The sequence below is a fragment of the Paenibacillus sp. EB106-04-04-XG159 genome (genome assembly GCF_058791835.1).
This window is the reverse complement of the sequence record NZ_JBYTDY010000020.1, coordinates 32,630-84,797: the sequence shown is the minus strand read 5'-3', so window position 1 is coordinate 84,797 and position 52,168 is coordinate 32,630. Positions and strand designations below refer to the sequence as shown.

The window sequence follows — 52,168 nt, the reverse complement described above, 5'->3', positions numbered from 1 at the left end:
CCTGTACGAATACGAAGCAGTTCCTCCTCCGGTACGTCCTCACACCACCGGTACCATTCTTCCCTGACCAACCAATTATAACGGAACATAATTTGCATGATATTTCTCCGCTTCTTTCACTATTTAATTTAAGCTTACTATTCTGTCCAACAAATAGCCTAATGTTGAATCGTCCTTCTCGTGATCTATATACTACCACATATTAGAACTATTCTGCCTGTTAGAGCAACGCGGCTGCCGATCTATACTAGCAGCCGCGTTTTAGATTTATTTATCAAACTAAAGTTCTTCGTTAGCTCAAGGGCATCCACGATTTGACGCCTACTTCAATAAAAAAGAGAACAGGCCACCGTGGCAGTCTGCTCCCTAATTATCTTGAATGCTCCTTACTTCGATATAAAGGAGTAATAAAACACCACTTCACTTCGACCGCCTTGATTTTAACGAGCGAAACTGATGAAACTAGCCGGTCATATGGCTATTCGGAAGGCTCGACAGGGCAAGAAAGGCATCGGCAAAAACCAAGCAGACACCTATTATTTTGACGTGGAACAGTGCAAGCGTTGTCCGTTTAAATAGCTACATCCTCGGGTCTGATTGGTATGGAATTACAAGGTGCGATGACGATATTCGCCGTGAACTTAAAGCGGATATTGAAGTTAACAGATTGAAGACATAGGAATAAATTGAATAAAATAGAGCTAAAAAAGAAGACATTCTCCCTAAAAATGGGGTTGAATGTCTTCTTTTTTGAAGTTTATACATACTCCTTAAGAAAAACGTGAGTTCTTCAGTGCCCTGCAGATCCCTTCGGATCGTCAGTTGATTTCTATGGTCAGGGAGCTTGTGAAATTCGTCCCCGGCTCCAGGGTGATAATTCCCTCTTTAGCTTGAAGTTCACCTTCGAAGACGTCCATATCCGCTACTCCTTGCCAAGGCTCGATGCATATGAAGGGAGCGTTCAAAGGCTGCCAGATGCCCAGGTCGGGAAAACCCTTATAGGTGACAACTACGCTTTTGGCGGAGTGCTTGCTTCTAAGCGAAATCTGCCGAGAGTTCACATTACGGAAAATCAATGCGCCTTCGGCGAACATTTCATGGGATAACGGCAGGATGGTCTCTTGTTTCAGAACGGGCTCCGATTTGCCGCTGATCAGCAGGCCGTCCGAATTCAAGAACAACCTTTCAAGGTTTTCCGATTCAGCGAACTCCAGATAGTAATCGCTCAGGCTACCGTTGTCATCAAGCGGACAATTGAACGCAGGGTGGGTTCCGAGCTGGAAGAAGATATCCTGTTCATCGCTATTTTCCACCCGGTAACTAAGTTCCAGTGTGCTTGCATTCAGTTTATATGTAATATATAGGTTGAATTTAAAAGGATAACTGGCCAGGGTTTTCCCATCATAAGAGAGGCGGTAAACCGCGTGGGTGTCGCTTTCTTGGACCAGCGTAAATTCGCTGCGTCTGGCGAATCCGTGATTGCCGATCTTATAGGCTTTGCCATCCACCTTAATCTCTCCGTTCCGGGCCGCACCAATAATGGGAAACAGCACCGGAGAACGGCCTGTCCAATACGTGGCGTCACCGCTCCAGATGTATTCAGCTTCCGGGTCCAGCTTTCTGAAGCTGATCAGTTCCGCCCCAAGGGTATTAATCTCAGCTTCCGCCGAGCTGCTGCGCAAAATTTTATTCATTGTTGTACTCACCTTTCATACTTATAGTCCAGATACCCATATTATATCAAAGTTCTTGAGGGAATTGAGAAAACGACAGCCAATTCATCAGCTGCCGTTTCTCCGTGCTTATTGAGCTATCGTCTCCCGTTAGCGTAATAATCGTTTCCCCTGTGAACAGAGTGCATTATGTTCGCAGGAAATTTTTATCCCAACACTAACTCAAATCGAGCGAAAATATCTTCTTCATACCACATCGTGAAATTAGTTCCCCATGTTGTGTTCAATAGTGTAAACGTAAATTTATTGTTGTCTTGATGGTATTTGTTGTTATAACTTAGATTGTTATTTGTTCCGATTCCCAATAGAGGGGCATCAATAGGTTTAATATTGATTTTTTTATCACTACCATCGTAAATTAACTCTTCAATCATGTGTTGCAACTTATTTCCGTGACCTACCACTTCAAAAGGTGAAATAACGGTATCAATTTTACGAATCTTAGTTAAGTACGGCGAATTCAAACGTGGTGTAATGTCAAAAGAATAAATTTCTGGATAACGAATTGCATCTTTATCCTTTAATAAAAGTGCAATTTCAACTTTATCTCCAAATTGATATTTAACCTTTACAACTCTTGGAGCACCATACTCCTCCACAGCTCTTTGGCTATACTTTAAAGTTGCAATAATCGAATCATTTTCCTTAACTAATTTCACAACATGTGGTGTGAAATTTTCATTCAATTGAATGCGTTTTTGAATTTCCATTCCTGGCTTTAAGAAGTCAATTGCCCACCAATTATGTTGTAAATCACGCAAATAGTTGTAACGTAGGTTATCATAGTCATTTTGCCCAGCAATTGTATAGCTCAGAACCCCGAGTTTGTTGTCCTGATCAAAGTAAAGTATTCCATCCTTTTCTAAGTGGTTAATTGAACCATCGCTAGCAAACATAACTTGATACCCGTTTACCGAAATCAATTCTTCCAAACCACATTCAATACCTTGGTTTTCAAAGATATGATATGGAACTTCGATAAGTTTTTTAATGTTATTTTGATCTTTAGGCTCCAAACAAGCTATTGCACGATCAACGTTCTTGCGTTGTTCTTTCCATGAAGACTCATAAAATTTGTATGAACGATCAGTCCACTCATTATAAGTGAATTGCATTTCGCCAACAGTTGCTTCTTTAACAATTCCATAAGCGTAGGTTAAATCAAGATCGGTTATTTGGTCTAAACTACGCGCTCGTTGGAAGTCTTTCTTTTCATAATTCATATAGTCACTGAAATAGCGTTTGATATCCATTCCCCAAGTATGCTCTGGAACTAACATCGCATAGAAATTAGCATCATCATTTTCTATTTTGTTATCATACATGTAATTAGTTAAAATCCGATAATCACGAATGATTTTCGGATCAGACATCATTCCGTGAATCCATGTGTCCCCAATCTCCTCTGTAATAACTGGCAGTTGGTCACGTACTTCCCAAATTTCATTTGCAAACTGATCCATTGAAGTCATTTCAAGCTCATAGTCTGGATACTCATTCGCCATTTTTGACAAAAAGGCGTTAATTTTCTCTTTTGTTCCTGGACCACTATTATCATGAGTATGCATAAACGCCAGCTTGTTATCCATGCAATCAATTCCGATTACGCCACCATAGTCGTCTGAATAAGAGACAATTATCTCACTTTCGCCATTCTTCCATAGAAATGTATCTGGAACTTCTGGAATTGAGCTCGAGCCATTTACACCAATGTGTAGGAATTTAATTCCTTGACGATATAACTCATCAACAATCCCGATAGTATGTCCTGGGACGTCAGTCATCTTTGCGCTTGTTGTTTTGTATCCATAACGAGCATCTAACTTCTTTGAGATTGAAGTCATGTAATGTAAAGTTTGAGGTGTCATAGTTTCAGATTCAAACGTACACGGGATTGCGTGCCAGCGAATGTAACCTTTCTTTATGGCGTCGTCTAGCTTTTTACAAGCTTCTTCATCCATGTTTTTGAAGTAATATTCAATAATAAAGCTACCTGTTGTCCAAACAAAGTCTTTGCCCTCTTTTCTTAAATCTTCAGCTAAAGTGATTGCGTTTTGAATGTAATCATGGCAATACTTGTGCAAGACATTTTCTGCTAAATCGGTAAAACCAATGTCAAAATGAGTTTTGTTTACCACATAGATTTTTTTCATTACTATATTCACGCCTTTCTTAGTCATAATACGTCGTGTAATAATTGCTTTCAGGCTTTTTTATTGGTATTTCACTTAACATCTCCACATATTGTGGGGTATTCTAAGTAATAATAGGTCATTCCATACGTCTAGTATTTATTTTATACGGACACATCTTTATAATATCCTGACATATTAATGTGTCTACCACCTGTTTCATACGATATAATCTGATAAAACCAAATCAATCGTGAAAAAGTCATTAATACTCTAATTGAATTGTTTAATTAAACTGCCCGTTAGCGAAACGCGGCTGCCGATCTATGCCGGCAGCCGCGTTTTAGTAATTTCATTAAGCTATAGTTCCCGTTAGCGTAATGGATATCATTAGCATACCGTTTATTTGTCAGAATCTCTTTTATTTATTAATACCACTCCAATAACTAAAGGGATAATTAAAAAAAGAAAAACTACAGGTGGGATTTGACTAAACCAACCTCCATATGTTCCATCGATTTCATCCACATTCTGTGACATCTGGGCAAGTGTATATATTACTGCTGCTGTTAAAAATGAGAAACCGATGAGCAAAAATCCAGCAAGTCTATTCACTAAAAATCCTCCTTTCACGGCATAATCAGTTTGCAACATTTAACACTCCAGTTATTGGAAGATTGCGTTAAACTGCCCGTTAGCTTAATTAAGAATGGGAGCAACTGAAATAGCAAATTTCCTTTTTTTGTTCAACTATATTACCCGTTTGTTCAATTAAGTTATTCAGGAGTTACCATCCATAACCTCTCTGTTTTAGTTAATACTCCTTCATCAAATTCCATCTTGTAGATATCAGGTTTTGAAGTCTTTAATAAAAAGTCCAAGTCGAACTGAGGATCAAAGTATCCCATCATCATAGTCATAACGGCTCCATGAGTTCCAATAGCAACTTTCTGCCCCTTATATTCGCTTATAATATTTTTCAAGATAGTTACAACACGATTCTGACAATTTGTAAAAGACTCCCCTCCAGGCAACGAAAAGTCAGGGTCTGAAAACATCTTCTTAACTAATGGATACACTTCCTTATCAGGCATTATTTTATCATTTCCAATAAATACCATTTCTTTCAGATCCTCAATAACAATCATTTCTTTGCCTAAAGATTTGGCTAGTCCCTCTATTGTTAATATTGCCCGACTATATGGACTTGAAAGAAACGTGTCTATACCCTCGTCTTTCAATAATAGAGCTACAAATTGGGCATCTGATCTGCCCTTTAAAGTCAGCCCTCGTATTCTTTCATTCCCTTCCATTTTCGGAGATTCTCCATGCCTGACCATGTATATATATGTTTTCATAAATTACCCCCAAAGACTTCACATAATCACTCTCAACCATTCTGACAGATTTCTATTTACAAAATGTTTTTCAATAATGCTAAGGACATTATCCTTGCCCTGATAATGTTACTATAAGGTGGCTCCAGAATATTATAGAATACAAAATATTTCATAAAGATAAATTTTTACACATTATCTTTACATGTTTTTCTAAGTTCATTTCTACGTTAACCTGCCCGTTAGCACAACACGGCTGCCGATCATGCCGGCAGCCGCGTTTTAGTTATAGATTAAGCTATAGTGTCCCGATAGCTTAATCGTTAGAGAAATCAAGCTCCTCTGATGAAGGTGGCTCAAAAATTGGTATCCATTCTTTAAGTTTCGCTTCTGGTATGAAAAAAGTCCCTTCTGAATGGTTATCATTTCGAGCTTTTAGCCGTTCAAATAACACTTCCTCAGGCACATCAACAAAATGAATTTTAAAGTCAGCCCCTAGAATTTTGGCCCTAGAACGAAACTCGTCTCGTTGACTTCTAACCCAACACCCAAAATCAAGAATTACATCAACCCCAAGAACTAAAGTTCTAACTGCCACATCCCACATTATGGATTCTACTGTTTCATGCCTAGAATCATGCATAGCTTCGTCGGATTCCGTCATGTTATCCCCGAAATCATGCCCAAACAATCTGATATGCCATTCATCGGGAGTAAAGCGAAGTGCGGAGTATTTCGTTTCAAGTTGTCGAGCCAGAGTAGTCTTACCACTACAAGGAAGACCAACCATTAAATGAAGTGTCGCCACGTATTTACACCACCTTATATAAACGGATATTTACAAAATGTTTTGCTTTAATCTGCCCGTTAGCTTAACAGTAAGCTATCATCATTTTTCAAATAACCATTTTAATTCCGTTGCCCCGATGTCTTTTTCAGCTATCACGGGTACTTTCTTCGAATCACCTAATTTTTCAATTCGCAATTGATATGGTTTAAGCAACTCTTTCCAATCATTTGAAGGCGGTGAATTTGAAGCAGCATGACTGAGATAATCAGTAACAATTTGCTTCAATTGTTCATTATCTATTTGACTCGGGTCATATTCAATTCCAACCTTAAATAGTTTCTCATTTGGGTCTGCTGCGAACCCAGTTAATACTATTCCAGATTGTTTATCAATTTGTTTTGTACTTTTTGACAGTCTTTGGCCGACTTCAGGAAAAGTATCCTTACTGCTTTCTCCCTGGCATCCCGCAATAATTGCAACAGACGCAATAATAACCACGAGCACAAATAGATGTAAAGTACGCCGTAGCATATTTAACCTCTCCCCCAAATATTGCAAAATACTTATTTTTGATCCCTTAGTAGCTTTCTATAATTATCCATAAGCTCAATAAACATAGCTGCGTCACCGCCTGCATCTGGGTGATATTTCTTTGCTAGCTCCCGGAATCTCTTTTTAATGGTAGTCTCATCAGCATTAAATGGCAGATCAAGTCTTGAAAGAATAACAGAGTCATAAGTTCCATCTTCACCAATTATTCCGCTTTCTTTATAAAGCTCAGAATAAATCAATGAAAAATACTCATTTATGACGTTCATATATTCTTCATGATTCATCGATGCCAACAAATGCAATGAGTATTTCGCTTTACTGTTACTTGTGTCACTAAGCTCGAAGAAACTGTCCCAAATGAGATTTTTATCAGGCTGATTGATACCGTTAAACCGGATTTTTACTTCAAGCTTCTTAAGTTTTCGCACTTTCCGTTTGATCTCGTCCAGTCGCATCATATTATCAGCCATTGTTCCACCCCACAATGCAAGATTTCCCCTGTATTTAATGTATGATTCGAATAATTCTTAGCACTACGAAAAGAACCCACATTTTATCACTATCCTTTGAAACACCACTATACTAATCTGCTCTATAATTTAGCCCTATTGTTTCCACTCTTCCCGCAAAATAGCGTAGTAATATTCGTCCCACCATTCATTCTCATGAGGTATACATTTCTGAAAATAACCTTCTCGCCTCATTCTGATCTTCTCCATAACCCGATAAGATGGAGTATTTTCTGGTTGACAAGTAGCAATTATGCGGTGCAAATTCATTTCCTCAAATCCATATTTCAATATGCCTGATGCCGCTTCTGAAGCGTATCCTTTGTTGTGAAAGTTGGGATTGAATACCCATCCGATTTCATATGTATGCTCACCAAAATATTTATGAAAAACAATGTGACCAAGTAGTATTCCGTCATCCTTTAATATAACAGGGAAGTTTTGGGCCAGGCTGCCCATGTTTTTCTTTATAAATTCTTTGACTGCCTCTTCGTTATAAATTCCTTCTGGTAGATACTTCATAACACTTTTATTCGAAGTATATTCCAGTACTGCTGACCAATCTTCGTATTCAAAATTCCGAATTATTAATCTATCCGTCGTTACGTACATTCATTTCCCTCCAACCTTCATTTAGGTAAATGTTTTAGCCATATTTCTTTTGAGTATTCTACTGAGAATCCTATCGAAAGGTAAAATTGTTGATCGGAATCTACAAATAATTTATTTGCGCCTTTATTTTAATTAATCAAATCGGAATTAAGTTAACCGCATCAGTTCGGTGACCATGCGGATCTATATGAATTAACCTTATTCGTCCGTCTGATTCAACTCTGAACTCTATCTGTTCTTTGATGTGCAGCGTAGTACATATTAAGATGTTATCTTGTACGGAGAGCGGAACAATTTCGTACTTAAACCAAGCTCCCCAATTCAAACTGGAATGATGGCGCTACTATTTGTAACGTGAGTCACCTGTAAATACTGTAATCATAATCAAGGATTATTACATGGTCTACGGATAAAACATTTAGAAAAATACTCTACACGATTGAAGTGTATATTATAAAGTCCTGTAGCTTAATGAAAAAAGAGCAGCTGCCGCCGGCAAACTGCACCCTGGTTCGTTGCATTATCGTTCCTCGTTAGCTGAATAAAGATTTTCCAATGTTAAGAGTTATCCATGTTTATATTTGCATGATTCACAAACCGTTTGGAACTCATTTAAATCTTTGAACGCACCCGTATGCTTAATCCAATCACATAATTCCTCCGCAGTATCAGTAGGACCACCACGTCCAGCGAAGAAATATTTCCAACACAAGCCGTGAGCTATTACCTTCTTTACGGCTGGACAAAACCATTCATGTTCCATATAAATTCCTCATCTTTCAATTACCCGAGATATTCAGCATAACTGCCCGTTACTTCAATGAAAACGGCAGCTGATCGTTTGACCAGCTGCCTCTATATCATGATTCAACTATCGTGTCCCGTTAGCTTAATTATGAGTCCGAAAGTCCATACATTCATGAAGTACGTCTCGATTCCTTCAATCCTCTAAAATTTTTATTTTGGGGGTAATTATTAATCTTAGCTTGATGGCTATGTGACGCTACCCCAAAAAAAAGTGTAAACTAAAATGTTATTGCTTCATTGCTTTTTGATATTCTACTTTTAGTTTTTCAATGATTTTTTGGACGGGAAGGATCTCCTTGATTTCATCTACTCTTGCACCAGCAAAAACGAGACCATTTTCAACATCACCTTCTAAGGCTTTAACCAAGGAATCGAGCGTACAAAAACGATAGGAGCAATTCTTAAGGCAATTATGGCATTTCGTAATTTTTAGTTTCTCTGATCCACTAATTAAATCAGTGAAATTATTGGTAATTGCTCTTCCTTGTAACCCGACAGTCGTTTCAACTAAAATTGTATCTTCCTTACGAGCATTAACATATTTTTGCTTAAATGAAAGAGGGGCATCACATTCCTCGCTTGCAACAAATCTTGTTCCCATTTGAACACCAGATGCACCCATTCTAAGAGCTTTAGCAATATCATAGCCATTCATAATTCCTCCTGCTGCAATAACTGGGACGGAAACGGCATCGACAATTTCAGGAAGTATGTCAAAAAGAGGCCTATTAGTTCCTAAATGTCCTCCTGCTTCAAAACCTTCAACAACAACAGCAGCAGCTCCAAGTCGTTCAGAAATTTTTGCAAGTTTAGCAGAAGAAACAATTGAGATGACTGGAATTCCAGCTTGTTTCCCCCAAGCATACATGTCTCTTGAAATCCCAGCACCTGATATAATGAAATCAACTTTTTCTTCAAGTGCAGCTTTCATTTTTTCGGCAAAATCATTCATGGCAAACAATACGTTGACTCCGATGTACCCTGTATCCTTTAGGAGACTTCTAGTTTTTCTAATATGTGTACGCATATCTTCAACTGAAATTCCTGTACCAGATATAATTCCAACACCTCCAGCATTTGCTACAGCTGAAGCTAGATTGCTTAATGAAATTCCGACGCCCATTCCACCTTGGAGGATTGGAACTGTAGGCATAATATGCGAGATTTTCAGTTGTGGAAAGTTCAATTAAATTCCTCATTTCATATAACTATTTTGTTTTTATCATATCTAGGATGTCATAATAATTCCTCTTCTAATAGTTACATTCGTCATTGTCACAAAAAAATCAAAAAACCTAAATTATTCTTTCTACACGGCTCCTTTAGGATGGGAGCATATTAATTTACTAGGAAAGTACCATTTTAATTCAGAGAAGATAATCTCATTAGATTCTTTAAGACCATTAAAACTTCCTTAACGTTGTTAAAAACGCGGGAATCATCTAGAAAATGGGCTTATCGTTGTAAATCCGTATTTTCCTGACACTACCCGGGTACCGCCAACAAAACGCGGAAAACGTACACTAAGCAATTCGTTGCATAGAAAAGCGAGACCCTTCTCTACAAGGGGCTCGCTTTTCGTAAATCGCAGCTGAGCAAAGTTAAATTAACGTTCCCCGTTAGTTCAATAAGCACGCTTTCTTTTATTATATAATATCGTCGAATTGTGACATAATTTTTGACTTTGATTCTATTTTTATATGGTAATTTTTATATAAATTTGTTATATTAAGATTTACTATAATTTTCTAGGGGTGTCTTATGAGTAGAACAGTTGAAGAATTACAAAAAGAAATCATATTGGAAGCAAGAAAAGGATTTCCACTTTTACTGTCCGGCGTAATTGTCTTTTTAATTATCACCCTTTTGCCCTTATTTTTTCCTATAGAAGTCGTGTACTTAATTTGGATATTTGGCTTAGGCGCAATTTTTCCTCTTGGAATTTTAATTAGTAAAATTCTTGGTGTTAATTTATTCACTTCTAACAACACTTTAGGAACATTAGGAGGATTAGTTGCAGCTCCCCAAGCTTTTTATATTCCTGTGTTTATTATTGTATATCTGAATATACCTGAATATCTTCCCTTTACTATCGGTTTACTTGCAGGCTCTCACTTTCTGCCTTACATGTGGATTTATAAAAGTAAAGCTTATTTATTTGTTACGTTAGGAACCTGTTTTTCCTCTTTACTCTTAGGTGGATTCCTTGTTGATCAAGCATTCACTCTAGTGCCCTTATCAATATCTATTGTGTACGGTATTGGTGTTCTATTAATTCTTAGAGAACTTAAAACTAGTTTTGATTAATCACCTTTTATTAGGTGATTTTTTTATTTTAAAAAAGAGATCCTATTTCTCAGTATGTGTCAAATGCGACATAAAACCTCCACTTATCTTGTTCAACTAAACTGCCCGTTACTTCAATGAAAACGGCAGCTGATCGGTTGACCGGCTGCCTTTAAACTATCGTTCCCGATAGTTTAAATAAATTGGACGATTTTATGTGTAATGCCTTTAGGCCTTCCGATAAGAAATTAGTTAGGGAACCTCCTGTTATACCCACATTTTAGATGATTATATCTATGGTCAAAATGATAGAGCCTCTTCATGTAGCCCCCATATTAATTGGCAATAATAGATTTTTTTAAAAGCTCATTATGAATATCCCCATATGCTTTATTTGATGAAGTAGGCGTAGCCTGAATGACCGTAACCATGTTAGCATATGGCAGTACATTAATTTCTTGTCCGCCAAATCCTCTGCAGCCGTAACCATCTTTAAATATCCACCATAAATAACCGTAGGATTCATTGGTTATGCCCGGTGTAACCATTTCTTTCAAGTACGATTCGGAGACAATACGCTCATCTCCCGCCACACCATTATTTAGTACAAGCAGTCCCAGCTTTGCTAAATCGCGTGCGCTTAAATCGGACTGCTCCTCTCCTTTCATTACGGTATAAGATACGCCGCAAGGGCTTTCTGGCCATCTACCGCTCGAAATGCTCAACGGGGCAAATAAAAACTTTTCGCATAAGTCATACGACGGTTTACCATATGCCTTCCCTATTACGGCTGACAACAAGAGAACATCCCATTCTTTGTACAAATGTCGAGTACCTGGATAGTCTGAAACCGCTGTGTCTGCCAAGTGTGCAATCCAATCACACGTTCTCATCATTTGTGCAACCATAGGACAATGATAATGAATGCCCCCATTCCAGTAAATGCCCGAGGACATCGTAAGAAGGTGACGAATCGATATTACATGGTGGTAAGGATGAATGCTCTGCCGAAATTCAGGCAAATAATTGGCGATCGGCTCATCCAGACTCTGTATCCATCCTTTTTCCAGACAGATTCCCGTAAGGATCGCGAGAATGCTTTTCCAGATTGACTTCATTGGATTTTTACTATGTTCGGTGAACTTATTAAAATATCGTTCATATACGATGCGGTCGTTTTTCACAACAAGGACGCTGTTCACGAGCCGATATCTCTTGACTCTAAGGTAGTCATCAAGACTAGCTAACCGACTAGAATCTAACCCTTCTGCTTGAGGCGTTGAGAATTGCCACTGAAAACTCATTTTAAATACCTGCCAATCATAGATTTATTGTTTTGCTTCAGTTCGGCAGGAGTGCCTTCGGCAATAACCGTTCCGCCGTCTGTACCGCCTCCTGGGCCCATCTCGATAATGTAATCGCAATTGCTCAGAACAGCAGGATCGTGTTCGGTTACAAGGACTGTATTCCCAGCGTCCGTCAGTTCAAGCATTAACTTCATGAGCCTCTCCGTGTCCGAAAAAGATAGTCCTGTCGTAGGCTCATCCATGACATATAAGCAATCTTTTCCTCCTTGCTTGCTAAGCTCTTTGGCAAGTTTAATGCGTTGGGACTCTCCTCCTGATATGGTCGGCGTTTTTTGTCCCAGTGTTATGTATCCCAGCCCAACGCGTTCCAGCACCTGAAGCGTGCGATGAATGATTTTATCATAGGATTGTTTTTGCTCATCCCCAAAGAACACCAGCGCTTCTGAAACACTCATCTCAAGGACCTGCCGAATATTTGTGCCTTCGATTAGAATTTGCATTGCTTCTTCGATAAAGCCGGTGCCGCCGCAGGAATCACAATGCAATTCAATGTAGGTACCGAAGCCGACATGATATTGAATAATGCCATCACCCTTGCATGCACTGCACCCACCCTCGGAATTGAGCGAAAATATGCCTGCAGTGTATCCTAATTCAATTGCAAGTTCTGTACTTGCATACATGCTGCGGATTCGGTCATATATACCCGTATAGGTTGCCGGACAAGATGTACGGCTTCTTCCAATTGGCTTCTGATCAATAACTAAACATTTTCTAATAAGAGAGGCTCCGCTAATACTTGCATTCGTTCTTGATGGAGGCCGATCTTCCACTTCTTCCTCATCGGCTGCATTTTTGCTTCCTAGCAGCTCCATTAGCTTCGGCACTAGAGTGCCAGAAATCAAGCTGGATTTTCCGCTTCCGGAGACGCCCGCGATGCCGACCATCAAACCGAGAGGGATGTTTACAGTCACATTGCGCAAATTATGGAGGCAAGCGTTTTCAATCATCAGCATTTTAGTACGATCCACCGGCTTTTTATTGCTTTTCACCGTCAATTGCTTTGCGGATGCCAAATATGGCGCTGTTCTTGAAGCTTCGCAGTCCATGAAGGACTCGAATGTGCCTTGGAAAATACGTTGACCACCATAAATCCCAGCATTAGGTCCTATATCGATAATATAATCGGCGGCCCTCATAAAATTTTCATCATGCTCGACCGCAATGACCGTATTCCCGCGCTTTACAAGATTTTGAATAATTCCAATGAGCTTTTCTTTCTCAACTTCATGGAGTCCGATGGTCGGCTCATCGAATATAAAGATGATCGATTCCATTTCTGCGATAACGAAGGTTGCAAGAAATAGCCTTTGAATTTCTCCGCCCGATAAGGTTGGAACCGGCCGTGACAATGAAAGATGGTGAAGGCCCACATCCACCATACAGTCCAATTTCAAGATGATCTCATGGATGAGGGGGCTGGCTGTAAAGGCGTCTTTCTCGAGTCGCAGGAACTCATTCAGATCGTGGATGTACATACTTTCCAGATCTGTTATGGTTCTATCTGCAATCATCGTGTACATGGCTTGTTCACCTAAGCCGGTTCCGTTACATTTGGGGCATTCTTGTTTTATAAAATAAGCTTCCTGCAGCAGGTAATTTTGCCTGCCGCTAAGATCTCCTCTTTTGAGTCCGTTTAGAAGCAATGGAATGATGCCATGGAATTTGGTCTTGCCGTTGTCTCCATACTTTAATGCCGTCAGTTGCTCGCCACTTAATGAATGAAGTGGTTGTCCGACAGATAAACCATGATGGTAACAAAACTCATCCAGCTTCTGTCTGTTCTTGCCGCGATATAATATTCCCTCGATGAGTAAATCTTTGATTGGCGTGTTCATATTCGAAAATATAAGCGGTTCATCTATTAGATGTACGCTGCCGTTTCCCAGACATTTCACGCACATTCCTTTTGGTGAATGCCGCTGAAACATGTCCATCGTTAAAGGAAGCCCGTCATCATGCTCCGGATCCCTCTTCCCATAGGCAGCAAATAACATGGCAAGCATGTTACTGATTTTTGATCGAGTGCCTACTGTGCTACGTGGATTAGATTGTCGAGTAATTCGCTGTTCCACGGCAACTGTAGGGGACAATCCGATTATTTGATCAAACTCGAGCTTTGCATCCACCATTAACTGTGAACCGGAATACATCAAATAACGGCGCTTTCCTTCCTCGTACAACGTATCGAAGGCTAGACTGGACTTACCGCTTCCTGATACGCCAGTAATAACGGTCAATTTACCTCGGGGTATCCGGACGTCAATATTTTTCAAATTATGAATCCGAGCTCCTCGAATCTCAATATACTCGCTCATTAGTTACTCATATCAATTAGGTGTAAATTTCCATAACTAACCCCTATTTTATCATATTTGGAACTGTACTTTCCGTTACTTCGATGAAAATAGGGAGCAGCTACTGCAATAATCTGCTCCCTGGCTATTCAACTATCGTGTCCCGTAAGCTTAAGAATCGCTCGAATAGAATGTCATCTCTTGTTATGGTATTAATGGAGTATCCGCTTTGATTTTATCTGCTACAACTGTATAGAATGCTGGAAATTTGTTATTTTGTGAATTAGGCTCTTCTTCGAGGATTCTTAAGTACATCCCTTGGCTGGCTAAGGCGGACAGAATTTCCCCAAAAGTCCACTTTCTCAATAAAACCTTTTGCAAGCTAGAGCGTTCGTGTTCAGGTATAAAAGAGGTGTAGGCGATATTATCTTCACGAAGTTCGGCATCGAAATAATTTCCATTTTTTTAGAACTATACCATTTCCTTCATCAGTCAATAGCTTGGATGCTAAAGGGTGGAAGTCGGTAAGAATAAATCGACCATTTGGTTTTAGCATTCGAGTAACAATAGAAAATAGTACATCTAAATCAGAAAAATAATGTAAAATACCGAATTCCATCAAAACAACATCGAAATTCCTTAAATCCTCTTCGTGCGGAATGTTGAGAACATCTGCATTTATGTATTGCACTTTAACTCCCGCCGCATCTGCAACTTCTAGGGCATACCGCATATTTTCTTTGGAAATATCAACGATACTGACTTCTGCACCAAGCATCGCTAAAGGGATAGCTTTCCCCCCAGCTGACCCTAATAGATTTATGATACGTATGCCTTTTGGCTCCCCTATGAACTTCAACCATCTACGAAGTGGATGTTTAGGGTCTTTTTGCAGTTTCTCTGCCTGTTCGGATGGCGTTCCTAAATGAGTGATCCAAGCATCATAAGCTTTTGTATTCCACGCCAGTCTGTTTGCTTCGGTTTGCTTTTCTTGCATTAACCCACCTCTTTTTCAATTTATTGTATGGGATTAGTTTCCACAATACCAAAAGGATTTATCGCATTTCCCTTGAATTGTAAACGTTTTTTGAACAAATCTGCCCGTTAACTGAACAATAAATACTATTCGTCCTTCATAAATCGTTTCCTTTATTTGTAACCATTCTGCCTAGTTATGTTGTAATATCGAGCTCTTGTGCCTGCAACTTCAACAACTGTCCCCATATCATCTTTCCATCACTATATGTTCCCGTCCATACATTGTCTGAATTTAGATTTTGGAGGTAATGCTCATACATTAACTTTAAACTCAATGGCATCTGTAAATCGGACAATTCCGAAAATTTAATCCAATGTAATTCGCCTTCATCACAACCAATAATATTTCTAGTGCTCGTACCGCCAAAGAAAATAAAATGTTGATTTAGCTCAACGTCCTTTTGTCGGAGCAATATGTATCGTAATTTTAGATTTATGATTTCATTATGCAAAATACCTGTTTCTTCTTCAATTTCACGAAAACAAGAAGTCTCAGGTGAGGCATGCTCATGGGGTTCCACATGACCTCCTATGCAAGACCATAATCCTGGGGCAATCTTTTTGTTATTTGACCGTTTCAGCATTAACACATCATTATTATTAAAAAGAAAAGCCCCGGTCATTGTACGAATTCTAATCATCGTATCATCCTCCGAATTCCAACTCATTCAATTTTGTTAATTTTCCGTAAGTGCCCCTTACTCCAACAAAAAAAGGTGCTACCACGTAGGAGCCCCTCCACTATCTCTTGTTTCTCGTTAGTTTATATTGCTGTCGTTTGATTTAAGATAGTCTGAAACAATATTCACCCGTTCTTTAACGGTATGATTTCCCTCAATCCTCAATATAGGACAAGACAAATTCGACATCCAATATTCATGTAGAGATTTGCTTCTAACCTCTAAGCCTGCCTTATCATATAGCGATGCCCATTCTAAAAAAGCTTTGTATTGCTGATACTTATTTCCTCCAGGTAATATTTCAGTGCCATATCTTCGAAATTCCCTTTCACTTAACCTTTGGAGTCTAGCTTCTGCAGGCACATAAAGAAAAATAACCAAATCAAACTCTGACTTTAATTCATCGCCCCAACCACAGACAGCCCCAGATAGAATCCATTGCTTATGGTTCGAAAGGTCCCCTTTTAATAACCCAAGCCTTTCTTGTCGTTCTCTCTGTTTAGTAAATTTGTCAATCCAAAAATAATCATCCCCATCAAAATTAATATAGGATAATCGCAAAGATAATTCGTATCCTAGAGTCGTTGCTCCTGAACCAGAGGCACCAAAGATATGAATTTTATTTATCATAATAACCTCCAAAAAAATCTATTGCCTCTCTTTTGCTAATCTGGTTACAAGTCTAATGAATTCCGTTTTATTGTCTGTGTAAGCTTCCCTATCATACTTATAAGTTTCCGCTAATCTAAGCTTGAGTTCTTCATACTGTTTGGCAACAGTAGGGTTCTCACGTAGGTAGTCCCTAAAATACACTCTATCCCATAGAAAGTCCAAATCTTTTGACCCCATGTGAATATGGAAGGATTCCTTTTCAAATCCTGTCGGAGAATAGCCTTTAATAAACATCAAATGATTTTTCTGCTCTTTCATGTGTATATAGTTATTTTCATTCATCTTGCTCATTATCAATTCACAAATACCACTTTCATTTGGAATCTCCACTAAAATATCAATTGTTGGCTTGGCTGATAAGTTTGGTACAGCGGTGCTTCCGATATGTACTATTCGTAGAGCTATTTCTGAGCCAAGAAGATTGATCAAAAATTGTTTTTCATTTTCAAATAATAAAGTCCAATTTCCATCGTAAGGGACAACTGTTATTGGATATAATTTTCCAAGTTCATCTTTGTTCATAACGAATTTCCTCCTTATTGGTACGATATCCTAGGTAAGTAAATTCCATATCATCGTTTCGTTGTACTTATCGATACCCGTTAACGTAACAAGCGTGTTATACTACGGGACTCTACGACACTCTCAAAATTGTCTATTCATTATTATCGAATCGAAAAATCAGCTTATAACCATCAAAAGTATCACCATACAACTCGACATAATTCTCTTTACTATATTTTGAAATTGTCTTTCTCCAAAACTTTTATCGCTGCTTGTTCAGCTCCCCCTTGTCCTCTAAAGGGGCGAAGCAAAAAGAATTCATTATTTATTTTCCCCAATACTCGATTGTTACATCTGAATATTCGTCTACGCTTAGAACAAATCCGAAATTTAATTCCTCCGAAACAACAACCAAATCATCGTGCATTTCTAACATTAATTTCGTAATAATCTTCTTGCAATCCAATAAAGGCGTTATTATTGCAATTGGAAAATCTAAATAAAGTTGATTGCTACTCCTAAAGTAAAAGCCGAATGTAGAAGGGTAAAATAGAACTGTTTCGTTTTCATATTTCTTAAAGTAATCAAAAATAAAATCAATCTTCGACTTGAGTATTTCTTTGTCATATTGGAATTTCAACAATTTGATTTCATCCGTTTTAATACGCTCATAAACTTTTTTATGAACTTCCTCGGATATTTGATAATCAATGTGTTCCTTATCTGAAATATCAATGTCGTGGTATTTTTTTAAGTCTTCTACAAGCTGTATCTTCGCTTGTTTTACTTTGTTGTCCTTTAGTAACTTCTCTAATTTTCTTTTTCTATCATTATCCATAACATCACCCTGCTACAAGACTTCGTTTCTTATTCCGCTAAACCGAAAGAAGCCGCGATCTACGCGGCACTTAATGAGATAAAGTTCTTGTCAACCGACACATGGCTGTGACAAGTCAGGTAAAGAGATCCTGAGCTCTTTTCGTTTATAAAATTAATACGTATTATATATATTTTCACATTCTTCCGCGGTCGGTTCATAAAAACAGTGCTTCTTCCATCGTCCTACGAATGGCTGATTATACCAAGTTGGCGGACATGGTCCGGGATTTTCGAAGGATCCTGGACGGAAATACCATAGAGAGAATTTGGCTGGCCAATTCCGCTCCCCATTCACAGCCCTTCGCGCCAGACGGCGTTCCCTCTCTCTTGCGTTTTGATAGTACAAACTATGTTGCAACGCTTCGAACGCGTGCGGCTGATTGATCATTTGGGGAATTGTCCGGATATCTTTAAAATCGGAGCAATTCGCCCTTATTCGGTTAATGCCAACATTTCCAACAAGGAGCATGCCCATTTCGCCTTCGGTCTCAGCTTCAGCTCGAAGCAACCTTGCCAACATATTAACATCCTGTTCTCTGGCTTTTACGACTGCCATTGGCTCACCTCTTTATAATTCTAGATTCATCATATTGTAGGTGACGCGGATGTGTTACTCTGGCGAAATAGAGAGCGATAATAAATACCCGTTCTGCCACACCTAAACCATAAAACACCATCGAACACCAAACTTATCAATAAATGAGACTAGACATGGACTGAAGAAAATGGGGCCTATTGGGGTAATCGTTTTGCTGTTTTCATTTAATACTTGATATGCCTCTCTTAAAACTTCCTCGTTTTCAAAAATTGCGACCATTTCCATAGTGGACTCAGCTGAGGACTCTTTAGTCCCACCAAAGTCACTGAGCATTAATCTAGTTCCAAGAATGTGCATCTCCGCGTGTATGACGAATTTTTCAGGTTCTTTTTGAGTATCATACATGATTGAATCAGCTTCCGTTCTAAAGGCTTTTTCATAAAGATCGATAGCTTCAGAACAAGCGCCATTCAGATATAGCTGTGCTACTAACATAGTTCCACTCCCTTAAATAAATCTAGTATGTCTTTCAGCTTATAACAAATATCAATTCGCAGTTCTTACGGGTGTAATTAAAAACAGTGTAGACGACGGATCATCTTCTGGCTGTATAATAATTGCGCTTGCCTTTCCAGTAAATCGTAATCTGACATACTCACTATCAACACAACGAAGTATATCGATCAGGAACTTACCGTTCAGAGATGTATTAAAATCCTCGCCGTTCAGCTCCTTTATCGGCACTTCATCTCGTATATCTCCTATTTCAGCTGTTCTGGATACTAAGTCTAACATATGGGAAGTTACCATTATCCTTATTATACTTTCACCCGCTAACACAGTTGCCCGTTCAGCAGCATTCAAAAAACTTGATGTATGAACGACAACCTCTGCTACATAAGATGTTGGAATTACTTTTTTTATGGATGGATAAGCCCCCTCTATTAATGCAGACTGAATCTGGATATTGCCTGTTGTAAATACGATTTGATTCATACCCAATTCAATTTCAGTAGTGTTGTCTTCACCGTCCAATATTCTAGATACTTCATATAGATTTTTACCTGGTATTATCACATGTGCATCGGCGTCCACATCATGTTCCATAACTATAGTTCGGGATGCAAGACGAATTCCATCCGTGGCCACAAGATGAAGAGAATCATTATGATAAGCAAAATAAACCCCTGTTAATACCGGTCGACTCTCGGACGAAGAAACTGAAGTTGCAACCTGTTTGATGGATGACTTCAATGGAGTACTTTTAATTTCAAATTTTAATGGAGTATTGCTCTCTACAAATTGAGTTGACGGAAATTCTGCTGGATCCATTCCACACAACCGAATCTGAGAATGGCCTGATATGATCGTGAGAATCATATGTTCTCTCATTTCAAGAGTAACCACCCCAGCATTAAATTTACGAATAATCTCGTAAAAATATCGTGCTGGAACAACAATACCTCCAGTTCTTTGAATTGTCATAGAGCTGTTATCCTGAGCAATCTTATATTGAATAGTCATACTTGAGTTGCTTGCCGTAAAAATTAAATCACTGGGATCTGCCTGAATCATTACTCCGGTTAGTACGGGAATTGGACTGTTCGTTGAGACAGCCTTCAATACGTGCTGAACAGCGTTTATGAGAGAATCTTTTGATATATGAACCAACACAGATCTCACCTACTCATCATTGCAATTTATGAATAATAAGATTCAATAATTTTACGGATAAGTTCCGAACGAGATAATTGATGATCCGAACACTGTTTTTCTATTTTGCCCCATATTTCGTCCGTTAGAGTTAAGGATACTTTTTTAGTTTCGCCAATACTTTTCCTCCCGGCTCCTTCCCTATAACCTCCTCTCGTAGACATAAAACCTAACTGACCTTCTTTATTAGAAATTCCTATTGTAATCTTATTTTTGCTCATATTATCGTTTCCTTGTAATTGAATTTGGTAACTTAAATCATGTGTACTTATTTTCATTCTATCATACAATTTATTCACCTTACAATATTTTCTATTGAATAAGATGTTTCGAACAGTCCGTTCTTTAGACTAACAGATTGTTGGATATTGTCATTTGTAGTAGAATTAAACAATGTGATTCGATCTTATAGCACATATCTTCATACAGGAGGAGAAGGCAGTGAAAAGATTAACTGTAATGTTTTGTGTGGCACTCATGGTTTTAGCACTCGCTGCTTGTGGCGGAGAAAAAGCTGATAATCGTACAATGGATGTTTTCGTTAAAGCGTTCCAAGATGCCGGTTTTGAAGTTGATGCAGGCGAGAAGCCCTTATTTGATATGATTGGGGCAACAGATGGATTTATGTTCAATGCAGACAACAAAGTAGTCAAAGTTTACGAATTTATAGACGTAAAATCAATGAATGATGCTCAGAAAAAGAATGAACAGTTGATGGGAAAGTGGTCGGCGAACGGTAAATTCATGCTTGATACCACAAGTGAAAAAGCGGCTGAAGTATTTAAGGCAATACCTAGTGATAAATAATTTAATCTTACTCCATTAAAAAAAGCCTGAAGAATCAGGCTTTTTTGTTATGAGACATGAAATTTCATTTCATTATCGCTTAGTCTGATTAGCTTATCATCGTATAGCTTCAGCTTAGCTTCAAAACTGCCTCTATTTTCCTCAAAATCCCGTGTCCATTTATACATCATCTTCAGCATCATAAAGTCTGGTTTATAATGACACTTTTCAATGCCGAGCTTCTGCTTAAGGAATCGAGTTAGAATTCTTATTCTACGCCTCCATAAAGGAGGATCAAGAAAAATGATGGTATCTGCCATTTGATATAAACATTGATAGGATTCTCGATCTGTTCCTTCGAATATCCATGTCCCGTTACGATCTATTTCCATCAATACTTCGATTTGTTCTTCTGCTGTGCGCTTATGTCGCCCCATTGACGTTTCGTGATGGACGATGGTATCGAGTTCATACCAAGGAATATTCATGTTCTCTGATAAGCGTTTTGCCAATGTTGTCTTACCACTAGCTACGATTCCAATAATGAGGATCTTCTTCATTCCTTGATGGCTCCCTGTATCGGCGATAAATAGACATGTATTTAAACTGCACCAATAACCCGATGAGGAACATATGGCTCTTCCAGCGACATCATTTCTTCAGGTGTTAACGTAATCGAAAGAGCAGCTACCGCATCTTCGAGATGAGACATTTTCGTTGCTCCTATAATGGGAGCTGTTACTGGTTCTTTCTGCAATAACCAAGCAAGTGCGATTTGAACACGGGGAACACCGCGGTTTTCTGCGATAGCTGCAACCCGCTCCACAACTAGTCGATCACTATCTGCAGTCGCATCGTATTTAGACTTCTGTACTTGATCGGTTTCAGAACGATGCGTTATTTCCGCCCAATCACGAGTCAATCTACCTGATGCAAGCGGGCTATATGGAATCACTCCGATTTTTTCTTCTTTACAAAGCGGCAGCATCTCCCTCTCCTCTTCACGGTATATAAGGTTAAGATGATTCTGCATGGATATAAACCGAGTCCATCCATTTTTTTCAGCCACGTGTAATGCCTTAAGGAACTGCCATGCGTACATGGCAGAAGCACCTATGTATCTTGCCTTCCCAGCCTTCACAACATCATGCAATGCTTCCATCGTCTCTTCAATGGGAGTATGGTAATCCCAACGATGGATCTGATAGAGGTCAACATAATCGGTTCCCAATCGCACAAGACTCTTATCAATTTCACTCATGATTGCCTTTCGGGAAAGACCAGCACCATTTGGACCTTGATGCATACGGAAATGAACCTTGGTAGCGATGACAATTTCATCACGATTGGCATAATCCTTCAGAGCTCGCCCAACCATTTCCTCGCTTGTTCCGTCTGAATACACATTAGCCGTATCAAAGAAATTGATGCCAAGCTCAAGAGCTTTTCGAATAATAGGACGACTGCGCTCTTCATCGAGTACCCAAGGGTGAATCCACCGATCTGCCACACCAAAGCTCATACAACCAAGACAAAGTCGAGATACATCCAAGCCTGTATTTCCGAGTTTCACATATTCCATTTGATTATTCCTCACTCTCAAATAGATATTGTTTCCTTCATCTCTAGTTTATTCTTTGGAATTAACTCCAAGTCAAGCGATTGAGCTGCGCAGTGACAGTTCCACCTCCGTCCAGTTGACAACTTCCTGCTGCCATTAAGCGTACTCTCGAAAATCACTAGGCGACTTGCCGATATGATGCTTAAACAGACGATTGAAGTTGGACAGATTGCGGAAGCCGCACTGTTCTGATATATGAATAATCTTCATCTCTGTCGTCTCCAATAAATGAACCGCGTGCGTCAGCCGAAGCTGGATCAAGTAATTCAATGGAGAAGTCCCTGCTGCCTGCTGAAATAAAGCACTAAAGCGTGAAGGACTGAGATGGACTAGCGCCGCTAATTCCTGCAGTGTCCATGCGTAGCCAAGAGACATCTCCATCGTACGAACCGCCTCTTTAATCGCACATATTCCGCGTTGCTTCAGAGGAGTCTGATCTTGATCCGACACGCTCAGAAAGCGATTGGATAAACTAAAGAACCGTACTAAATCAGCTCGAATCAAACTGATATAGGCAGTATCACACTTGCTATATTCAGCCATCATACGATGGAAGAGTTCTTCAAGCTCTAGAGCAATCGGCTCCTCATGACCCACGATGTTTATCTCTCGATACGCCTTCATCAGATCCGGATCATAATTCAGATCGAAAGCCAACATAGATGGATCAAACATAATGATGTCCATCACTAGATTCTCTATTTCAAACACGCGGTGCAGATCATCGCTATTAATAAATATTAAATCCCCTTGCTTAAACTGCAGCTTCACGCCGTTAATCAAGTAGTAACCGCTTCCACTTCGAATATAGTTTAGTTCAAGCGCATGATGCCAATGCAAACGCTGAATCTCAGGGTTGACGCCTTCTGTAGTGGAGGCAGTAAACGGGAACAATGGGTCCGGAAATACGATATGATCCCGTATAATCGTCTGCGATTTGTCCATGTGTGATCCTCCTCTTTCAACTACGTTAGTTGTTACATATAATCACTAAATTTTACCACGACACCGTCAATCTATCTAGGATATGTTCTCCTCTTCCTCAAATAAAGAAGCGACAGCCCCTCAGACACACTCTTCTGAAGGAACTGCCGCTATATCATCATAGTACCCTATTTTCGTTCACCAGCAGAAACGACTGCTGCGGATTGACTCTGCAGCTGCTTCAAATAGCTTGGCAGATGGATAACCTCATGCGATAATCTTGACTGTTCAGCGGCAAATGCCATTAGATGGCTCTGAACGGATGCTTCTGCGGAAGTCAAGCCCTTGCCGCTGCCGCCTTCACGTACTAGCTGTACGAAGTCAGCAACTAGACGCATATCCCCTCCGCCGTGACCGTATGCATCTTCAAGGAGAGGCTTAATGATCTCGTATTGTTCCTGATCGAAGCGTCTGATCTCGATCTCATTCTTATCAATGTCGCCGCGAATTTCTCCCATCGTCCCCATCAGCTTAAGTGTACGTGAACAGTGTTTCGTAAAGGCGGACATCGTGAATGCGACTGTTACTTCATTTGCAAACTCCATATTGACAACTTGATGGTCGACCACGTTGTTATCGCAATGGTATACGCATCGTCCATATGGTCCTTCCTCCAGCGCCTTCTTGCGCGCTTCGTAGCTCTGATCGTCGCTCAGAGCCTGCAGCATCCAGTCCTCGCCACCTGTCAAATAGTAGTTCGGCGCATAGTAGACGCATGTATCTGAGACAGGGCATCCATCCAGGCAGCGCAGCGGTGCGCCTTCCGGAGCATATTCCGCTTTGTAGTGCGACAGACTGCCAAACGATGAGAGATGTATGCAGTCTGAGCCGACTAGCCAGTGCAGAATGTCCATGTCATGGCTGGATTTGGCCAGAATCATAGGGCTGGATTTATCAGAGTTGCCCCAGTTCCCGCGCACGTAGCTGTGCGCTTGGTGCCAGTAAGCTACATTTTCATTGTGCTGAATCGACATTAACCGCCCAATCGCACCTTCCTCCAGCAATCGTTTCAACGTATCAAAGAACGGTGTATAGCGAAGCACATGGCATATGGAAAATACGCGACCTGTACTGCGCGCCTTCTCTCCCATCTCTACGCACTCCAGCGGATCAGGAGACATCGGCTTCTCCAGCAGCACATGATAGCCTGCATCAAGTGCCCGCATCGTCGGTTCATAATGCATCTTATCCTGTGTACAAATAATGATCGCATCTGCCAACTTAGGCTGACTAAGCAATTGTTCCCAATCCGCAAAGCACATCTCATCTGGAAGTCCATGCGCCTGCTGAAACATAGCTCTTCGATCAGGATTCGGATCGGCAAGTGCGACCACTTCCATCTCATCTGGATTGGTTAAAGCATAATTGGTATAGACCACACCTCTTAGACCTGCGCCAAGCAAAGCTACTTTTACCTTGTTCGACATATCATCCATCTCCCTATTATGGTTCGCTATCCGTCTGACCGATTGATCGTGTCGACAACAGCATCTTCCTGATTCTAGCAAAATGAAGTTACTCCTATCCTATTGGATTGCCATAATGAAGTAAAGGTTTTTCGCTAGATTAAATAGTACGATTTTCCAACAATAGAATTGGCATCTCTGAACGAAAGCCTAGCCGGACTACGTAGCAGGAATTTACTTTGATCTGGAGAAGTTACAAGTTAATATGGATGAGAATTTGACTATTTTCAAGGAGTGATGATAGATGTCGTTGAGAGGAGACTTATTACATAGAAAGGGAGCCACGAAGGCAGAGAATATTCCTCATGAAGTTATCGCACTGCTTAATCAAGGAATAATGGAGAGTGTTAATCTGACGGAATGGCTTGCTGTTAACCATATTTCGCTGCTGAATCATGTTCTGCCGTCAATCGGTTTAGAAGATAAACTAGAGTATATAGCATCTGAATTAGAAAGGCAGAATGCCGAATCCGGAATGAAAGCGATACGATTGACAGGGGCTTTATTAGATAAAGTTATGAATGAAGTAAGTGAGAGTGGAAAAGAAGCTATCATCGAGAAATGCTCCACTCATGTTTCAGATAGTGTTAGGTGTTGGGCAGCATTTATGAATAAAAAAATGAACGATACAATAGAAGAAAAATTATCGTATATTATGCATTTTGCGGCAGATCATCACTTTGGGGTTCGTGAAATTGCCTGGATGTCTGTTAGAGAAGACCTTGCTCTAGATATAAATAAAAGCGTGAGATTGTTGATAGAGTGGGCAAAAAGTAATAACGAATACATTCGCAGGTTCTCTGTAGAGTCTATTCGTCCTCGCGGAGTATGGTCTAAGCATATTGAAGAGTTAAAGCATAACCCTCATCTAGCACTCCCTATTCTGAATCTGCTCCAATCCGACCCTTCTACATATGTACAAGATTCTGTAGGCAACTGGTTAAATGATGCTAGTAAAACTCAACCGGAATGGGTACTCCAATTATGTGATCAATGGGAGAAGGATTCCGATACGAAGGCGACCGTTAGAATTATAAATAAAGCCAAACGAACAATAATGAAGAATGCGTGAGACAAGATCTGTGCAGGATGCTGAATAAGGGGGCGATAACACGCCCCCTATTGAATATCAACTTATCACCAGCTAAAATGGTAAAGCTATATCATTCTGCCCAGATCAGCGCCAGCCCAGATCGCATCGAGTGCATCGCCAGTCTGATGGGCGTCTCCAATAATATGGTATGGAATATGTGTAGCCTTCACCATTTCCACTAAGCTGTCATCGCTCTTCGATCCGACCGCCAGAATGGCCGCCTCAATACCGGGAACGATCTCAGTATATCCGTCATGCTCAATCACGAGCCTTCCCTTCCCTAAGGCGATGCACTTTGCCTCCGTATAGATGTCGACGCCGGCATCTCTCAAGGCTTTCATGACATACGGCTTTGTATGAAAACCGATTCCCTTGCCTATTTCATTGGTAATCTCGATAATAACGACTCTCTTGCCCGATGCCGCCATCACCTCTGCTGTTTCAATGCCTACCGTTCCTCCACCTATAATAACGATGCCCTGCTCCTTCACAAAAGCGTCCCCGTACAGCACATCCCTTGCCTTATACACATTGCTGTCACGAGTGCCTGGAATCTCTAGCGATATCGGCTCGGATCCAGTTGCGATGACGATCTCGTCCGGATTCAAAGCTTTAATGTTGTCTGGATTCGCGGACGTGAACATATGAATGTCGATGCCGGACTTATAAGCTCTAAAGCCAAGTGAGAATGCCGCGTCTTTAAACGACCGCTTATGTGGAGATGCCCCTGCGAGTACGAGCTGGCCGCCTAAGCCGCCGGTCTTCTCAAACAATGTCACACTATGCCCTCGCTCCTGCATCGTGCGAGCCGCTTCGAGTCCTGCAGGTCCGCCGCCAATAACAAGCACATGCTTCTTCTTCTCAGCAGGTATAAGCTGATACTCCACTTCACGGCCCGTTGCAGGATTGAACATACAGCTTGGTTCGCCTTCGCCGCTGAATATGCGCGTGATGCAGCCTTTATTGCACGCGACACACCGAATAATCTCATTAGCTCGACCTTCATTCGCTTTATTGACGAAGTGTGGATCAGCGAGAAGCACTCGACCAAAGCTTATGATATCCGCCTTGCCCTCTTGCAGGATCGCTTCAGCCATGTCCGGCGTTGTAATTCGACCCCCAACCAGAACAGGGATGTTCAAATGCTTCTTAATCGCGGCGGCCACCTCAACGTGAGTCTGCTCGGGCATATATGTATTCGGCGCTTCATAACCAAACGCATCGTGATTGCCCTGCGAAACACTAAGCGCGGTTAAGCCCGCCCCTTCCAGCATCTTCGCTATCTTAATCGTTTCATTCAGATGCAAGCCGCCTTCCACATGCTCTTCCCCGCTAATGGACATCATAACGGGAAAGTCCTCGCCTACTTTATTGCGAACATTTGCTAATACTTCTATCGCAAACCTCATGCGATTATAGAGGCTGCCGCCGTATTCATCCGTGCGTTTATTGGAAAATGGACTCAAGAAGCTGCCTATCAAATAACCATGCGCACCATGCAGCTCAATAACATCGAAGCCCGCTTTCTTCGCGCGAAGCGCCGCATCACCAAACGCTTCAACGATCATTTGTATATCTTCCAATGTCATCTCCTTCGGCATTTCCTGATAGAGAGAACACGGAATGGGAGAAGGTGCTAAGAGAGGCAGGCCCGAGTCCTTCGAGCTCATTTGTCTGCCAAAGTGTTGAAGCGATATACAAGCTACCCCGCCATGATCTTTAATCGCTGCGGCAAGCTTCGTCAGTCCAGGAATAAATTTATCATCATAGCTGCCTACATACTTGGGTCCTGCGGAGGTTTCATGTACGGGCGATATACCCACCGTGTTCATGCCAATGCCGCCTTTAGCGCGTTCAGTGTGATAGGCGATCAGACGATCACCCACATACCCACCCAGCTCTGCATATCCAGTCCCCATCGCAGTCATAACAGATCTATTCTTCAAGGTCACATTGCCAATATGAATAGGTGATAAAAATGTATCGTACATCTTTTATCCCTCCCGATTCGAGTATCGATGCTACCTTCAATTCTATAAAAATCCACGCGGCAACTCATTGATATAATTCACGTCGTGCTGTTGAAAGACGTGTTTCTAGTAAAAAAAGACAACAATCCAGGTACAAGTACCGTTGGACTGCTATCTTTTGCATCGATTATATGACGCCGCTCAGGCTGTAACGGGGGCGCGGCACCTCTATGTCGCGCCCTTCAGCACCTGTAAGCGGGAAAATACCTGTTACAGCTCCACTTGGAGCGCGGCGCACACGCTGTAACGGGGTTAAACCGCGTTAACGGGAACGCGGACTCACAAAGTCGCACCGTTCAACGCCCGTAAGCGGGAAGTTCCCTGTTACAGCTCCACTTGGGGCGCGGCACCTCTGGGTCGCGCCCTTCCGCGCCTGTAAGCATGGAATTTTATAAGATTATACTCATTCTTTACCTTGAACCACTTGTTATTTCGTGTAATATGAATAGTGTTCGCTTTTTACTGAATCAACCTTTTTGTGCAATATCTTCTTGCGAGGTCGTGTTCTCCTGTTCCTGAATTCTTGCTCTTTCGAAATAGTTGGGGGTTGTTATATGAAACAAAATCAGCAATTATCCATGTTATGGTTGCTTCGTTATCTTCGTCCGGTTAAAGCAAGATTGCTGTTCCTGTTAGTCTTGCTGTTGACCTCAACAGCTCTGCAGCTTATTAATCCGCAGATTATTCAACGATTTATAGATACAGCGGCTGAAGGTGGAATCGTCTCGACTCTGTTCGTTCTCGCTGGTATCTACCTTGTCATTGCCGTCTTTAATCAGCTCATTACAGTGGCCGTTAGCTATCTTGGCAATGATGTGTCCTGGCGAGCGACCAATCAGATTCGCGGAGATCTGCTCAAGCATTGCCTAAGGCTGGATATGAGATTCCATAATCTCAAGACTCCAGGCGAGATGATTGAACGTATTGACGGTGACGTCACTAGCATGTCGAACTTCTTCGCTATGTTTATCGTTCAAGTTATAGGCAGCTTTGTGCTGCTGGCAGGCATTCTTGGCTTTATGTTCGCAACCAACTGGCCTATTGCCATCGTGATGACCTTGTTCACAGGGGTGTCTATATTCTTCATGGTATTCATTCGCGACATGGGCGTGAATTCTTCCAAGGCAGAGCGTGAAGCCAGCGCTTCCTTGTTCGGGTTCATTGAAGAGCGTATTGCAGGTATTGAAGATGTTCAGGCGAACGGCAGTGTTCCCTACGTCATGAATCGATTCCATCGCGCTATGCGCGAAGTATTCCTAAGAGGAAGAAAAGCCTGGATGATGCGAGTAGTCCCTTGGAACACGACTGTTGTGCTATTCGCGATCGCTGTTACCGCCGTCTTGCTATTAGGCGTTCACTATTACTTGATCGACGAGATATCGCTAGGAACTCTTTTCCTCATCTATCAATACACTCAGATGTTGAATGATCCGATTGAAATGCTCGGCGATCAGGTGCAAGAGTTCCAGAAGGCGAAGTCTGGTATGCTTCGCTCACGCGAACTGCTGTCCAAGCAAAGTGAAATTGTAGAAGGAAAAGAAGTTTCGCTTCCTAACGGCGCTCTTGGACTCGAATATGAACATGTGAACTTTAGCTATAACGTTGATAAGCCCGTACTGGAAGACATTACGTTCTCGATTCAGCCTGGCGAGCGGCTCGGGATTATCGGGCGTACCGGCAGCGGTAAGTCAAGTCTCAGCCGCCTGCTGCTGCGGCTGTACAATATCGACAGCGGCGTGATTCGAGTCGGCGGAGTCGATATTCGAGATATGCGCTTAGACGCGCTGTATCGCCGCATCGGGATGGTCACGCAGGACGTGCAGCTGTTTGACGGCACTCTTCGTGACAATTTAACCTTGTTTGAAAGTCAAGTCACAGATGAACAAATACTCGATACGACTACTAGACTCGGATTGCAGCAATGGATTGATGCTTTGCCGGACGGGTTAGACACTCACCTGGCGACTGGCGGGACATCGCTATCCGCTGGAGAGGCGCAATTGTTTGCGTTGACACGAGTATTCTTAACAGAACCAAGCTTGGTCATATTGGATGAACCTTCTTCGAGGCTGGATGCCGCAACGGAAGCCATGCTGCAGGGCGCTGTGGATCAATTGCTTTCACAATGCACGGGAATCGTGATCGCGCATCGATTATCTACGCTTGAATCCGTAGACAAGATCATGGTGCTCGGCGATGGCCGTATCCTGGAGTTTGGCGAGCGAGAAGCGCTGGCTAATGACGAGAATTCCCACTATGCGAAGCTCTTAAGCACAGGGAGAGAGGAGGAACTGGCATGACAGTAGGTCGATTTATTCAACGCCTGTTTCAATTTAGATTGTCCCTGTTTATCGTAAACGGACTGCTGTGGGGGCTGTTCCACTCGCTTCCGCTGCTTATTGGACTCGGTATGCAATGGTTCTTCGATAGAGCTACAAGTCAATCTCATGATTACCTGTGGTTGGCTGTCCCCTTGATTGTGATTGCTCTTGTAAGGGTATCGAGGGTGGGCATGTTCTTTCTCGCCTTCTATAAATGGATAACGTATATTTACCATATTCAAGCTGTACTGCGTACCAACATGCTGGCTGGCATTATGCGCTGGCCAGGACGCAACCTCCCTGCTTCCTCAGGAGAAGCGATGAGCCGCTTCCGTGATGATGTTGAAGAAGTTGTAGAGTATGTAGAGTCATGGGTAGATTTCTGGGGACGATTGGTATTTGCTGTCGTTTCGATCATGATTATGACGTCGATCAATTGGAAGATAACCGTTGTGGCCATTCTCCCGCTCGTAGCTGTCACCTTGCTGAACAACCTGTCCGGCAACCGCGCGCGGCGATATGGGCAGCAGAACCGTGAAGCAACAGGGCGCATTACTAGCTTTATCGCAGAAACATTTAGTGCCGTGCAGGCGCTCAAGCTGGGGCAAGCCGAAGATAATGTCGTGAAACGATTTACCCATCTGAACGAAGCTCGCCGCAAAGCCGCACTTAAGGATAATCTGTTCAAGCAATGGATGAGATCTCTCAATCAGCATGTGCTAAGCATCTGTACAGGTGTCATTCTTCTCATGTGTGCCACAGAAATGCAGGCAGGACGCTTTACAGTTGGAGACTTTGCGCTATTCACGGCGTATTTAACAAACTTCGGATTCAGTATTTCACTTTTTGGCTACATGGTGTTTCAACATAAGCGACTTAAAGTATCGCTCGATCGCATGCAGATTCTGTTCCGTCCCGGCGAACAGTTCCGAATTATGGAGCACAGCGCGATACACCTATATGATTCTCCTCCTGAGCCGCCGGCAGTGAAGAGAGGGAAGAACGATCTGCTGCGCAACTTGGAAATTGAGGGACTATCTTATACGTATCCGAATTCTGAGAATGGGATCACGGATATCAACTTCAACCTTGAACGCGGGAAATTCTTAGTCATTACAGGCCGAATCGGATCAGGCAAATCAACACTTGTGCGCGCGCTGCTCGGGCTGTTGGAAAAGTCGAGCGGGTCTATTCGCTGGAATGGGCAAGAAATTAATCCGGCAACTTTCCTTGTTCCGCCTAGATCGGCTTATACACCGCAGGTGCCACGGCTGTTCAGCGATACGCTTCGCGAAAACATCCTGCAGGGAAGCACCAAGCATAGCGAGGAATCACTTGACCGCGCGGTACGATTGGCCGTCATGGAGAAGGATATTGAGGACTTAGAGCATGGGCTTGACACAATGGTGGGACCGAGAGGCGTTATGCTCTCAGGCGGTCAGATTCAGCGCGCGGCTACGGCGCGGATGATGATGACGCAGTCAGACCTGTTTATCTTCGATGACCTATCCAGCGCACTGGACGTCGAAACAGAGAAAGTGCTGTGGGAGCGTTTGTTTGCAGAGAGAGACGTAACCTGTATCGCTGTGTCACACCGTCGAGCAGCTCTTACGCAAGCGGATCATATTATTGTGATGAAGGATGGTAAGATCGAGGCGGAAGGAACGTTGTCCGACCTGCTTGCCACAAACTCTGAGATGCAGCTACTATGGCAGGGTGAACAGACTTCAGTTGGGGAAGAAGAAGAACAGCTCGTAAAGAGCAGCTAGATAAAATAATTAAACCCTTCAGCACTACTTTCAAGCGGTGCTGAAGGGTTTTTTGCGCATGTATTGGGATTGACTCATATGAGTTTCTCCTTCCGGTCAACCTATTAAATGTGTTGCTTGAAGTCATATTCACGAATGATGCTAGGTTATTTGGAGATGTCTACAAATCCCTTACCGAATACATCACGCACATCATGAATCGTAATAAATGCCTCGGTGTCGATCGATTTGCATATTTTCTTAAGCTGGCTTATTTCTTGTTTGCAGATCACGATATATAGCATCTCTTTCGGCTCTTTCGTGTAATGTCCATGCCCATAGAGTACCGTAACACCGCGATTCATAAGTGCATTGACTTGTTCCGCGATCTGATTCTGCTCTTTGGATACGATCGTGACCGCTTTCTTCGGATTAAGTCCTTCAATGATGAAGTCCATTACCTTTGTCGCAATGTAGAGCATCACAATCGTGAGCATCAGACTTTGCACGCCAATGATAAACATGGATGCGAAGGCTACAATCAGGTCAAAAAACAATAGCGCATAGCTGACGTTCCAATCCAAGTACTTGTTCATAATTCTTGCTAGTATCGTGCTCCCGGCTGTCGTTCCGCCAACTCGAATAATTAAACCGATACCTACCCCAGAAAATATTCCGCCGTATACCGCATTCAACATCAACTCATCTGAAGCGATGCGCCAATCCGCAGTAAGTTGAAGAAACAGAGAAATGAACGTGACCGCAATAATCGTATATATCGTCGTTCTCTTATCGAGAAATTTATAGCCAACAAGCAGCAAGATAGCGTTCAGTACGAAAGATACAAGACCAGGAGACCATTCGAATAAATAGTAGAGAATGATCGTAATTCCTGTCACTCCGCCTTCACCGAATTCGTTTGGAATAACAAATAGATTGATAGCAAGCGCAAAGAGCAATGATCCTACAATAAGCATAAGTATGTCGATACATCGTTTTTTCATGTGCAAATCCCTTCTAGTTGTAGTAGTTAGTCTGCAAGCCCAACCAGTACAGCATACCATTCCTACCACATGTTGTGGTACCCCTTTTCATAAACAATTGCATTCAACTGCGACGAACTTCTTATTCCTGCTGAAGCATCATCCCCACTATTTCCCAGAAAATAAAAAAAGCATCCACTCAGCTAAATTAGCCAAATGAATGCGTTCTCTTCATTAAGACAAGCCTAAGTATTCCTTCAAGCCAGCAATAATCTGCTCAGCAACTCTCCATTGGAAAGCTTCATCGAACATGATCATTTCTTCCTTCTCGTTCGTTAAGAATCCAACTTCCAACAAGATTGCCGGCATTACCGTCTCCCGAGTAACCTTATGGTCTGCCTGCTTCACTTTTCGATCGACAAACTGGGTACCCACTAATAAATGCTTATGCATAACCTCTGCTAGCGCCTTGCTGTCTGCCCGATTAAAATAGGTCTCAGTCCCATTTACATTCGGATTCTTTTCTACACTGTTCGCATGAATAGAGACAAATAAATCTGCCTCTATCTTGTTTGCGAACGCCGCTCGTTCAGACAATTCTGGATACACATCTGTGTCTCGTGTCAACACCACGTTTAGCTTAGGCTCATTCTTAGCAAGCTCAGCAACCTTGGAAGCGATCGCCAGGTTCAGATCCTTCTCATAGCGTTTGCGCACGCTTACTGCCCCAGAATCTCCACCGCCGTGCCCAGGATCGATAACGACAGTATACTTGCCTTTCGGCTTCACATATTCAGGCGGTACACCTTCTGACTTAGGAGCAAACATGATCGATAATAGATCATCAGAAGTAGATATATTCTCATAACTCAAGGCATAATTACCGTCTACAACGAATCGGACCGTATTAGGAGACTGTGCGAACATCGCATAGCGAATACGCTGAACATCAGGATAGTCGGCAATTTCTAGACTGCCCTGACTGTTCTGATCGAATTTATACTTATCCATAAACTCTTTAGAAAACACCGTATTCGGAAGATCGATCACGACACGATCTGGATTAGTCATGACCTGAATATTGGCAGCGGCGGGCTTGTCCATGGCTATATGAAGCGTATTATCGAAAAATGCAAAATCCACGACATTACCATCGACCTTATTATCAGGCTTTGATACTTCACCGGATCCTTCATTCGTATTGTTCCCGCTGCCCGTTGAAGGTGGAGTCGTTGGCTTAGTTCCTTGTCCAGAATCGCTGCCGCCTGCGCTTTCACCAGGGGGTGGAGTCACAACCGTTTCGTCATCAGGTGTAAACAAGTATACGGCCTTCGTATCCTTATCCCACTCTACTACAAGCCCCATCGATTCGCCTACGAATCGCAATGGCACGAGCGTCGTATTGTTAATCACGGTAGGCGGGGTGCTCATCTTAACCTGTTTCCCGTTGAGCTGCGCTTCAGACTTGTCTACTACAAGTTTAATATTCGTGCTGCCGTTATGTATGTTCACCGTTCGCGTCTTCTGCTCCCAATCCACTTTATAGCCCAACTCTTCTGAAACGACACGAATCGGTATCATGGATGAAGAGTTAATCGTCCTCATCGGCTCTGGGAGTGTGATGGAATTGCCGTTCATATAGAGATTCTGCCCAGCAGCAGCATGACCGGCTTGAGGCCACGCGATTAAAAATAACATGACACATAACAACCACACACTCGTCTTAACAATTCGCTGCATCTATCATTCCACTTCCTCTCTCGGTATTACATACCTATGAATAGTTAATGAAATCTTCAAATCTATAATAGATGCACAACCTGCCATGTGCATTCATTTACCATGTTTACCATGTAAAAAAATATCTATTATTAGGATAATATCAGTAAATGAACAATATTTAAATAGAATATAACGAGATATTCGTCGAAAAGTGATCCTTTTACATTATACTTAGCAATATATCGCTTGTTGCGCTCATTTATGGCGAATTCGCAAGAATATTCGCAATCTATCTTTTGCCGTACAAAAAAAGATGACCACCCAAAACTGCGGATGGTCATCCTCTATTAAGTACAGATACGAACTCGTCTACGAGTTCAACCGCTTATGATTCTGATGCGCGATCGTGACTAATGCGACATAGAACGGCTGCAGGTTGAATTTTTTGCCGAATTCAAACATATAGGAAGCTAACTGAACATTGTTGGACTTATGATAAGGAGATGTAATGTAGTGAATCGTTAATTCGCTGTCATCAAATCCCGTACCGGCTGTTTCCATCGTCACATCAACGATCGAATCCAAGTGAATGGACGCCACTCGAGTCTTCTTGCCTGTTACGCCCTGGTGGTCAATAAAGATCAGCCGCTCATCTGTAAGAATAAACGTATCTCGAACAAGTTTAAAGCCCATTTGAACTTTCTCTTGCTGCATCAGCAAGTATCCATATTGCTTAGTCAGTTCCTCTACGGATACATCAGAATAATTGCCTATTATACCTCCAAACAAGTTAGCCATCGGCAACCCCTCCTGGTTATGATATAGAGTTGGTTCTTGCTTCATTCCACTACTTAAGTTGCCCTTTCATTATACTCGCGGTCTTTTGCAGTCGCAATCCACCATTCATAATTGAAGGAGAATATTTCCTGGGAGTAGAAATAGTTTATACGGTAGAGCACTCATTAAGGAGGAATCTTATTATTCTCGTCCTCGTTCTCGTTAAACAATCATTCTTAGTTTTTCCGATTCGAAAGATTTCATAAATCGCTCCATCCGCACCAGCGCCTCTTCAAGCTTCGACATCGAAGTAGCGAACGAGCAGCGGATATGCCCTTCACCGCTCGAGCCGAATACATCCCCCGGAACAACAGCGACTCCCGCCTGCTTCAGAAGCAGCAGTGCAAATTGTTCGGATCGAAGCCCTGTATGAGCAATCGAAGGAAACGCATAGAAGGTGCCCTCCGGCTCACGGCATGTGAATCCGATATCACTTAGTCCGCGCACAAACATTCGTCTGCGCATATCATAGGATTCCTTCATCATGTCCTTTGCTTCCATCCCATGCCGCAGCGATTCAAGCGCCGCGATCTGACCAAGAATCGGCGCGCACATCGCGGTATACTGATGAATCTTCAGCATATTCGCGATAATCTCTCGATTCCCGCAGGCATAGCCAACTCTCCACCCCGTCATCGCGAAGGCTTTCGAGAAGCCACTGATCAGAACCGTCCGCTCTGCCATGCCAGGCAGTGCCGCGAGGCTAACATGCTTCGGACCATAAGTCAGCTCAGAATATATTTCATCCGAGATCACGACAAGATTATTCGCTTTGATCACTTCAATAACCGGCAGCCAATCCTCATACGTCATAATGGCGCCCGTAGGATTGCTAGGGAAATTCACCATCAGCACTTTGGACCTTGGTGTTATCGCTGCTTGCAGTGCCGATGCCGTCAGCTTAAAGCTGTCTGCCGCCCTCGTCTCCACCTCGACTACTTTCCCGCCATGCAGATGCGAGATCGGAGAATAAGCAATATAACTCGGCGATGGAATGAGAACCTCATCCCCCGGGGCAATCAACGTACGCAGCGCGAGATCAACCGCCTCGCTGCTCCCAACCGTCACCATCATCTCGCTCACCGGATCATAGCTCAATTGAAAGCTATCCTTCAGATAGCCTGCAATCTCCTCGCGCAGCTCCATCATCCCTGCATTCGACGTATACATCGTCTTGCCATTATGGAGAGCTCGAATGCAAGCTTCACGAATATGCTCAGGTGTCGCAAAGTCCGGTTCACCCACGCCAAGTGAGATAACATCCTTATTTCCATCACAGAGATCGAAGAAAGCTCGAATGCCAGAAGGCGGAATATCTCGCACAAGCGGAGAGATCCATTCATTAGACATCACGCGTCACTCCCTGCTCATTTGTTCTCGCTTCAAGCGAATACGATATAATGAGGTCAAGCAGCTCACTAAAGGAGATCCCCGCCGCTTGCGCACTCTTAGGCAGCAGGCTGTTCTTCGTCATGCCTGGCAGCGTATTGACTTCCAGCACGTAAGGGATTCCGTCCTGAATAATCATATCCACTCGCGCATATACACTGCATCTCAGCAGTCGATAACAAGTTAATGCTGCCGCTCGCACTCGCTCATCAATCTCTGACGGCAGCTCTATGACCTGCTCCTCCGCTCCGTCAGCATTGTATTTCGCTTCATAATCGAACCATTCTGAATGAGCCGCACGAATCCCGATATGAGGCAGCAGCTTCCCGTCCAAGATCGAGCAAGTGATCTCTTGACCTTTCACGCAGCTCTCCACCATCACAGAGCGATCCCAGCGAAATGCTTCTGCTACAGCCGCTCTCAAGCCAGCGGGCTCCGTAATAAGCTGCGTACCGATGCTCGATCCGCCAGCGTTCGGCTTTACAATCACGGGATATCCCAATCGTTCAACGGCTTCCATTGAGAACTCCTCCATACTGTTCCAGCACAACCAGTCAGGAGTATGAATCCCTTCGAAGCGCATCAGCTTCTTCGACATATCCTTGTTCATGCACACACTGCTTGACAGCACTCCGCTTCCCGTATAGGGGATACCCATCGTTTCCAAAGCACCTTGTACCGTACCGTCCTCACCATATGCACCGTGCAATGCAAGCAGCGCAATATCAAGTTCCTTCGCTTTCTCGATCAGATCTTCCCGCTTCACAATGACAACGGATGTAACATCATATTTATGCGGATCCAGGTGATTTATCATTTCCTGACCCGTCATTAACGATATATCAAGCTCAGATGAGACGCCCCCCATGATGACGCCGACCTTCAATCTTGAGTTCTCACTTGCGTCCATCCCTGTCTTCATGCTGCCGCACTCCTCTATCTCCTAAGTTGTGTTGCTATTTCGCCAATCAGTTGAATACCTGCGCGAATATCTTCATCGCTCACTCTGGAGAAGCCGAGCCTCATCGTATTCTGCCCTTTCCCGTTCGTGTAGAAGATATCCCCCGGTGTGAAGATAACGCCTCGTCGAGAGCATTCCTCCAGCAGATCCCTTATATGGAATCCTTCTTCAAATTCAACAAACAGATGCAATCCCCCATCACCGGACAAGCGAGTAAATGGAACAAACTGTTCCACACAGCTCTTCGTCCATTCATACTTGCGCTTATACTCGGTTCTCGCCTTTTTCAAATACTTCTCAAAGTTACCGTTCAACAAATATTGATATAGAATCGATTGATCTAATGTTGAGGTGTGAATGCAGCGGGCCCGTTTGACGCTTTCCAAATAATAAATGAGTTCTTTGTCAGCCAGCACCCAGCCTACTCGCAGTCCTGGGAACAGCACTTTGGAGAAGCTGCCAAGATAGATCACGTTGTTTCCTTGACCTGCAGCCGCCATCAGCGGCGATACATGAGAGCCCGAGTAACGAAGCTCCTCATTGAACCCGTCCTCGATGACCGGAATCTCATAGTGAGACAAGAGCTCCATCAGCTTCAGCCGTTTCTCGGGAGACATCACGATGCCGGTGGGATTGTGATAGGAAGGGACCAGATAGGCGCAATCATAAGCTCGCTCTGACAATGCTTGCTCCATTTCCCGCAGGTTAATTCCATCCTCCTCCATGCTGATGCCCGTAATATCATAGCCATGGAGCTTCAGATTCTTAATTGCCGTCTGATGGGTCGGATTCTCGCATATGACAGCTCCGCTGTTCTTGCCCAAGGCGGATAAGACGATATCGAAGCCTTCGGTGAAGCCGTTCGTGATCAAGATATCCTTGCCCTTTACATCGACACCCTTGTGTTCCATATATCGCAGCAAATATTCCATTAAAGGTCTATATCCTTGGGCATAACCGTAATTCAGTAAGATGTCGCCTTCAACCGACATGCGATCCAGAAACGCTCGCTTTACATTTTCAAGATCAAACAGCTTCTCATCGGGCGCGATGCTCGTAAAAGATATGGTCCCTTTCTTAGCGCGTATGCCGTGCTTCATCAGATCAAGCTCTTCGGCCATTCGGGCATGCCCGTTAACACGCGACTTCCAGTCCATATGACAAATGGGTGCTGACACACTCGCAGGAGAAGCGCCAACGAAGCTTCCTTTCCCCTGAACGACATAGGCATATCCGTCCTCTTCCAAGCCTGCATAGGCGGAAATGACCGTATTGCGGCTGACACTCAGCAATGTACTGAGCTCTCGAGTGGATGGAAGCTTCTGATCGGCCTGCAAAGCGCCCTTCATAATTAAGCTTTTAAAGTAATCCTTCAATTGAATGTACACTGGACGGTCATCTATAGGTTTAAAATCGTTGAACATGCGTCATCGCTCCCACAACTATTCTGGCATAGAACATAATGTTAAAAAAGAACCACAACCTTTGATTTTTCATCTGGTCGTGGTTCTTCGTTTATAAGCCTAACAAGCTTCCTATTAAAGAGACTATGATGAAGTAAGCTTCTCTATGTATTCTAGGACTCATATGGATCAGTATACTATATTGTGCAACTATCAACTATTATCTATTATCTATCACTCATCAATCATGAATAAACACCTTGGGAATCATTTCACATTGACGATGAAAATGGTTATCAATAGAATTGTTCATAGTATCATGATCTACTGGAGGTTATGTGTTGAAGAGGATCGTATTGCTCGCGTTAGGGTGGCTATGCTTCATTGTTGGCATGATTGGGATTGTCATACCGCTTCTGCCCACTACTCCGTTAGTTCTGCTGGCCGCTTTCTTGTTTGCTAGAAGCTCCACCAGATGGGAAGCATGGATCAAAGAGCGCAAGGTATATCAGAAGTATGTAGTGCCCTATCAACGTAATCAAGGCTTCACAATGAGACAGAAGGTTGAATTACTGAGCACCACCTCTCTATTGCTGCTCTTAAGCGGACTATTAATCGATCACCTGCATGTACGACTGCTGCTCGCTGTGATCGCGGTTAGCAAATATATTGTGTTCTTGCGGTTCATACCGACCATTCGACCGGAAAAGGTTATGGAATGATACTCACTTTAAAATGTAATAGCAGACAACATAAAAGCGCATCGCTCCAATCGATGCGCTCTCCCGCTTGTTCCACTGTCACTCGATCCGCTTCTTCTTATTACCCAATGTTTCTGACATCACTTCTTCTATCGTCTGACCTTCTAGTCTCATATCATCAATCATATAATCGCCAGCGATTCTACCATCCCGCAGGAAGATAGCTCGTTCAATCACATGTTCAATCTCGTTGACGATATGTGTGCTGATCAGCAGCGTTTCATCACCGTTCAGGCTGGAGATCATCAATTTCAAAAAATCACGTCTCGTCAGCATATCGACACCCAAGAAAGGCTCATCCATCAGGATATACTTGGCCTGCTTCGCTATACCGGCGCACATTTCCAGCTTGGACTTCTGTCCTTTCGAAAATGTCTTGATTCGTCTGTGCTGCTCAAGCTCAAAATAATCCAACAAGCTATTATACCGTTCCAGATTAAATCTTGGGAAGAAATCAGCCAGGAAGTCTGCATACTGAGCAGGCGTCAGATCCGGCAGAAAACTGCCCTCTTCCGTAATAAAAGCGATATGTTCATACTGCGTTTCAACAGGACCGCCATCAATCAGAATCCGTCCAGAATGGAGCTCGCCTATTCCCATAACGGCCTTCAACAGAGTCGTCTTACCGCTTCCATTGGCCCCTAATATGCCTACAATTTCGCCGCTGTTAATCTTCAAGCTATTAATATACAACGCGATTCCTTTGCTAGGATATCGCTTTTCTACATACTGAAACTCTATCATTATATCCCTCCTCGTCCAACAAGCAGGTGATTACTCGATCTTAATATTGAAGAAGTTCCTATATTCGGTCACGTCATAAACGAAACTTCCTGCTGATTGACTATCTCGAATCAAGTCATCATTCAGGTCCGTTATCAGCTCTCCTTGATAGAGAAGCTCATCTGACTTAAATACGTACAGCATGAAACGCTGCGGCCAAATAATCGAATGGGGAATTCGATCTTCTTTGTCGCCTAAGGTCATCACCACGTACGTTTTGCCATTGCGATGGCTAATATGGGAGATACCTCGGTTGTTATCCACTTTACCATCAGTAAAGTGCGCACGATTATAGTCTACCAGCTCAACTCCATTGGAGAAGTCAACACTAAGAATCGTTTTATAAATGTCACCGTTTGTCGGAGAATTAGGATACCTGTCAAAGCTCAGATTCAGGATATGATTCTGATGATCACTGTACGCGACGTAACGTTCACTAAGCGATTCAAGCCTCATCTCTGCCTCGCGATTGATAAATTGCGGCACAACAGCCTCGCCGATCAACTCCCCGCTCTTGCTGTCGTAACCTCTCACGATCAAGCTGGTTCCTTCCGTCATAATGAGCGCAAGCTTGTCGCCCACCGACTCTAAGCCGAGCACCTGAATAGCGGTAGCTGGGTCACCACTCTTATTCTGATTCAGATCAATAGCTGCGAGTTCTCGTGACTCCGGCCATTTTTCAAGAGGAATCGAACTTCTATCACCATATGAAAATGCTAATTCATATATACCGTTAGTCCCTGTATAGTCTGCGGTTGTAGGCACCGTAAAATATACTGTATCGCCAATCTTGGCTAAGCCGTATTCAAGCGCATTGGCAAACGTTATGGTATTGTAGATCAGTCTTGGACTGACGTTCGCTTTAGCATATTGATCATTAACGTCTCGAGAAAGGATGTCATAGCCTAAGGAGTTCCGCACCTCGTACAGATTACCATCCATCAGCTTGGGTCCGCCTGTACTGTATCTGTACTCCCATAAAACACGAGTTGGTTGATCATAGATCTTAGTTTCCGTACTGACTTGACCATTGATTAGTTTGAACACCGTACTGTGATATCCATCGCTTAGATCCCCTGTGATCGTCACATCCGCAATGGCAGACGGGTCTCCACTCAGATCCCGGACATAGAACGTGCTGTTATCTTCGATCGTAGAAAGCGTGTAATACACGAATCCAAATATCAATATTAAGAGCAATAAGAATGGAACAGCTAGGTGCTTCTTCACCTTATTCATTCTGCCTCTCCTCCTTCCCTATGCAATCGAGCTTCTTCTGATCAACCGCATGCTATGCCATATAAAATACCCGCTCAAACCGAGCAGAATCGCGCTGTTTAGATACAAATTCTTATGTGAATAGAGTTCAGATGGCGGGCTTAGACGGTATGTTATTACATTGATTAGTAAAATGGCCGCTGCAAACAGCACGACATACCCCCAGTACCGCTTGCTGCGCTCACAGATGGCGCCATAATACAGTCCTGTCACGAACGTGACGATAATGGCGAATGTGGATATAGCTCCTTCTAGGCTAAAAGGCAGTATCAATCGAGCATACTCCGATCGGACGAAGCTGAGAAACAATCCGTTGCTCATCACGTGCTCTCCACTGCTATAATTGAAAACTATCGAGTGAAACATTTGATAGCCAATAAGCATACTTATCAGTTGAGCGGCGAGCAAGAGAAGTAGACATAGAATCCCTGCGGATAGCTTGCTGATATACAGCATTTCCCGTCTGACCGGCAATGTCAGATACGTATAGATGCTCTTGCTTCCCCAGTAGCTGGCATATATCGTCTTGAGAAAAAAAGCACCAAATGCCGCTATGAAGATGAACTGTGCCGCCATGCTGCCTGAAGAAACATAGATGTCCTCGAAGCGCTCGATCATATGAGTCGTGTTCGGTTCATACAAAGCTGAGCGAAGCAGAAACAGCGGGGTAATGACGGTAACTAAGGACAGAAGCAGCACTGCTCTTAACATCACGCTTATTTCAACATTCAACAATCGATAGTATCCCTTCATGATCAGCACCTCCTGTATTACTCGACTAATACACTATAGGCATAGCAAGTCAGTTCCAATGCTCGCTAATTAGATCAACGACCTTCTTGAAGGACAGGTTAATCTCCTTGGCAGATTGAATAAATTCAGTTACCATCTCTTTCGTTAACTCCGCTTCCAATTGATCGAACATCACTTCGTCTACATATATCACGCTTCCCAGCGTACTGCTCGTGCGAACGAATCCCTCATCCTCCATCAGCTTGAATGCTTTCTGAACGGTGTTTGGATTAATGCTTAGCTGCGCGGCAACTTCACGTCTGGAAGGCAGCTTATCGCCCGACTCGGCCTTTCTCAGCAGAATCTGCCGCTTCACATGCATCACGATCTGCAGGTATACAGGGTCTTTATTATTCAGCTTCAGCTCATAGAAGTTCAACACATCCATCTCACCCGCCTTGTGACTTAACTGTATTATGTTCATAATACAACAATATTGTCAATAGATGGAATTTTAGTTAGATGATTCAGATAGAGTAGGCTTAAGCCAAATAAGGGAAGCAGCATATTGGCCAATGATGCAAACCAATACGTGCTTCCCTTCACGGGTACTACGATATGGACCTCTACGGTATAAGGGTCAATTGGAATTTTGTCGCTTGATAAACCGAAGGTTTAATACTTGTTACATGGTATTGCCCCGTCGTCCAATCTTGGACCTGATTCTTGTACCACCGGCTCAGTACATGCCCGGATTGACCTGGTCCTAACACGTTGAACGACTTCGTCGGATCCGCCATGTCGATCACCGTTCTCCATGGAGCGCCGTGATCGACTTCTCCGGTCGTCTTGTTCCAGCCCGCTGCGCCGACTGTAACTCGGCCGCCGCCCATTGGAGCCGGCTTCGGGTTAAATACGAGATCAAGTGGCTTCACCGATCCTAACGGATGCGGGAACTCGACTTGGTGGAATTCACCCCACTGCCACTTTGAAGGCTCCTTTCCTTGCAAGGATACAGCATGATCAACCGCAAACTGCAGTGCTTGAACCACTATATTCTCCATGCCGCCTTTGCCATCGATCCAAGGCTCCTTCTCGCCGGCTAAGCCTTTGCGCAGCATCGCGTCCTTAACGATCGCTTTGTCGCTGAACAGCTTCATCATCTCATCCGATATCTCCGGCTTGAACAGTACATCGTCAAAGTGCTGGATCCACAGTTCATAAGCAAGCGGTGCGGCTTGATCGGGATCATTGACTTTATTCCAGCTCTGTAGAAGGGCAAGAGCCTCCTTATCAATGGATCGAAGCGCCGAGTTGCCTTCAACTTTAGCAATTAGACCATCCAATAATTCTTCGGCTTGCAGATTATGGCGATCTAACTGCAGCTGAAGCAGATCATCCTGTGTTAGCACTGGCTTGCTCGCCAGCACCTGCTGAATTCGCGCCTCCCGATACGGCTGCGACCAGCTATCCGTGATATGGTAGGGATAACTGTCCCCAACTACCTTATTATTTGCTGTAGCGATATACCCTTCTTCCGGATTCACAGAGGTCGGAAGCTCTTCCCACGGTATGTATCCCGTCCACTCGTATTCGTCTGTCCAGCCAGGCACCGGTACTAAGCCGTTCCCCTGTTTGCGAATCGGAATCTTGCCATTTGCTCGATAAGCGATCGTGCCATCGTTCGAGGCGAATACAAAGTTTTGTGCCGGCGCATGGAAATACTCCAGGCTCTGCTTGAATTCGTCCCAATTCTTCGCCTTTGCAAAGCGCTGAACCGCCTCCAATTCAGTCGTCGGCTCAAGCGCAGTCCAGCGCATCGAGATGGCGGTATCCTGCTTGTCATCCTTGGCAAATTCCGAAATAATCGGTCCATGCCTCGTCTCGACGACTTCATAGTCAACCGAAGGCTCGCCTTTGATCTTAATGACTTCCTTGAATACTTTAGCCGGTTCCCATTTTCCCATATATTCGAACTCGTAAGGATTGCTCGGATTCCGCTTCTCAATATAGAGATCCTGTACATCCGGTCCCAGATTCGTAACTCCCCAAGCGATATGCTGATTGTGACCCAGTATAATACCAGGAACTCCTGAAAATATAACTCCGCTGACCTCAAGCTCGGGTGCTTGAAGATGAGTCTCATACCAGATGGAGGGTGTATCCAGCCCCAGATGAGGGTCATTGGCCAGCATCGGCTTGCCTGAAGCAGACTTCGATCCCGCTACAACCCAATTGTTGCTGCCATTGTACGGATCAGGGACTACTGCCGCAGAAGCGAATTCTGTCAGATCCATGGGATGATCCTTGATCGCTTGTATGATCAAAGCCCCGTCCTCTGGATAAGTAGGAAATAAGGACTGCGCCTTCTCCGGCGCTAATTCCTGAACCATGTGATAACGGAATGCCTGCCCTTCCCAGCTGTCTGACAGGTCATAAGCCATGAACTTCCCGATCGTTAGCGAATCAATGGCCGTCCATTCCGTCGGTTCATAGCCCAGAATCGTGAATTCGATCGGAAGTGCTCCCGTTTTCTTCGCTTGGTTCATGTAGCTGTTCACGCCTTGCGCATACCATTCCAGCACCTGCTGGGATTGTTGCGAATACGCATTCCACGAGGCTTCCGCGGCGCGTCGAAGTCCGAATGTGAGAAAGAACTTATCGCGATCTATCGCTTTCGCGCCGACTACCTCGCTTAGTTGACCAGATGCTTGCCGTCTGCTCAAATCCATCTGGAACATTCGATCCTGGGCTGTAACATACCCTTGCGCCATATATAGATCATGTTCACTCTGTGCCTCAATGTGGGGAACTCCCGATTCATCCCGCCATACATTAACGGGCTTCTCCAGCCCTATCAGCTTTAACTCACCCTTAACAACCGGCAAGCTCTTATTGACCAGCCAATATACGTAGCCTCCTGCACAGGCAACCAGAATAACGATTATCAATGCGATGATTCCCACGACCCGCGGCCAACGCTTTCTTCGCGGCTTCACGTTAGGAACGGTCACTGCTGTTAACAGTCTCATGCAGAACTCCCCCCAATCATTATAAAACTACAGATTTCTCATACATTATATGGGGTAAAGCGTTTTCACACAAGATGACAGAATTGGAATTTACATAGGTGTTTTTACAATATATAGCGAGTGATGTCGAATGATCGATTAGCTCGATAAGCTGCAAGTTCATGCCTGAGGTAAATCGTAAATTTTCATTAAATTTAAATTAGTTGTTGAAAATGATTATCAGTATCATTATAATAGGGTTTGTTATTAGTGATAATCATTATCAATTAGTCGAAGGAGCGTCTACCCGTGTATAAATCCAGTTGGAAATTCATGCTCATTATCGCACTGCTTGCGATTATGGTTGGTTGTAATAAGCCATCATCATCCGATACAACCGCGCCGCAGTCTTCTGCGGAAACAACAGTTAACACAGCTGCACCATCGTCACCCAACGTTGAATCCTCCATCGCTGTCGATGAGGCAAAGCTTCAGGAAGTTCTGGCGCAGTTCAACGATAAGACACCAGCTAAAGTGGTGACCTTATCCGTCTCGATCTCCGAGCTATTAGGCGAGTTGGACATTATTCCTGTCGGTGTTCCGACGACATCAAGTCAGCTGCCGGCCGCATTTGATCAAGTCCAACGAGTCGGTTCATCTCATAAGCCCGATCTGGAGCAGATCGCTACGCTGCAGCCTGACATCATACTCGTTCCCGCTTCGCTTAAAGACAGCATGGGCAAAATGTTCGCCGCTACCTCCTTGCCCCTGGCTTACTTGCCAGTCGACTCGCTGGAAGAACTGAAGCTGACAACGGTCGCATTAGGGAAGGTGTTCCAACAGGAGAGCAAGGCAGAAGCATTCCTGCAGACATTCACCCAAGCTGAACAAACAGTGTTGGAAGATACAAAGGGCAAGACCCCTCCATCCGTCATGCTGCTCTTCGGCTCTGCTGAATCGTTAATGTTTATGAATGAAGATACATATGCAGGCAGTTTAGTGAAGAGTCTTGGCGCATCCAACGTCGTCTCTGACGTACTCAAGCTGAAAGAAACCTATGTTCCTATCAATATGGAAAATGTCGCAGCCGCTAATCCCGATGTCATTCTGTTGGTTGTTCACGGTGACCCTGAAGCAGCTATCAAAGCCTTCGAGGAAGATACGAAGAAGAACGGCGCTTGGGAGAAGCTGAATGCTGTCCAGAACGACAAGCTGATCGCGCTTGATTACGATCTCTTCGGTATCGCATCGCTTGTCAAAGCGCCGGATGCTTACAAGGAACTAGAGAAAATATTGTATAACTGATTCGGAGGAATACAGGGTGACTGAGAAACAGAATAGAAAGGCCGTCATTATCGGAATCAGTGCCCTATTGCTGCTCGTAGCAATTCTGCTATCTATCGGATTGGGCAGCGTCCAGTATTCGATGGCAGAAACCATCCGTACCTTGTTTGGAAATGGGGATGCTGCCTCTCATATGATCCTATGGGACATTCGAATTCCGAGAGTGATGCTGGCTCTGCTGGTCGGAGCGAACCTGGCCGCTTCCGGCGCACTGCTTCAAGCGGTCATGCTCAATCCGCTCGCGGATCCAGGGTTGACGGGTGTATCGAGCGGAGCAGCGGTAGCCGTATTGTTCATCCTGCTCGTTCGACCCGACTACATCGCGCTAGTTCCTGTGGCTGCGATTCTCGGGGGCATGGCTGCGGCTTGCCTCGTATATGTCTGGGCCTGGAACAAGCGCAAGGGCTTCACGCCGATTCGCATCATTCTGTCCGGCGTAGCGGTCAACGCCGTATTCGGCGGAGTGATCGGGATGCTGTCCTTGCTGTACAGCGAGCAGCTTCCCTCCGCCATGCAATGGCTGAATGGCAGCCTTGCCGGCAAAGGAATGGGCGCGGTAACCGTTCTCCTCCCCTACTCCATCGTCGGATGGATCGCTGCGCTTCTATGTATCCGCCAAGCGAATATATTGAGGTTGGGAGAACAAGTTGCCCATAATCTCGGGCAAAACTTGAACCGCATCCGCTTCATGCTGTCATTGGTCGCTGTTTATCTGGCTGCTATTTCCGTATCCGTCGTGGGTCTCGTAGGCTTTGTAGGTCTGATCGTACCTCAAATCGCCCGCATTCTGCTCGGCTCCGACTATAAGCTGACCTTGCCAATGAGCCTGCTGCTTGGCGCGTTGATTCTGCTTGTCGCGGATACCGTGGGACGAACGGTATTTGCGCCGATCGAAATACCCGCAGGTATCGTCATGGCGTTGCTTGGCGGTCCATACTTTCTATACTTAATGCGCAAGGGGGAAGCTTGAGATGCTTGAGGTGCAATCGTTGACGATTCGCTACGCCGATCGAACGATCGTAAGCGACTTTTCGCTTGAAGTGTGTGAAGGCGAAGTCGTGTCTATCATTGGGCCGAATGGCTCCGGCAAATCTACGATTCTCAAAGGCTTGTCTCGTCTCATTCCTTGCGAGAGCGGGCGGATCTGTATCGCAAACCAAGAGCTGTGTCGCCTAAGCACGAAGCAGGTGTCCCGCATCATGTGCATGCTCTGTCAATCGAACGCATGCCCGGCAGATATGACGGTCGAAGAGCTTGTTGGATACGGTCGGGTCCCGCACAAGAAATGGTACGAACGGTTTGACGCGAGCGACCACGAGGTGATGGAGTGGGCCCTGGAGCAAACCGGGATGCTCACGTACCGAGACCGATTGATTGTCTCCTTGTCAGGCGGAGAAGCGCAGCGTGCTTGGATTGCGATGGCGTTAGCTCAGCGCCCCAAGATACTACTGCTTGACGAACCAACTACATACCTCGATATCGCCCATCAGTTAGAGGTGCTCGAATTGGTTCGCAGACTGAATCACGAATTAAAGCTTACCGTTGTGATGGTGCTTCACGACCTGAACCACGCAGCCGCTTATAGCGACAAGATCTGCGTGATCAAGGAAGGCGTGATGCGAGAATTCGGCCATCCACGGCAGGTTCTTACCCCGGAGTTGATCCGGCAAGTATACGGTGTCGAATCCGAAGTGGAGTATGCTGCAGGCAACTCCGCTCCGCGAATTCATATTTTACAGAAAAGTAGAGGGATTGATTATGAAGCAATTGGATAACGACAAGATCAAACTGCAATATCTGACCTTTGTTAGCAGCCTGAAGACATTAATGCTGAGCACAGTTGACGAGGATGGCATGCCATTTATCTCGTACGCGCCTTTCGTGAAAATTAACGACAAGCTCTACATCTACATTAGCCAGATCGCTAACCATTACCGGCATATCGAACACAATCCAGCAGTTGATGTCATGCTGATCGAAGACGAATCGCAGTGCGGTAACTTGTTTGCTCGGCAGAGAGCACGTTTCGTGTGCACGGCTTTCAATGTGGGCAATGAAGGTCATGAGGATGTATTCGAACTGTTTGAGAACTCCTTCGGCAAGGCCATGATCAAAATGCTTCGCGGCTTGGACTTCTCACTGTTCGAGCTGACCGTTCGAGATGGACGCTATGTGGCGGGGTTCGGTCAAGCATTCGATATCGACTTATCCGGCGACCGCTTCGACCATGTTGCAAGAGACGGACATAAGCCTGCCAATCCATCTTCATTCGATAAAGGAGCGATGAAGAGTGACAGTTGATACCGTACTGCCAATCTGGAGAGCCCTGCAAGAACGATTTCACAAGACAGCAAGAAGCTTGCCTGAGACAGATCTGCCACTAAAGCTCGGCAACGCTTCAATTGGGTACATGCTGCGCCATAATGCGGAGGTGGAGTACATGTTCGCAGAGTGGTTCTTCAACCGCCCGATGCCAGCAGATCTCACGATCCTTACAGGTCGCGGGGCGGCCGGTGCCAAGTCAGACTTCGCTGACTTAGCAGAGCTGGTGGCGATCTTGGAGGCTTCGAACGAGCATTTGATCGCTGCGATGCGTGATTTGCCTGATGAGAAATGGAATGAGCCTGTCAATTCCCCGATGGGCCCGTCCACTCCGCTGGAAGCAGTCGGCAGACTCATGTACCATACGGGCATCCATGCAGGCCAGATCTCCCTCATCCAAAAATGCGCGGCTGAGAAGCGATTGGATGAGGTGCAGTAGCGATAAGTCTAGCTCTTTTGCACTCTTTTTTTCTATTGCTGAAATTAACAGCTCAGCTTATACTGACAGCATAGGTCGTGAAGCACACGCCGCTTTAATGCAACCACTCTGATCTAATATTCAGGGTGCGGTGTATTGGAGCGGCTTTTTGTGTTATTTAATGTAAAGGAGTTGGGTGTAGATGTCGCGATTCGAGCAAAAGTTGGAGGAGTGGATTCAAGCTAATCTTGCAGCGGAAGGAAACCATAGAAGACATGAACTGCTATCGAAAGGACTTGGACATGGGACTGTTGAGTTTCTGCGTATGGTCTGGTTTCCTGCGGTCGGTAACTTCGAGCACTTGTATCCTGAATGGGAGGTGCGGGATTTCAACAACGGGTACCGCTATCTTGATCTTGCATACATGCCTCAAGGTGCAAAGGGCGGGATTGAGATACAAGGTTACGGGCCGCACGCCAGAGATCTTGATGTTCGACGCTTCAAGGATCTTTGTCTTCGTCACAGCTTGTTATCTCTTGATGGCTGGACGTTTCTGCCGATCGCCTATCCATCCATTGTGGATGAACCTAAACAATGCCAGCAGCTAGTTCTCGCATTTATTGGAAAGTTCATGTCAACCGATGTATCCAGCTCATTGTCGTGCTTTGAAGCTGAGACACTTCGGTATGCCCGAAGAGTCCTACGCCCGATATTACCCATGGAGCTTGCTGCCCACCTCAACGTGTGCGATCGGCACGCCAGACGAATCCTGCACAAACTCGTTCATCTGCAAATGCTATCCCCAGCCAGCGGTAACGAGCGAGTGAGAACTTACAAGCTAGTGCAGTAAATACAGTCTAAGCACCAGCTTTGCGGACAGACGGTCCGCTTCGACTCGCGCCAACCTGTTGGCTGCCACCGTCTCTGCTTGCTCGCGGACTCAGGAGACCTTATTTGCGGGATATCGGTCAATCTGGCGGGGGACGCGGACTGACGTTCCGTTATTTGTGAACTTTCAGCTTATTTCTGCTGATTCATAAGCAAATAACGGATCTACGGTCCGCTTAGCCCTCGATTGACCCCTTTTTTCCGCAAATAGCGGCCGTACGGTCCGCTGCGACCTACGCCAGTCAGTCGACACCAGCCGTCGCAGCTGGCTTGCGGACTCAGTGGACCTTATTTGCCGCAAAATGGTCAATTTGGCGTGGAGCGCGGACTGACGTTCCGTTATTTCTTAACTTTCAGCTCATTTTTGCTGCTTCATAGGCAAATAACGGATCTACGGTCCGCTCAACCCTCGTTTGACCCCATTTTCCCGCAAATAACGGCCGTACGGTCCGCTTCGACTCGTGCGAGCCTGTTGGCGCTAACCGTCGATGCTCGCTCGCGGACACAGGAGACCTTATTTGCGCCATATTGGTCAATCTGGCGGGGGGTGCGGACTGACGTTCCGTTATTTCTTAACTTTCAGCTCATTTTTGCTGCTTCATAGGCAATTAACGGATCTACGGTCCGCTCAGCCCTCGATTGACCCCTTTTACCCGCAAATAACGGCCGTACCGTCCGCTTCCACTCGCGCCAGCCTGTTGTCGCCAACCGTCGATGCTTGCTCGCGGACTCAGGGGACCTTATTTGCGGGATTTTGGTCAATTTGGCGGGGGGTGCGGACTGACGTTCCGTTATTTCTTAACTTTCAGCTCATTTTTGCTGCTTCATAGGCAATTAACGG

At 43.9% G+C, this 52,168-nt stretch carries 49 protein-coding genes and 2 pseudogenes; 13 read left to right on the top strand and 38 right to left on the bottom strand.

Translation table 11 applies throughout. From position 1 onward, the window contains the following. Positions 1 to 98, bottom strand: a pseudogene (locus tag AC3WTP_RS20135) (DinB family protein); the annotation flags it as partial. Between the two features lie 367 nt (positions 99 to 465). Between AC3WTP_RS20135 and AC3WTP_RS20130 the strand changes: the two are divergent. After that, positions 466 to 662 (top strand): annotated as a pseudogene (locus tag AC3WTP_RS20130) (hypothetical protein); the annotation flags it as partial. A gap of 156 nt (positions 663 to 818) precedes the next feature. On the opposite strand, the gene AC3WTP_RS20125 reads toward AC3WTP_RS20130, so the two are convergent. The 10 genes from AC3WTP_RS20125 to AC3WTP_RS20080 form a co-directional block, all read right to left on the bottom strand. Then, complete coding sequence (locus AC3WTP_RS20125) at positions 819 to 1,694, bottom strand: aldose 1-epimerase family protein (protein ID WP_492396422.1); 876 nt, start codon at positions 1,692 to 1,694, stop codon at positions 819 to 821. Between the two features lie 185 nt (positions 1,695 to 1,879). After that, positions 1,880 to 3,886: a DUF5054 domain-containing protein gene (locus AC3WTP_RS20120; RefSeq protein ID WP_492396421.1), complete on the bottom strand. Its 2,007-nt coding sequence runs from the start codon at positions 3,884 to 3,886 to the stop codon at positions 1,880 to 1,882. 381 nt (positions 3,887 to 4,267) lie between these two features. Beyond that, positions 4,268 to 4,519, bottom strand: a complete 252-nt coding sequence (locus AC3WTP_RS20115) for a hypothetical protein (protein WP_492396420.1) — start codon at positions 4,517 to 4,519, stop codon at positions 4,268 to 4,270. A 122-nt stretch (positions 4,520 to 4,641) separates the two neighbouring features. Next, positions 4,642 to 5,223, bottom strand: a complete 582-nt coding sequence (locus AC3WTP_RS20110) for a histidine phosphatase family protein (RefSeq protein ID WP_492396419.1) — start codon at positions 5,221 to 5,223, stop codon at positions 4,642 to 4,644. Between the two features lie 295 nt (positions 5,224 to 5,518). Then, positions 5,519 to 6,010: a P-loop nucleotide/nucleoside kinase family protein gene (locus AC3WTP_RS20105; RefSeq protein WP_492396418.1), complete on the bottom strand. Its 492-nt coding sequence runs from the start codon at positions 6,008 to 6,010 to the stop codon at positions 5,519 to 5,521. An 81-nt stretch (positions 6,011 to 6,091) separates the two neighbouring features. Next, positions 6,092 to 6,523, bottom strand: coding sequence for a hypothetical protein (locus AC3WTP_RS20100; protein ID WP_492396417.1), 432 nt, complete (start codon positions 6,521 to 6,523; stop codon positions 6,092 to 6,094). Positions 6,524 to 6,555: 32 nt separating this feature from the next. Next, entirely contained in the window at positions 6,556 to 7,014 is a 459-nt protein-coding gene (locus tag AC3WTP_RS20095; protein WP_492396416.1) for a J domain-containing protein, read from the bottom strand. Between the two features lie 135 nt (positions 7,015 to 7,149). After that, positions 7,150 to 7,665, bottom strand: coding sequence for a GNAT family N-acetyltransferase (locus AC3WTP_RS20090; RefSeq protein ID WP_492396415.1), 516 nt, complete (start codon positions 7,663 to 7,665; stop codon positions 7,150 to 7,152). A 565-nt stretch (positions 7,666 to 8,230) separates the two neighbouring features. Continuing rightward, positions 8,231 to 8,428: a hypothetical protein gene (locus AC3WTP_RS20085; RefSeq protein ID WP_492396414.1), complete on the bottom strand. Its 198-nt coding sequence runs from the start codon at positions 8,426 to 8,428 to the stop codon at positions 8,231 to 8,233. 270 nt (positions 8,429 to 8,698) lie between these two features. Continuing rightward, positions 8,699 to 9,625, bottom strand: a complete 927-nt coding sequence (locus tag AC3WTP_RS20080; RefSeq protein WP_492396426.1) for an NAD(P)H-dependent flavin oxidoreductase — start codon at positions 9,623 to 9,625, stop codon at positions 8,699 to 8,701. Between the two features lie 608 nt (positions 9,626 to 10,233). Between AC3WTP_RS20080 and AC3WTP_RS20075 the strand changes: the two genes are divergently transcribed. Continuing rightward, the gene (locus AC3WTP_RS20075) at positions 10,234 to 10,779 is read left to right on the top strand and encodes a DUF7010 family protein (RefSeq protein WP_492396413.1); all 546 of its coding nucleotides are present in this window, start codon (positions 10,234 to 10,236) and stop codon (positions 10,777 to 10,779) included. Between the two features lie 314 nt (positions 10,780 to 11,093). Here the strand turns inward: AC3WTP_RS20075 and AC3WTP_RS20070 are convergent, their stop codons facing one another. From AC3WTP_RS20070 to AC3WTP_RS20020, 11 genes are all read right to left on the bottom strand, one after another. Further along, positions 11,094 to 12,062: a serine hydrolase domain-containing protein gene (locus tag AC3WTP_RS20070; protein WP_492396412.1), complete on the bottom strand. Its 969-nt coding sequence runs from the start codon at positions 12,060 to 12,062 to the stop codon at positions 11,094 to 11,096. Next, a complete protein-coding gene (locus tag AC3WTP_RS20065; protein WP_492396411.1) occupies positions 12,059 to 14,443 on the bottom strand; it encodes an excinuclease ABC subunit UvrA in 2,385 nt (794 codons plus the stop codon). The genes AC3WTP_RS20070 and AC3WTP_RS20065 overlap by 4 nt, the downstream gene beginning before the upstream one ends. A gap of 409 nt (positions 14,444 to 14,852) precedes the next feature. Then, a complete protein-coding gene (locus tag AC3WTP_RS20060; protein WP_492396410.1) occupies positions 14,853 to 15,419 on the bottom strand; it encodes a class I SAM-dependent methyltransferase in 567 nt (188 codons plus the stop codon). Positions 15,420 to 15,594: 175 nt separating this feature from the next. Beyond that, a complete protein-coding gene (locus AC3WTP_RS20055) occupies positions 15,595 to 16,101 on the bottom strand; it encodes an NUDIX domain-containing protein (RefSeq protein ID WP_492396409.1) in 507 nt (168 codons plus the stop codon). 117 nt (positions 16,102 to 16,218) lie between these two features. Continuing rightward, positions 16,219 to 16,770, bottom strand: coding sequence for an AAA family ATPase (locus AC3WTP_RS20050; RefSeq protein ID WP_492396408.1), 552 nt, complete (start codon positions 16,768 to 16,770; stop codon positions 16,219 to 16,221). An 18-nt stretch (positions 16,771 to 16,788) separates the two neighbouring features. Next, on the bottom strand, positions 16,789 to 17,334 hold the full coding sequence (locus tag AC3WTP_RS20045) for a GrpB family protein (RefSeq protein ID WP_492396407.1): 546 nt from the start codon (positions 17,332 to 17,334) through the stop codon (positions 16,789 to 16,791). Positions 17,335 to 17,641: 307 nt separating this feature from the next. Beyond that, positions 17,642 to 18,154, bottom strand: a complete 513-nt coding sequence (locus AC3WTP_RS20040) for a hypothetical protein (protein ID WP_492396406.1) — start codon at positions 18,152 to 18,154, stop codon at positions 17,642 to 17,644. Between the two features lie 153 nt (positions 18,155 to 18,307). Next, positions 18,308 to 18,751, bottom strand: coding sequence for a cell wall hydrolase (locus tag AC3WTP_RS20035; RefSeq protein ID WP_492396405.1), 444 nt, complete (start codon positions 18,749 to 18,751; stop codon positions 18,308 to 18,310). Positions 18,752 to 18,853: 102 nt separating this feature from the next. After that, the gene (locus tag AC3WTP_RS20030; RefSeq protein ID WP_492396404.1) at positions 18,854 to 19,228 is read right to left on the bottom strand and encodes a VOC family protein; all 375 of its coding nucleotides are present in this window, start codon (positions 19,226 to 19,228) and stop codon (positions 18,854 to 18,856) included. A gap of 51 nt (positions 19,229 to 19,279) precedes the next feature. Beyond that, positions 19,280 to 20,404 (bottom strand): DNA polymerase III subunit beta, encoded by a 1,125-nt coding sequence (gene dnaN, locus AC3WTP_RS20025; protein ID WP_492396403.1) that lies wholly within the window; start codon positions 20,402 to 20,404, stop codon positions 19,280 to 19,282. 29 nt (positions 20,405 to 20,433) lie between these two features. Next, positions 20,434 to 20,667 carry a ribbon-helix-helix protein, CopG family gene (locus tag AC3WTP_RS20020; protein ID WP_492396402.1) on the bottom strand — a complete coding sequence of 78 codons (234 nt, stop codon included), beginning with the start codon at positions 20,665 to 20,667 and terminating at the stop codon, positions 20,434 to 20,436. A gap of 220 nt (positions 20,668 to 20,887) precedes the next feature. Here AC3WTP_RS20020 and AC3WTP_RS20015 point away from each other — a divergent pair, with 220 nt between their 5' ends. Next, on the top strand, positions 20,888 to 21,253 hold the full coding sequence (locus AC3WTP_RS20015) for a hypothetical protein (protein ID WP_492396401.1): 366 nt from the start codon (positions 20,888 to 20,890) through the stop codon (positions 21,251 to 21,253). 47 nt (positions 21,254 to 21,300) lie between these two features. Here the strand turns inward: AC3WTP_RS20015 and AC3WTP_RS20010 are convergent, their stop codons facing one another. From AC3WTP_RS20010 to AC3WTP_RS19995, 4 genes are all read right to left on the bottom strand, one after another. Continuing rightward, entirely contained in the window at positions 21,301 to 21,792 is a 492-nt protein-coding gene (locus AC3WTP_RS20010) for a EutP/PduV family microcompartment system protein (RefSeq protein ID WP_492396400.1), read from the bottom strand. Between the two features lie 41 nt (positions 21,793 to 21,833). Then, positions 21,834 to 22,814, bottom strand: a complete 981-nt coding sequence (locus AC3WTP_RS20005; RefSeq protein WP_492396399.1) for an aldo/keto reductase — start codon at positions 22,812 to 22,814, stop codon at positions 21,834 to 21,836. Positions 22,815 to 22,949: 135 nt separating this feature from the next. Then, positions 22,950 to 23,798 carry a helix-turn-helix domain-containing protein gene (locus AC3WTP_RS20000; RefSeq protein ID WP_492396398.1) on the bottom strand — a complete coding sequence of 283 codons (849 nt, stop codon included), beginning with the start codon at positions 23,796 to 23,798 and terminating at the stop codon, positions 22,950 to 22,952. Between the two features lie 167 nt (positions 23,799 to 23,965). After that, positions 23,966 to 25,264, bottom strand: coding sequence for a Gfo/Idh/MocA family protein (locus AC3WTP_RS19995; protein WP_492396397.1), 1,299 nt, complete (start codon positions 25,262 to 25,264; stop codon positions 23,966 to 23,968). 283 nt (positions 25,265 to 25,547) lie between these two features. Between AC3WTP_RS19995 and AC3WTP_RS19990 the strand changes: the two genes are divergently transcribed. Then, entirely contained in the window at positions 25,548 to 26,375 is an 828-nt protein-coding gene (locus AC3WTP_RS19990; protein WP_492396396.1) for a DNA alkylation repair protein, read from the top strand. Positions 26,376 to 26,461: 86 nt separating this feature from the next. On the opposite strand, the gene AC3WTP_RS19985 is transcribed toward AC3WTP_RS19990, so the two are convergent. Then, entirely contained in the window at positions 26,462 to 28,387 is a 1,926-nt protein-coding gene (locus AC3WTP_RS19985; RefSeq protein ID WP_492396395.1) for an oxidoreductase, read from the bottom strand. A 593-nt stretch (positions 28,388 to 28,980) separates the two neighbouring features. Between AC3WTP_RS19985 and AC3WTP_RS19980 the strand changes: the two genes are divergently transcribed. Both AC3WTP_RS19980 and AC3WTP_RS19975 read left to right on the top strand, forming a co-directional pair. After that, entirely contained in the window at positions 28,981 to 30,726 is a 1,746-nt protein-coding gene (locus tag AC3WTP_RS19980; RefSeq protein WP_492396394.1) for an ABC transporter ATP-binding protein, read from the top strand. After that, positions 30,723 to 32,516: an ABC transporter ATP-binding protein gene (locus tag AC3WTP_RS19975; protein WP_492396393.1), complete on the top strand. Its 1,794-nt coding sequence runs from the start codon at positions 30,723 to 30,725 to the stop codon at positions 32,514 to 32,516. Before AC3WTP_RS19980 ends, AC3WTP_RS19975 begins: the two co-directional genes overlap by 4 nt. A 146-nt stretch (positions 32,517 to 32,662) precedes the next feature. Here the strand turns inward: AC3WTP_RS19975 and AC3WTP_RS19970 are convergent, their stop codons facing one another. The 6 genes from AC3WTP_RS19970 to pdxR all read right to left on the bottom strand — a co-directional run bounded on the left by AC3WTP_RS19970 (position 32,663) and on the right by pdxR (position 39,811). Continuing rightward, positions 32,663 to 33,499, bottom strand: a complete 837-nt coding sequence (locus tag AC3WTP_RS19970; protein WP_492396392.1) for a YitT family protein — start codon at positions 33,497 to 33,499, stop codon at positions 32,663 to 32,665. 213 nt (positions 33,500 to 33,712) lie between these two features. Beyond that, complete coding sequence (locus tag AC3WTP_RS19965; RefSeq protein ID WP_492396391.1) at positions 33,713 to 35,218, bottom strand: N-acetylmuramoyl-L-alanine amidase family protein; 1,506 nt, start codon at positions 35,216 to 35,218, stop codon at positions 33,713 to 33,715. A gap of 351 nt (positions 35,219 to 35,569) precedes the next feature. Further along, positions 35,570 to 35,998, bottom strand: a complete 429-nt coding sequence (locus AC3WTP_RS19960) for a PH domain-containing protein (RefSeq protein ID WP_492396390.1) — start codon at positions 35,996 to 35,998, stop codon at positions 35,570 to 35,572. Between the two features lie 201 nt (positions 35,999 to 36,199). After that, complete coding sequence (locus AC3WTP_RS19955) at positions 36,200 to 37,387, bottom strand: aminotransferase class I/II-fold pyridoxal phosphate-dependent enzyme (RefSeq protein ID WP_492396389.1); 1,188 nt, start codon at positions 37,385 to 37,387, stop codon at positions 36,200 to 36,202. Further along, positions 37,380 to 38,312 (bottom strand): D-alanine--D-alanine ligase, encoded by a 933-nt coding sequence (locus AC3WTP_RS19950; RefSeq protein ID WP_492396425.1) that lies wholly within the window; start codon positions 38,310 to 38,312, stop codon positions 37,380 to 37,382. The genes AC3WTP_RS19955 and AC3WTP_RS19950 overlap by 8 nt, the downstream gene beginning before the upstream one ends. Before the next feature lie 50 nt (positions 38,313 to 38,362). Beyond that, positions 38,363 to 39,811, bottom strand: a complete 1,449-nt coding sequence (gene pdxR, locus AC3WTP_RS19945; protein WP_492396388.1) for a MocR-like pyridoxine biosynthesis transcription factor PdxR — start codon at positions 39,809 to 39,811, stop codon at positions 38,363 to 38,365. A 320-nt stretch (positions 39,812 to 40,131) separates the two neighbouring features. On the opposite strand from pdxR, the gene AC3WTP_RS19940 reads away from it, so the two are divergent. Next, positions 40,132 to 40,512, top strand: coding sequence for a YbaN family protein (locus AC3WTP_RS19940; protein WP_492396387.1), 381 nt, complete (start codon positions 40,132 to 40,134; stop codon positions 40,510 to 40,512). Between the two features lie 78 nt (positions 40,513 to 40,590). Here the strand turns inward: AC3WTP_RS19940 and AC3WTP_RS19935 are convergent, their stop codons facing one another. The 5 genes from AC3WTP_RS19935 to AC3WTP_RS19915 all read right to left on the bottom strand — a co-directional run bounded on the left by AC3WTP_RS19935 (position 40,591) and on the right by AC3WTP_RS19915 (position 46,376). Continuing rightward, on the bottom strand, positions 40,591 to 41,295 hold the full coding sequence (locus AC3WTP_RS19935) for an ATP-binding cassette domain-containing protein (RefSeq protein WP_492396386.1): 705 nt from the start codon (positions 41,293 to 41,295) through the stop codon (positions 40,591 to 40,593). A 30-nt stretch (positions 41,296 to 41,325) separates the two neighbouring features. Further along, positions 41,326 to 42,573 (bottom strand): hypothetical protein, encoded by a 1,248-nt coding sequence (locus AC3WTP_RS19930; protein WP_492396385.1) that lies wholly within the window; start codon positions 42,571 to 42,573, stop codon positions 41,326 to 41,328. A gap of 18 nt (positions 42,574 to 42,591) precedes the next feature. Next, positions 42,592 to 43,365, bottom strand: coding sequence for a hypothetical protein (locus AC3WTP_RS19925; RefSeq protein ID WP_492396384.1), 774 nt, complete (start codon positions 43,363 to 43,365; stop codon positions 42,592 to 42,594). A gap of 49 nt (positions 43,366 to 43,414) precedes the next feature. Next, a complete protein-coding gene (locus AC3WTP_RS19920) occupies positions 43,415 to 43,792 on the bottom strand; it encodes a GntR family transcriptional regulator (protein WP_492396383.1) in 378 nt (125 codons plus the stop codon). Positions 43,793 to 43,970: 178 nt separating this feature from the next. After that, entirely contained in the window at positions 43,971 to 46,376 is a 2,406-nt protein-coding gene (locus tag AC3WTP_RS19915) for a penicillin acylase family protein (protein ID WP_492396382.1), read from the bottom strand. Positions 46,377 to 46,664: 288 nt separating this feature from the next. Between AC3WTP_RS19915 and AC3WTP_RS19910 the strand changes: the two genes are divergently transcribed. From AC3WTP_RS19910 to AC3WTP_RS19885, 6 genes are all read left to right on the top strand, one after another. Next, on the top strand, positions 46,665 to 47,660 hold the full coding sequence (locus tag AC3WTP_RS19910) for an ABC transporter substrate-binding protein (RefSeq protein WP_492396381.1): 996 nt from the start codon (positions 46,665 to 46,667) through the stop codon (positions 47,658 to 47,660). Positions 47,661 to 47,676: 16 nt separating this feature from the next. Beyond that, positions 47,677 to 48,669, top strand: a complete 993-nt coding sequence (locus tag AC3WTP_RS19905) for a FecCD family ABC transporter permease (protein ID WP_492396380.1) — start codon at positions 47,677 to 47,679, stop codon at positions 48,667 to 48,669. A gap of 1 nt (position 48,670) precedes the next feature. After that, entirely contained in the window at positions 48,671 to 49,474 is an 804-nt protein-coding gene (locus AC3WTP_RS19900; protein WP_492396379.1) for an ABC transporter ATP-binding protein, read from the top strand. Continuing rightward, positions 49,458 to 50,000, top strand: coding sequence for a HugZ family pyridoxamine 5'-phosphate oxidase (locus AC3WTP_RS19895; RefSeq protein WP_492396378.1), 543 nt, complete (start codon positions 49,458 to 49,460; stop codon positions 49,998 to 50,000). Before AC3WTP_RS19900 ends, AC3WTP_RS19895 begins: the two co-directional genes overlap by 17 nt. Beyond that, the gene (locus AC3WTP_RS19890; RefSeq protein ID WP_492396377.1) at positions 49,990 to 50,460 is read left to right on the top strand and encodes a DinB family protein; all 471 of its coding nucleotides are present in this window, start codon (positions 49,990 to 49,992) and stop codon (positions 50,458 to 50,460) included. Before AC3WTP_RS19895 ends, AC3WTP_RS19890 begins: the two co-directional genes overlap by 11 nt. A gap of 181 nt (positions 50,461 to 50,641) precedes the next feature. Next, positions 50,642 to 51,289, top strand: a complete 648-nt coding sequence (locus AC3WTP_RS19885) for a transcriptional regulator (RefSeq protein WP_492396376.1) — start codon at positions 50,642 to 50,644, stop codon at positions 51,287 to 51,289. Positions 51,290 to 52,168: the final 879 nt, after the last annotated feature.

Coding starts and splice junctions, on each gene's coding strand:
- AC3WTP_RS20125 (WP_492396422.1), bottom strand. CDS start 1,694: ATGAATAAAATTTTGCGCAGCAGCTCGGCGGAAGCTGAGATTAATACC.
- AC3WTP_RS20120 (WP_492396421.1), bottom strand. CDS start 3,886: ATGAAAAAAATCTATGTGGTAAACAAAACTCATTTTGACATTGGTTTT.
- AC3WTP_RS20115 (WP_492396420.1), bottom strand. CDS start 4,519: ATGTTGCAAACTGATTATGCCGTGAAAGGAGGATTTTTAGTGAATAGA.
- AC3WTP_RS20110 (WP_492396419.1), bottom strand. CDS start 5,223: ATGAAAACATATATATACATGGTCAGGCATGGAGAATCTCCGAAAATG.
- AC3WTP_RS20100 (WP_492396417.1), bottom strand. CDS start 6,523: ATGCTACGGCGTACTTTACATCTATTTGTGCTCGTGGTTATTATTGCG.
- AC3WTP_RS20095 (WP_492396416.1), bottom strand. CDS start 7,014: ATGGCTGATAATATGATGCGACTGGACGAGATCAAACGGAAAGTGCGA.
- AC3WTP_RS20090 (WP_492396415.1), bottom strand. CDS start 7,665: ATGTACGTAACGACGGATAGATTAATAATTCGGAATTTTGAATACGAA.
- AC3WTP_RS20085 (WP_492396414.1), bottom strand. CDS start 8,428: ATGGAACATGAATGGTTTTGTCCAGCCGTAAAGAAGGTAATAGCTCAC.
- AC3WTP_RS20080 (WP_492396426.1), bottom strand. CDS start 9,625: ATGCCTACAGTTCCAATCCTCCAAGGTGGAATGGGCGTCGGAATTTCA.
- AC3WTP_RS20075 (WP_492396413.1), top strand. CDS start 10,234: ATGAGTAGAACAGTTGAAGAATTACAAAAAGAAATCATATTGGAAGCA.
- AC3WTP_RS20070 (WP_492396412.1), bottom strand. CDS start 12,062: ATGAGTTTTCAGTGGCAATTCTCAACGCCTCAAGCAGAAGGGTTAGAT.
- AC3WTP_RS20065 (WP_492396411.1), bottom strand. CDS start 14,443: ATGAGCGAGTATATTGAGATTCGAGGAGCTCGGATTCATAATTTGAAA.
- AC3WTP_RS20060 (WP_492396410.1), bottom strand. CDS start 15,419: ATGCAAGAAAAGCAAACCGAAGCAAACAGACTGGCGTGGAATACAAAA.
- AC3WTP_RS20055 (WP_492396409.1), bottom strand. CDS start 16,101: ATGATTAGAATTCGTACAATGACCGGGGCTTTTCTTTTTAATAATAAT.
- AC3WTP_RS20050 (WP_492396408.1), bottom strand. CDS start 16,770: ATGATAAATAAAATTCATATCTTTGGTGCCTCTGGTTCAGGAGCAACG.
- AC3WTP_RS20045 (WP_492396407.1), bottom strand. CDS start 17,334: ATGAACAAAGATGAACTTGGAAAATTATATCCAATAACAGTTGTCCCT.
- AC3WTP_RS20040 (WP_492396406.1), bottom strand. CDS start 18,154: ATGGATAATGATAGAAAAAGAAAATTAGAGAAGTTACTAAAGGACAAC.
- AC3WTP_RS20035 (WP_492396405.1), bottom strand. CDS start 18,751: ATGGCAGTCGTAAAAGCCAGAGAACAGGATGTTAATATGTTGGCAAGG.
- AC3WTP_RS20030 (WP_492396404.1), bottom strand. CDS start 19,228: ATGTTAGTAGCACAGCTATATCTGAATGGCGCTTGTTCTGAAGCTATC.
- AC3WTP_RS20020 (WP_492396402.1), bottom strand. CDS start 20,667: ATGAGCAAAAATAAGATTACAATAGGAATTTCTAATAAAGAAGGTCAG.
- AC3WTP_RS20010 (WP_492396400.1), bottom strand. CDS start 21,792: ATGAAGAAGATCCTCATTATTGGAATCGTAGCTAGTGGTAAGACAACA.
- AC3WTP_RS20005 (WP_492396399.1), bottom strand. CDS start 22,814: ATGGAATATGTGAAACTCGGAAATACAGGCTTGGATGTATCTCGACTT.
- AC3WTP_RS20000 (WP_492396398.1), bottom strand. CDS start 23,798: ATGGACAAATCGCAGACGATTATACGGGATCATATCGTATTTCCGGAC.
- AC3WTP_RS19995 (WP_492396397.1), bottom strand. CDS start 25,264: ATGTCGAACAAGGTAAAAGTAGCTTTGCTTGGCGCAGGTCTAAGAGGT.
- AC3WTP_RS19990 (WP_492396396.1), top strand. CDS start 25,548: ATGTCGTTGAGAGGAGACTTATTACATAGAAAGGGAGCCACGAAGGCA.
- AC3WTP_RS19985 (WP_492396395.1), bottom strand. CDS start 28,387: ATGTACGATACATTTTTATCACCTATTCATATTGGCAATGTGACCTTG.
- AC3WTP_RS19980 (WP_492396394.1), top strand. CDS start 28,981: ATGAAACAAAATCAGCAATTATCCATGTTATGGTTGCTTCGTTATCTT.
- AC3WTP_RS19975 (WP_492396393.1), top strand. CDS start 30,723: ATGACAGTAGGTCGATTTATTCAACGCCTGTTTCAATTTAGATTGTCC.
- AC3WTP_RS19970 (WP_492396392.1), bottom strand. CDS start 33,499: ATGAAAAAACGATGTATCGACATACTTATGCTTATTGTAGGATCATTG.
- AC3WTP_RS19965 (WP_492396391.1), bottom strand. CDS start 35,218: ATGCAGCGAATTGTTAAGACGAGTGTGTGGTTGTTATGTGTCATGTTA.
- AC3WTP_RS19960 (WP_492396390.1), bottom strand. CDS start 35,998: ATGGCTAACTTGTTTGGAGGTATAATAGGCAATTATTCTGATGTATCC.
- AC3WTP_RS19955 (WP_492396389.1), bottom strand. CDS start 37,387: ATGTCTAATGAATGGATCTCTCCGCTTGTGCGAGATATTCCGCCTTCT.
- pdxR (WP_492396388.1), bottom strand. CDS start 39,811: ATGTTCAACGATTTTAAACCTATAGATGACCGTCCAGTGTACATTCAA.
- AC3WTP_RS19935 (WP_492396386.1), bottom strand. CDS start 41,295: ATGATAGAGTTTCAGTATGTAGAAAAGCGATATCCTAGCAAAGGAATC.
- AC3WTP_RS19930 (WP_492396385.1), bottom strand. CDS start 42,573: ATGAATAAGGTGAAGAAGCACCTAGCTGTTCCATTCTTATTGCTCTTA.
- AC3WTP_RS19925 (WP_492396384.1), bottom strand. CDS start 43,365: ATGAAGGGATACTATCGATTGTTGAATGTTGAAATAAGCGTGATGTTA.
- AC3WTP_RS19920 (WP_492396383.1), bottom strand. CDS start 43,792: ATGGATGTGTTGAACTTCTATGAGCTGAAGCTGAATAATAAAGACCCT.
- AC3WTP_RS19915 (WP_492396382.1), bottom strand. CDS start 46,376: ATGAGACTGTTAACAGCAGTGACCGTTCCTAACGTGAAGCCGCGAAGA.
- AC3WTP_RS19900 (WP_492396379.1), top strand. CDS start 48,671: ATGCTTGAGGTGCAATCGTTGACGATTCGCTACGCCGATCGAACGATC.
- AC3WTP_RS19895 (WP_492396378.1), top strand. CDS start 49,458: ATGAAGCAATTGGATAACGACAAGATCAAACTGCAATATCTGACCTTT.
- AC3WTP_RS19885 (WP_492396376.1), top strand. CDS start 50,642: ATGTCGCGATTCGAGCAAAAGTTGGAGGAGTGGATTCAAGCTAATCTT.